This window comes from Stenotrophomonas maltophilia group sp. Smal12 (assembly GCF_037079935.1).
GTDB classification, from domain to species: domain Bacteria; phylum Pseudomonadota; class Gammaproteobacteria; order Xanthomonadales; family Xanthomonadaceae; genus Stenotrophomonas; species Stenotrophomonas sepilia.
The window spans coordinates 1-52617 of sequence record NZ_JBAWUK010000011.1 but is presented as its reverse complement, the minus strand read 5'-3'; the positions used below and the strand labels follow the sequence as shown (position 1 = coordinate 52617).

The following is a 52617-nucleotide window of genomic DNA, read 5'->3' as shown; positions in this document are numbered from 1 at the left end:
CTCGCACGGAGTATCACAAAACACTCTTGAGTGGGTGTTTTTAGGTGGCGGCCGCGGGCTTCGCGGAGCATGGGGGGGGGGGGGGGTGGGGGGCGGGAGACAAGTGGCCTGGGCGCCTACGGGGGGGGGGCGGGCGGGGGGGCGGCCGCCGCCCCGCGCCCGCCCGGCGCGCGGCGGCCCCCCCCCCCCCCCCCCCACTACCGGATGATGGGGCTGGATCAGACTTCCAGCGAAGCCAGGTCGCCCTTCGACTCCAGCCAGCCCTTGCGGTCGGACGCGCGCTTCTTGGCCAGCAGCATGTCCATCAGCGAGCGGGTCTGCTCGCCATCGTCCACGGTCAGCTGTACCAGGCGGCGCGTATCCGGGTGGATGGTCGACTCGCGCAGCTGCGGCGGATTCATTTCGCCCAGGCCCTTGAAGCGGGTGACGTTGATGGCGCCCTTGATCTTCTCGCGTTCGATCTTGTCCAGCATCGAGCGCTTTTCTTCTTCGTCCAGGGCATAGAACACCTGCTTGCCTACGTCGATGCGGAACAGCGGCGGCATCGCCACGAACACGTGGCCGGCATCGACCAGCGCCGGGAAGTGCTTCAGGAACAGCGCGGTCAGCAGCGTTGCGATGTGCAGGCCGTCGGAGTCCGCGTCGGCCAGGATGATCACCTTGCCGTAGCGCAGGCCGCTGATGTCGTCCTTGCCGGGGTCGCAGCCGATGGCGATGGCCAGGTTGTGTACTTCCTCCGAGGCCAGCACGCTGTTGGACGAGACTTCCCAGGTGTTCAGGATCTTGCCACGCAGCGGCATGATCGCCTGGAAATCCTTGTCGCGAGCCTGCTTGGCGCTGCCGCCTGCCGAGTCACCTTCCACCAGGAACAGCTCGGTGCGCGACAGGTCCTGGCTGATGCAGTCTGCCAACTTGCCGGGCAGGGCCGGGCCCTGGGTGATCTTCTTGCGGACGACCAGCTTCTCGGTCTTCAGGCGCGCGCTGGCACGCTCGATGGCGATCTGCGCGATCTTCTCGCCCAGTTCCACGTTCTGGTTCAGCAGCAGGCTGAACGCATCATGGGCGGCACCTTCGACGAAACCGGCGGCCTGGCGCGAGGACAGGCGCTCCTTCGTCTGGCCGCTGAACTGTGGGTCGGTCATCTTCAGCGACAGCACGAACGACACGCGGTCCCACACGTCTTCCGGGGCCAGCTTGACGCCACGCGGCAGCAGGTTGCGGAAGTCGCAGAACTCGCGCAGCGCTTCGGTCAGGCCGGTGCGCAGGCCGTTGACATGGGTGCCGTGCTGCGCGGTGGGAATCAGGTTGACGTAGCTTTCCTGCACCAGCTCGCCTTCCGGCAGCCAGGCCACGGCCCAGTCAACTACCTCGGTGTCCTTCTTCAGGCTGCCGACGAACAGCTCGGCCGGCAGCATCTCGCGATCACCCAGCTCCAGCTTCAGGTAATCGCGCAGGCCGTCTTCGTAGTACCAGGTATCGACTTCACCGGTGGCTTCATCGGTCAGCTTCACAGTCAGGCCCGGGCACAGCACGGCCTTGGCGCGCAGCAGGTGCTTGAGCGCGCGCACCGCGAACTTCGGCGTATCGAAGTACTTCGGGTCCGGCCAGAAGCGCACGCGGGTACCGGTGTTCTTCTTGCCGACGCTGCCGACCACTTCCAGCGGCGTGGCACGGTCGCCGTTGCGGAAGGTGATGCGGTGTTCGGCACCGTCGCGCTTGATGTGCACCTCCACCAGGGTCGACAGCGCATTGACCACGCTGACGCCGACGCCGTGCAGGCCGCCGGAGAAGGTGTAGTTGTTGTTGCTGAACTTGCCGCCTGCGTGCAGGCGGGTGAGGATCAGCTCGACACCCGGGATCTTCTCCTCCGGATGGATGTCCACTGGCATGCCGCGGCCGTCATCGCTGACCTCCACGCTGCCGTCCTTGTACAGGGTGATCTCGATCGAACGGGCGTGGCCGGCGAGGGCTTCGTCCACCGAGTTGTCGATCACTTCCTGCGCCAGGTGGTTCGGGCGCGCGGTGTCGGTATACATGCCGGGACGGCGCTTGACCGGGTCAAGGCCGGACAGGACTTCAATATCGGCGGCGTTATAGCGGGCGTTCATCTGTCTTCGAAAGCTTGGAGCGACGGGCAAGTGTGGGGTCTGGCACGGGAATTTGCACGCCTGCGGTTCAGCCTCGGCGGCGGGGAGGGGGTAAAATGGCAGCCGCTGGAATCTGAACGCCGGCGGCCCCGTTGGGTCTGAACGTCCAAGCCATACCGCGAGGAGGACCTCATGAAGAAGTTGCTGACCATTGCGATCCTGGCCGCTGCCGCCGTTGCAGTGCCGCTGGTGGTGGCGCAGAACGCCGGCCAGCCGGCCCCGCAGCAGGGTGGCCAGGCCGACAAGGCGCAGGCCGAAGCCGATGCCAAGGCCAAGCGCCGCGCCCAGGCCAATGCCGAAATGAAAGCGCAGGGCCAGCCGGCCCCGCAGCAGGAAGAGGAAGAAGAGGCGCGGAAGAAGAAGTAATTCTTCCGCCCTCCGAATCCCTTGCCGCAAGGGATTCGCCCCCCGACGCCCCGCCCAGCGGGGCGTTTCTTTTGAGTGACGGCCGCAACTGCCCCTTGGGTTGGCGCCCATCAATCTGTAAACTATGGCTTTCCGGGAGTAAGTGCGTGTCCACCCTTTGCGAATGGGCTGGCACGACCATGCGTGGTCGCCAGCAATGCGGGTCGCAGGTGACGGTCGATTTGACCGGCACGGCCGCCCCGACCTCGCACGATGGTTCCCGTCCGGCCCCCGCTGCCGCACGGATCCGCACCTCCCTCGCTGCTACAGCGAACCGGAAAACCCCCTCTGAGCACCATGCCCGCCCTCCGGGTGCGCGTGGTGCTGCCGTTTTCCATTTCCAGACAGGATGCTTGCAGCCATGACTCCCTTGATATTCGTAACCGGCGGCGTGGTGTCCTCGCTCGGCAAAGGCATTGCCGCCGCGTCGCTGGCCGCCATTCTCGAAGCCCGTGGCCTGAAGGTCACGATGATGAAGCTCGACCCGTACATCAACGTCGACCCGGGCACCATGAGCCCGTTCCAGCACGGTGAGGTGTATGTCACCGACGACGGCGCGGAGACCGACCTCGACCTGGGCCACTACGAGCGCTTCGTGCGGACCCGCCTCAGCCGCAAGAACTCGGTCACCACCGGCCGCATCTACGAGAACGTGATCCGCAAGGAGCGCCGCGGCGACTACCTGGGCGCGACCGTGCAGGTCATTCCGCACATCACCGACGAGATCCGTCGCTGCATCGACGAAGCCACCGAAGGCTACGACGTGGCACTGGTCGAGATCGGCGGCACCGTTGGCGACATCGAGTCGCTGCCGTTCCTGGAAGCGATCCGCCAGGTGCGCACCGAGCGTGGCCCGGAGAAAGCGCTGTTCATGCACCTCACTCTGGTGCCGTACATCGGCGCCGCCGGTGAGCTGAAGACCAAGCCGACCCAGCACTCGGTGAAGGAGCTGCGTTCGATCGGCATCCAGCCGGACGTGCTGCTGTGCCGCTCCGAGCAGGCGGTGCCGGATTCGGAGCGCCGCAAGATCGCCCAGTTCACCAACGTTTCCGAGCGTGCGGTGATCAGCGTGCCGGACGTGGACGTGCTGTACCGCATCCCGTCCGGCCTGCATGCACAGGGCCTGGACGAAATCGTGGTGAACCAGCTGAAGCTGGCCGACAAGGCCGGTCCGGTCGATCTGTCGATGTGGGAAGACGCGGTCGATGCGACCCTGCACCCGCTGGACGAAGTGACCATCGCCGTGGTCGGCAAGTACGTCGATCACCAGGACGCCTACAAGTCGGTCGGCGAAGCACTGAAGCACGGCGGCCTGCGCCAGCGCACCAAGGTCAACCTGAAGTGGCTGGAAGCACAGGACCTGGAAGGCACCGACATGGCCGCACTGGCCGATGTCGACGGCATCCTGGTGCCGGGTGGCTTCGGTGACCGTGGTTTCGAAGGCAAGGTGCTGACCTCGAAGTTCGCCCGCGAGCAGCAGGTGCCGTACTTTGGCATCTGCTACGGCATGCAGGCGGCGGTGGTCGATTACGCGCGCAACGTGGTTGGGCTGGAAGGTGCCAACAGCACCGAGAACGATCGCCAGTCGCCGAACCCAGTGATCGGCCTGATCACCGAATGGCGCACCGCCACCGGCGATGTCGAGAAGCGCGACGACAAGAGCGACCTCGGCGGCACGATGCGCCTGGGCCTGCAGGAGCAGCGCCTGAAGCCGGGCACGCTGGCCCGCGAGCTGTACGGCAAGGACGTGGTCGCCGAGCGCCATCGCCACCGTTACGAGTTCAACAACCGCTACCGCACCCAGCTGGAAGATGCGGGCCTGGTGATCGCCGGCAAGTCGATGGACGACACCCTGGTGGAAGTGGTCGAGCTGCCGCGCGACGCCCACCCGTGGTTCCTGGCCTGCCAGGCGCACCCGGAATTCCTGTCCACGCCGCGTGACGGCCATCCGCTGTTCATCGGTTTCATCCGTGCCGCGCGCGAGCGCAAGGCCGGCGGCAAGCTGCTTTCCGAAGCGCGCGCCTGACTTGTGAATGGGGGCTTCGGCCCCCATCCTGCATGCTTCAACCCCCAGCGCACCGGCCCGGCCGGTGCTGCGGACAACAAGGAAACGCCATGAAACTGTGTGGATTCGAGGTCGGGCTGGACCAGCCCCTGTTCCTGATCGCCGGCCCCTGCGTGATCGAGTCGATGCAGCTGCAGCTCGATACCGCCGGCAAGTTGAAGGAGATCACCGACAAGCTCGGCGTCAACTTCATCTTCAAGTCCAGCTTCGACAAGGCCAACCGTACTTCGGGCACCGCGTTCCGTGGCCCGGGCATGGAAGAGGGCCTGAAGGTCCTGGCCGAGGTCAGGAAGCAGATCGGCGTGCCGGTGCTGACCGACGTCCACGAATACACCCCGATGGACGAAGTGGCCTCGGTGGTGGACGTGCTGCAGACCCCGGCGTTCCTGGTCCGCCAGACCGACTTCATCCGCAAGGTGTGCTCGGCCGGCAAGCCGGTCAACATCAAGAAGGGCCAGTTCCTGGCGCCGTGGGACATGAAGCCGGTCGTGGAGAAGGCCAAGGCCACCGGCAACGAGCAGATCATGGTCTGCGAGCGCGGTGCCAGCTTCGGCTACAACAACCTGGTCAGCGACATGCGTTCGCTGGCGGTGATGCGCGAGACCGGTTGCCCGGTGGTGTTCGACGCTACCCATTCGGTGCAGCTGCCGGGCGGGCAGGGCACCAGTTCCGGTGGCCAGCGTGAGCACGTGCCGGTGCTGGCCCGTGCCGCCGTGGCGGTGGGCATCTCCGGCCTGTTCGCCGAGACTCATCCGGACCCGTCCAAGGCGCTGTCCGATGGTCCCAACGCGTGGCCGCTGGACCAGATGGAGGCCCTGCTCGAGACCCTGATGGAACTCGACGCGGTGACCAAGAAGCACGGTTTCTCGCGCTTCGCGTGAGTCGTGACCCGTGGGTGGCGCTGGAAACCCAGCGTCACCGCCGGCACTGGAGACAGTGGCCGTGGGGTCTGCTCGCGCTGGGGCTGTCCGTGGTGTTCACCGTGGGCATGTTCTGCCTGGTGCTGATCGGTGCTGCATCGGTGCGGCCACCGGGTGATGGCAGCAGCGCGCCCGATCTTCGGGCGTACTTCATTGCGCTGCTGGTGGCAGAGCTGGTCGGCGCCGTGGGGTGCGTCGCTGCCGCCGTACTGGCCTGGCGCCTGAACCGTGGCAAGGTGGCCGCCGGGTTGGCGATCGTCCTGCTGTCGCTGTGGCTTGGTGCCCTGTTCTACGGGCTGTTCTGATGAATGCGACCCTGGCAACCCGTGATCGGCCCTGGGGCTTGATCGCGCTGGCGCTGGCTGTTCTTGCCTGGGCCGGCCTGGTGGCAGCTGTATTCGCCTTCGCCGCCAGTTTCGGTTCGCCCGGGGATGGCAGCCATGGCATGCAGGCCATGCAGTACTGGATCCTGGCTGCACTGACCATGCTCGTGCTGTCCTTTGTTGGCAGCCTGGTGGCGATGGTGATGGCTTGGCGTTGCCGCCGCGGCGGCGTATTGGCCGCCATTGCCGGTGGCCTGCTGGTGGTACTGGTGTCGTTGATCCTGATGGTGATCGGGGCCACTCTGGCCTGACGGCGCCTGCGCCATTTGGCAAGTGGCGGGCAGCCGGGGATAATCACGCGGCATTCGTTTTGTCGCCCCCTCTCCAGACAGGTAACCGGCCCGACCATGAGTACGATCCGCAGCATCCACGCCCGTGAAATCCTCGACAGCCGTGGCAATCCCACGCTGGAAGCCGAAGTCATCCTGGAGGACGGTTCGTTCGGTCGCGCCGCGGTTCCCTCCGGCGCCTCGACCGGTACCAAGGAAGCGGTCGAGCTGCGTGACGGCGACAAGACCCGTTACCTGGGCAAGGGCGTGCGCAAGGCCGTGGATAACGTCAACACCACGATTGCCGCCGCGCTGAAGGGCTTCGAAGCCACCGACCAGGCCGGCCTCGACCGTCGCCTGATCGATCTGGACGGCACCGAGAACAAGGGGCGGCTGGGTGCCAACGCGCTGCTGGGTGTTTCGATGGCCGCCGCGCACGCCGCCGCCGCATCCAGCAAGCAGGCGCTGTGGCAGTACCTGGCCGCCCGGACAGGCGTGGCGCCGTCGCTGCCGGTGCCGATGATGAACATCATCAACGGCGGCGCGCATGCCGACAACAACGTCGACTTCCAGGAGTTCATGGTGCTGCCGGTGGGCTTCACCTCGTTCTCCGAAGCATTGCGCGCTGGTACCGAAATCTTCCATTCGCTGAAGTCGGTGCTGAAGGGCCACGGCCTGAGCACGGCGGTGGGCGACGAAGGCGGCTTCGCGCCGGACTTCCGCAGCAACGTCGAAGCGCTGGACACCATCCTCGAAGCGATCGGCAAGGCTGGCTACACCGCCGGTGAAGACGTGCTGCTGGGCCTGGACGTGGCCTCCAGTGAGTTCTTCGAGAACGGCAAGTACAACCTGGTCGGTGAGAACAAGCGCCTGACCTCCGAGCAGTTCGTCGACTTCCTCGCCGACTGGGCCGCGCAGTACCCGATCATCACGATCGAAGACGGCCTGGCCGAGAACGACTGGGCCGGCTGGAGGCTGCTGACGGACCGCATCGGCAAGAAGGTGCAGCTGGTCGGTGACGACCTGTTCGTGACCAACCCGAAGATCTTCCAGGAAGGCATCGACTCGGGCACCGCCAACGCGATCCTGATCAAGGTCAACCAGATCGGCACGCTCAGCGAAACCCTGGAAGCGATCGCCATGGCCGACCGCGCCGGCTATGCCGCCGTGGTCTCCCACCGCTCGGGCGAAACCGAAGACACCACCATCGCCGATATCGCGGTGGCCACTACCGCCACCCAGATCAAGACCGGCTCGCTGTGCCGCAGCGATCGCGTGGCCAAGTACAACCAGCTGCTGCGCATCGAGGAAGCCCTCGGCGCCGGCGCGCGTTACGCCGGTCGTGACGCGTTCGTTTCGCTGAAGCGCTGAGCCGATGCGCGACTGGCGCTGGATGCTGCTGGTGCTGGCCCTGTTGCTGGGCTGGCTGCAGTACCGCTTCTGGTTCGGTCCGGGCAATTCGGGTGAAGTGATGATGCTCGAAGCCCAGGTCGCCAACCAGGAACGGGACAATGAGGGCCTGCAGCAGCGCAACGACGCGCTGGCCGCCGAAGTGAAGGACCTCAAGGAAGGCCAGTCCGCCATCGAGGAACGCGCGCGCAGCGAGCTGGGCATGATCAAGCCCGGCGAGAAGTTCTACCGCGTGGTCGAGGATGCGCCGGTCCGTCCGGCGCAGCCCGCTGCAGGCGTCACTGTCCAGGCCGGCGATCACCCGGCGGACGTGCCATGAGCGCGGCGATCTGGGTGGTGGTTCCGGCTGCCGGCCGTGGCGCCCGCTTTGGTGCGCCGCTGCCCAAGCAGTACCTGCAGGCGGGCGGGCAGATCCTGCTCGCCCATACCCTGGACGCGCTGCTGGCGCATCCGGCCGTGGCCGGCGCAATGGTGGTGATCGGCCAGGACGATGGCGACTGGCCGGGCTGGAGCGAATGGGCCGGCAAACCGGTACTGACCTGCATCGGTGGCGCGACCCGTGCCGCCTCGGTGCTGGCCGGGCTGCAGGCACTGCCGGACTCGGTGCGCGCCGACGAATTCGTGCTGGTCCACGACGCCGCGCGACCCAACCTGTCGCTGGCTGATCTTGGCCGCCTGCTTGAAGTCGGGCGTGCCGATCCGGTCGGGGCGATCCTGGCCGCACCGGTGCGCGACACCCTCAAGCGTGCGGGCGACGACGGTGGCATCGATGGCACCGAACCGCGCGAGCGGCTGTGGCGTGCGCTGACACCACAGCTGTTCCGCCGCCACCAGCTCAGCCGCGCGCTGTCTGACGCCGCCGCTGCCGGTGTCGAAGTCACCGACGAGGCCATGGCCATGGAGCGCCAGGGCCAGCGCCCGCTGCTGGTGGAAGGCAGCGAGGACAACTTCAAGGTCACCACCCCGGCCGATCTGGACCGGTTCGAATTCGTACTTTCCCGCCGCGCCGGCTGACTGCCTGCGCGGCCCTGCTGCAAGGGCTGCATCCATGAGCACCGCACCGTTCCCGCCCGTCCGTATCGGCCAGGGTTACGACGTCCATGCCTTCGGTGAAGGCGATCACATCATGCTCGGCGGGGTGAACGTGCCGCACAGCTGCGGCGTGCTGGCGCACAGCGACGGTGACGTGATCCTGCACGCCTTGTGCGATGCGATGCTCGGTGCGTTGGCACTGGGCGACATCGGCCAGCATTTCCCGCCGAGCGATGATCGCTGGAAGGGCGCCGACAGCAGCGATTTCGTGCGCCATTGCGACAGCCTGCTGCGCGAGCGTGGCTGGCGCGTTGGCAACACCGACATCACCGTGATCTGCGAGCGGCCGAAGGTTGGCCCGCATGCGCTGGCCATGCGTGAGCGCATTGGTGGGTTGCTGCAGCTGCCGCTGGACGCGGTCAGCGTCAAGGCCACCACCTCGGAGAAGCTGGGCTTCACCGGCCGCAGTGAAGGCATCGCCGCGCAGGCGGTCGTGTTGCTGGTGGCGGCATGATCCCGCTGCCGTTGGCGTTTGGTGCGCCGCTGTTGACGGCGCGCATCCGCACCACGCCGGACGATTTCCAGGTGGATGAACTGCCGGCGTTCGAGGCCACCGGTGAAGGCGAGCACCTGCTGCTGCACATCCGCAAGCGCGGCGCCAACACCGTGCATGTGGCCAAGCTGCTGGCCAAGTGGGCGGGCCTGCCGGAAATGGCGGTGAGCTACGCAGGCATGAAGGATCGCCATGCGGTCACCACCCAGCGTTTCAGCGTGCACCTGCCCAAGCGCATCGCGCCGGACCTGGCCGAGCTGGCCAGTGACGAGATCGAAGTGCTCGAAGCGACCTGGCACAACCGCAAGCTGCAGCGTGGTGCACTGGCCGGCAACCGCTTCAGGCTGGTGCTGCGCGAGGTGCAGGGCGATGCTGCGGCGATCAGCGAGCGCCTGCAGCAGATCGCCGGGCGCGGCTTGCCGAACTGGTTTGGCGAGCAGCGCTTCGGCCGCGACGGCGGCAACGTGCCGGCGGCATTGGCGATGTTCGGTGGCCGCCGCATGCGCAAGGACCAGCGTTCGCTGCTGCTGTCAGCCGCCCGCTCGGCGCTGTTCAATCGTGTGCTCGCCGCGCGCGTGGAGCAGGGCAACTGGGATCAACCGCTGGACGGTGAAGTGTGGATGCTCGATGGCAGCCGCAGCGTGTTCGGCCCCGAACCCTACACCGACGTGCTGGCCGAGCGCCTGGCGCGTTTCGACATCCATCCCAGCGCGCCGCTGTGGGGCGAAGGCGAGCTGCGCAGCGCCGACGCTGCACGTGAGCTGGAGCTGGCCGCGCTGGACGACGAGGACTCGAAGGCGCTGCGCGCTGGCCTGGAAGACGCACGGCTGAAGCAGGAGCGCCGCGCGCTGCGCCTGCGCCCGGCATTGCTGCAGCATCAGTGGCTGGCCAGTGATGTACTGGAACTCTCGTTCGCGTTGCCGCCGGGCAGCTACGCCACCGCCGTGCTGCACGAACTCGGCCCCGTCGAAGACGCCGCGCAGGCCTGATAGAAAAAGGGGACGGAGGGAATCAAGTCGTTTGTGGCACAAACGACTTGATTCCCTCCGTCCCTGTTTCTCAACGCCGTGCCAGCAGCACCAGCACCGCGCCGGTGCCGCCTTGCCCGGCCGGCGCCGAATGAAACGCCAGCACGTCGTTGCGCAGCCGCAGCAGACGATCGACCAGGTTCTTCAGCACCGGTGCACCGCCATCGGATTGCAGGCCCTTGCCGTGGATGATGCGCACGCAGCCATACTCGTGTGCATGCGCTTCCAGCAGGAACTGGCGCAGCAGGGTTTCCGCCTGCGCGGCGGTGGCGCCGTGCAGGTCCAGCTCATCCTGCACCGAATACTGGCCGCGCTTGAGACGCTGGAACAGGCGCGGTGGCAGGTTGTCGCGGCGGTAGCTGGCCACGTCGCCCGCTTCCAGCGGCGTACTGTCGCGCAGCAGCCGGGCGAACTCGCCCGCGGCTTCGGCGTCGTCGCGTTCGGCCATGCGTGCGCGCGGCTTCGGCCGGGGCGCAGCAGGCGCCGGTTCGGCATCCTTGCGCAGCGGCGTCACTTCACCGATGGCCGCACGGAACAGCGCGGCCGGATCTTCGTCTTCAGGGTGCGACATGTGCACAGGGTAAACCGCCGGCGCGGGTCTGCCTATGACGGCTCGATGTCGGTCGTGACCGCCGGCAGGGTAGGACCGGCGGCTCGCATGCGGCACAATAGACGATGCCCTTGCAGGGTCGACGGCTTCCGCAGGGGAGTACGACGGTCCCGCCCACACTGCACGGTGACGGAATCGAATTCTTGGAAAATCAAGCGGTTAAATCGAAGATGCGAATCCTGGTCAGTAATGACGATGGTGTCGACGCCGCAGGCATCCGGATGCTTGCTTCGGTCCTGCGCGAGGCCGGACACGAAGTCACGGTGGTCGCGCCTGACCGCGATCGCTCCGGTGCCAGCAACTCGCTGACCCTGGACCTGCCGATCCGGCTCAAGCGCATCGACCATTACACCGTCTCGGTGGCGGGCACGCCGACCGACTGCGTGCATCTGGCGCTGACCGGCCTGCTTGAATTCGAGCCGGACATCGTCGTGTCAGGCATCAACAACGCCGCCAACCTCGGCGACGACGTGATCTATTCCGGCACCGTCTCGGCGGCGATGGAAGGCCGCTTCCTCGGCCTGCCGGCGGTGGCGGTCTCGCTGGTCACCCGCAACCACGATCCGAAGCACTTCGACACCGCCGCGCGTGCCGCAGTGGAGATCGTCGCCCGGCTCAAGGCCGATCCGCTACCGGCCGACACCATCCTCAACGTCAACGTGCCGGATCTGCCGTGGAGCGAGGTCAAGGGCTTCGAGGTCACCCGCCTCGGCAACCGCCATCGTGCCGAAGGCTGCATTGCGCAGAAGGATCCGCGCGGCAACGAGGTGTACTGGATCGGCCCGGCCGGGCGCGAGCAGGACTCCGGCCCGGGCACCGACTTCCACGCGGTGCGTACCGGCCACATCTCGATCACCCCGATCCAGGTGGACCTGACCCGCTACCAGGCGCTGGAGAAAGTGGCCAGCTGGGTGGGTGGCCTCAGCGCCGCGCTGGACCGGCCGGCATGAGTCCACGCCTGCGACTGCAGCCGGAAGCTGTCGGCATCGGCATGACCTCGCAGCGCGTGCGTGACCGTCTGGTCGATCGCCTGCGCGAAGCTGGCATCGTCGACGAGTCCACCTTGAACGCAATCCGGGTAGTGCCGCGCCACCTGTTCATCGATGAAGCACTGGCCTCGCGTGCCTATGAGGACACCGCGCTGCCGATCGGCCATGGCCAGACCATCTCGCAGCCCTGGGTGGTCGCCCGGATGACCGAGGCAGTGCTCCAGGTCGCGCCGAAGCGCGTGCTGGAAGTTGGCACCGGCTCGGGCTACCAGGCCGCCATCCTGGGCGCGCTGGGCCTGGAGGTCTACACCGTGGAGCGAATCGGTGACCTGTTGCGGCAGGCACGCAAGCGCTTCCGCGCACTGGGCATGAACATCCGCACCAAGCATGACGACGGTCGCGCCGGATGGGCCGAGCACGGTCCGTTCGATGCCATCGTGGTCACCGCCGCGGCGCCTGCACTGGTCGATGAACTGGTCGGGCAGCTGGCTGAAGGGGGGCGCCTGGTGGCGCCGGTGGGTGGCCCGGGCGGACAGTCGCTGGTGCAGCTGGACCGCAAGCCCGATGGCAGCATCGAACAACGCGTGCTGGCGCCGGTCACGTTCGTGCCGCTGCTGTCTGGCATGCTCGACTAATCCACGGAGCAGGGTTGCATGAAGATTTTCGGGCCGCTGTACGAGCGGGCGATGAAGTGGGCGGCGCACGAACGCGCGCCGACCTATCTGACGGTATTGAGTTTCTTTGAAGCGATCATCTTCCCGGTGATGCCGGAAGTGATGCTGGCACCGATGTGCGTGGCCCAGCCCAAGCGTGGCTGGTGGTTCGCCACCCTCAGCCTGGCGGGCTCGATGGTCGGCGCGCTGGTGGGTTACGCGCTGGGTCATTACGCTTTCGAGGCGATCAAGCCAGTGTTCGAGGCGCTGGGCATGCTTCCAGCGATCGAGCAGGGCATCACCACCGTGCAGGCGAAGATGGCCGAATCACCGTGGGCGGTGTTCACCTTCCTGGTGCTGGGCGGCTTCATGCCGATCCCGATGAAGGTCTTCACGTGGGCATCGGGTATCGTCGGCGTACCGATGCCGCAGTACCTGTTGAGCATGTTGATCGGTCGTGGCAAGCGCGTGTTCGTGCTGGCCGCGGTCATCCGTATCGGTGGTGCGCGTGCCGAAGCGGCGCTGCGTCGCTGGATTGAACCGCTGGGCTGGATCGCCACCGTGCTGGTGGTGGTGCTGATCGCCTGGCTTGTATGGAGGTCGAAGTTCGCATGAATCCTGATCGTCTGAGCAAGGGAGTGCGCATCGGCGCGCTGGCGTTGCTGGTTTCCACACTGGCCGCCTGCGGTACCGCCACCGTGGTCCGCCCGGGCGGCGGCAACGCTGGTGGCGTGACCACGCCGAAGACCTCGGTACCCAAGCCTGGGCAGACCGTGGTGGTGCGCAAGGGCGACACCATCTATGCGCTGGCCCGCATCCATGACATCACCCCGGCCGACCTGATTGCCTGGAATCGTCTGGACAACCCGTCGACCATCTACCCCGGCCAGGTGATCCGCCTGTATCCGCAGGGGGCCACCAGCGGCCGTGCGCCGACCACGGTGGTCACCCCGCCGCGTTCGGCTGGCAGCAGTGGCGGCAGCACCGCGCCGGCCCCGGCGCCGGTCGGGCCGGTGAAGAGCAACATCGCCTGGCGCTGGCCAGCCGATGGCGCGATCGTCGGCCGCTACGTGGCCGGTGACGCGACCAAGCAGGGCGTGGACATCGCCGGCACCAGCGGCCAGCCGGTCAAGGCAACCGCCAACGGTGTGGTGGTGTACTCCGGTGCCGGCCTGGTCGGCTACGGCGAACTGATCATCATCAAGCACAGCGACCAGTGGCTGTCCGCCTATGGTCACAACCGCAAGCGCCTGGTGAATGAAGGGCAGAGCGTGAAGGCTGGCGAGCAGATCGCCGAAATGGGCCGCACCGGTGCGAACCGCGACATGGTCCACTTCGAGATTCGCTACAACGGCAAGCCGGTCGATCCGCAGCAGTACCTGCCGGCACGGTGACGCGGTTGGAACAGGGAATGCCGGGCCATGCCTGGCGTTCCTGACCTGTAGAGTCGAACCATGCTCGACTCGCTGTACCTGGCCGCCGCGAGTGGCCATCTGCGATCTTCAGTGGCGCATCTCAAGCTTCCCGGCAAGCCAGGGAAGCGGCATGCTTCAACGGAACCAGCCCCCCCCGATCCGGTGCCGCATGTCTCGACCAACAGCCCTTTTCGTGCTGCTCATCGTCGCGCCTTTGGCGACCGCCGCCAGCGATCCACGTGACGTGGTCACCCGTCTCTACGACGCCATCCAGGCGCCGACGTCGAACGAAACGGCCATTTCTTCGCTGCTGGGCGATGCACTGCGCTCAGCGGTCGATGCGCAGCATGCTTACGAGCGGGCCTGTACCGCGCTGGCCGCGCACGATGAGAAACCGCACATGCTCGACCAGAGTCCGTATCTGCTGGCGCCGGATCGACCGGACACGGTAGCGGTGGGAATGCCCGAATCGAGGGGTGACGCGACCTGGATCCGCGTCGACATGGCAGTGGGCGACTATCGCTGGACCGACCGGGTCCTGCTGCAGCGGCAGGACCGCGACTGGAAGGTCATGGATATCCGATGGGGGCAGGGCGGCCACCTGATCGGCCGGCTCCAGGAGTTCTCGGCACTCCGCTGCGCGCCTTCAGGCCGCTAGCGGCCGGAGGCGCCGGTGGCTCGAGAACTCAGCCTTCCAGGATGAAAGCAGCCGCAACCTTGCGGCCTTCGCCGGCCAGGATGTTGAAGGTGCGTGCAGCAGCCGGATTGTTCATCACTTCCAGGCCGATGCCGCGGGACAGGCAGGCGGCCATTACCACCGCCGGCGGGAACACCTGGCGGTCACCGGTACCCAGCACGATCAGCGCCGGATTCAGCGCCAGGATCGGCTCGAGGTCCGCCAGCTGCAACGCAGCGGCACTCGCCACCGGCCAATGCGCGACCAGCTGGTCCGGGGTCAGGAAGAAGCTGCCGTCCAGCACCTGGTCATTGACCTTGGCCGAGCGGCCATCGGCGGCGCGCAGGCTGTAGGCGTAGTCGGGCGGTTCGTGGTTCAGCTGCATGACGGTAGGGCGATCAGCCGCGCGGCAGCACGATCTGGCGCTGTTCCCTGCTCGGGCGGTACAGCACGGCGACGTGGCCGATGCGCTGCACCAGCGCGCTTTCGGTGGCTTCGACGATCTCGCCGATCATCACGTCACGGGCCTCGCGGTCTTCGGCAGCGACCTTCACCTTGACCAGCTCGTGGCGCTCCAGCACTTCGTTCAGCTCAGCAATGAAGGCCGGGGTCACACCCTTGCCGCCGGTCTGCAGCAGGGCCTTCAGGTCGTGGGCTTGGCCGCGCAGGAAACGGGTCTGGGAGGCGGTCAGGGCGATGGACATGCAGGAAAAGACGGTTGAATGGGGCGATCAGGGTATCATGAGGACCCCATCAGCCCCTATTTTCAATGGCTACCCGCAGCAAAAGCAGCCAGCGCTGGCTCAAGGAACACTTCTCCGACCCCTTCGTGAAGAAGGCGCAGGCCGAAGGCATGCGCTCGCGTGCCGCCTACAAGCTCGAAGAGCTGCTGGAACGTGACCGGTTGCTGAAGCCGCACATGGTGGTGGTCGACCTCGGCGCGGCCCCGGGCGGCTGGTCTCAACAGGTGCGGAGACAGATCGGCGATACCGGCCGGGTGCTGGCCCTGGATATCCTGGACATGCCGCCGCTGGCCGGCGTGGAGTTCCTTCATGGTGACTTCAGGGAAGAAGCCGTCCTATCGCAGTTTGAAGCCATGCTCGGGGACCAGCCGGTAGACCTTGTGCTGTCGGACATGGCCCCCAATAAGAGTGGTGTGGGCGCGGTCGACCAGCCGCGGATGATGCACCTGGCGGAGCTGGCCCTGGATTTTGCCGACAACCACCTGAAGACCGGTGGGGCATTCCTGATCAAGCTGTTCCAGGGCGAGGGCTTTGACGACTACGTGCGCGAGATGCGCCGCCGGTACGACAAGGTCTCCATCCGCAAGCCGGAAGCCTCGCGCAAGCGCTCTCCCGAGGTGTACGCCTTGGGTCAGGGAAAACGCGCCCACATGAAGTAAGCTCGCAATGTACGCAAGTTCGACCCCCACGCAACGCCAGCACTGAGAGGAACACCGGAGCCAATGAGGATGAACGACTTGACCAAGAACCTCCTGCTATGGGTGGTCGTCGCCGTCGTGCTGATGGTGGTCTTCCAGAGCTTCTCGCCGAAGTCCTCCGGAGCCGGCGCGCAGGGTGCGTCGTACTCGCAGTTCCTGGACCAGGTGGACAGCGGCAACGTGCAGAAGGTCGCCTTCGGCGGCGACATGCGCGGCGGCACCAGCCAGCTGACCTACACCACCCGCGGCGGGCAGACATCCACCATCACCGCACCGTTCGATCGCGACCTGATCAACGTGCTGCGCACCAAGAACGTGGAGATCGTGCAGGAGGAGCCGTCCAGCGGCATCTCCCTGGGCGCGATCCTGATGAATTTCCTGCCGGTCATCCTGATCATCGGCTTCTGGTTGTTCATCATGCGGCAGATGCAGGGCGGAGGCGGCGCTGCCAAGGGCGCGATGTCCTTCGGCAAGTCGCGCGCCAAGCTGCAGGGCGAAGACCAGATCAAGGTCACCTTCGCCGACGTCGCCGGCTGCGATGAGGCCAAGGAAGAAGTGGGCGAGCTGGTCGACTTCCTGCGCGACCCGTCCAAGTTCACCAAGCTGGGCGGCAAGATTCCGCGCGGCGTGCTGATGGTCGGGCCGCCGGGTACCGGCAAGACGCTGCTGGCCAAGGCCATTGCCGGCGAAGCCAAGGTGCCGTTCTTCTCGATCTCCGGTTCGGACTTCGTGGAAATGTTCGTCGGCGTCGGCGCCAGCCGCGTGCGCGACATGTTCGAGCAGGCCAAGAAGCATGCCCCGTGCATCATCTTCATCGATGAAATCGACGCTGTCGGCCGCCACCGTGGCGCCGGCCTGGGCGGCGGTCATGACGAGCGCGAGCAGACCCTGAACCAGCTGCTGGTCGAAATGGATGGTTTCGAAGGTGGCGAAGGCGTGATCGTGATCGCCGCGACCAACCGCCCGGACGTGCTGGACCCGGCGCTGCTGCGTCCGGGCCGTTTCGACCGCCAGGTCGTGGTTGGCCTGCCGGACGTGAAGGGTCGCGAGCACATCCTGAAGGTCCACATGCGCAAGCTGCCGCTCGCCGACGATGTCGAGCCGATGGTGATCGCGCGGGGTACCCCGGGCTTCTCCGGTGCTGATCTGGCCAACCTGTGCAACGAGGCGGCCCTGTTCGCCGCGCGTGGCAACGAGAAGGAAGTCCGCATGGACCACTTCGACCGTGCCCGCGACAAGATCCTGATGGGTGCCGAGCGCCGCTCGATGGCCATGAGCGAAGAAGAGAAGACCCTGACCGCCTACCACGAAGCCGGCCACGCCATCGTCGGCCGCCTGGTGCCCGAGCACGACCCGGTCTACAAGGTCACGATCATCCCGCGCGGCCGTGCGCTGGGCGTGACCATGTACCTGCCGGAAGGCGACAAGTATTCGATGAACCGCGTGGCGATCAAGTCGCAGCTGTGCTCGCTGTACGGTGGTCGTGTGGCCGAGGAGCTGATCTTCGGTGCCGACAAGGTCACCACGGGCGCTTCCAACGACATCGAACGCGCCACCAAGATGGCCCGCAACATGGTCACCAAGTGGGGCCTGTCCGACCAGCTCGGCCCGATCGCCTATGGCGAAGAGGATGACGAGGTGTTCCTGGGCCGATCGGTCACCCAGCACAAGAGCGTGTCCAACGACACCGCGCGTCGCATCGATGAGGAAGTGCGCAAGATCCTCGACGAAGCCTACGCGCGCACCACCGAGCTGATGACGGCCAACCTGGACAAGCTGCACGCGATGTCCCAGCTGCTGCTGCAGTACGAGACGATCGACGCGCCGCAGATCGACGCCATCATGGAAGGCCGCGATCCGCCGCCGCCGGCCGGCTGGAGCAAGTCGAACAAGGATGGTGGCAACGACAAGGGCGGCGACGCCCGTCCGCTGCCGCCGATCGCGGGCCCGGCCGAATCGCACTGACGGCCCGCTGCGCGTGACACCAGACGAGGCCGGGGCAACCCGGCTTCGTCGTTTCCGGGCTACCGGCCCATTCCGAAGAACCGAACTGACGCTGGAGCCCGCATGTCCGCCCCGAAGCCCGAACCGATTTCCCACACCGCCGAGATGGTGATCGCCACCGTGGTCGGCGTCGGTGTGGGCCTGGGGGCCGACAACCTGCTGCTGGGCTGCGTGGTGGGTATCGCCGTTGGCATCGTGCTGAGCATCGCCAAGACCCTGTACGTGGACCGCAAGCGCCGCCGCCGTTGAGGGGGTGTCGGCAGGGCTGCGCCCTGCACCCGCGGTAGTGCCGGCCGCTGGCCGGCAACCTCAACAGCAACAGCAACAGCGGGCTTTCCGTAGGATGGCGGGGCGGTGTCGGAGTGCGGGGGCGCTGCAAGTACTTCCCTGTAAGCTTGGCAGCCGCATCCATGCGGCTGACACCCCGCCCTCCGACACCGTCCCACCTCTGACAGATTCCTGCTGCTGTTGGTGGCTGTCGACCTTGGTCGACACGGTAGATCCACGCCATGCGTGGATGAATCGCTGTCAGATATCGAAATCAATATGGGGTCAGATCCGTTTTCCTCCGGAAAACGGATCTGACCCCGGTATTTGTTCCAACAGATCGCGGAAATCTGTCGAAGGCGGGGTGGGTCCGGTTGCGGGAGTGTCCGCGGCATGGATGCCGCGGCCAAGCCCCCATGGGTGAGGGCGCTTTGCTTGCGAAGCACTGCTTCGCAAGCGCCCGAACGCACAGCCGCCAGCGGCTGGGCCGGACCGCGGAGCGGGGTTTACGGCGTCTCCCGCAACCGGACCCACCCCGCCTACCCTCAGGAAACCAGCTTCTGCTGTGGCCTGGGCTTTTGCTGTGGCCGTTGCCTCTGCGGGTGCAGGGCGCCGCGCTGCCGAACTAAACTACCCACCGTTGTCCCTGCAGGATTGCCCATGTTCGATACCTCGCCCCAGCTCGACTGCGCCGGCCGCATCCTGCGCCTCGACCGTGCCCAGGTCATGGGCATCGTCAACGTCACCCCGGACTCCTTCTCCGATGGCGGCGCGCACGACACCACCGAGGCCGCAGTCGCTCATGGCCTGAAGCTGGTCGAGGAGGGCGCGGACCTTCTCGATATCGGCGGCGAATCGACCCGGCCGGGCGCTGCGCCGGTATCGGTGGAGGAGGAACTGCGCCGGGTGATTCCGGTGATCGAGCAGCTGGCCGCACGCACCCGGGTGCCGATCAGCATCGACACCTTCAAGCCGGAAGTGATGCGCGCGGCCGTGGCGGCTGGCGCTGGCATGATCAACGACATCTTCGGCCTGCGTCAGGAAGGGGCGCTGGACGCCGCCGCTGCAACCGGCGTGCCGGTGGTGCTGATGCACATGCAGGGCGAGCCAGGCCACATGCAGGTCGATCCACATTACGACGACGTGGTCGCCGAGGTGCACGGCTTCCTGGTCCAGCGCCTGTTCGCTGCCGAGATGGCGGGCATTGCGAAGAAGAACCTGCTGATCGATCTCGGTTTCGGTTTCGGCAAGACCACTGCCCACAACATGACCCTGCTGGCACGCTCCGAGCGGTTCCTGGAGCTGGGCGTGCCGATGCTGGCCGGCCTGTCGCGCAAGCGCAGTCTCGGTGAACTGACAGGTCGCGATACGCCGTCCGAGCGGGTAGCGGCCTCGGTGGCCGCGCACCTGATCGCAGTCCAGCGTGGCGCGCGCATCGTACGCGTGCATGACGTGGCGGCCACAGTTGATGCGCTGAAGATCTGGCAGGCAGTCGAGGCCGTGCCAACGCCGCGCGCCGACGCCACGCCGACGATCCGCTGGCCGGACGAAGACTGATGGGCATCGACCGGCGGCCGCTGGCGATCGCCGTGATGGGGCCGACGGCCAGTGGCAAGACCGCCACGGCGATCGCCCTGGCACGGCAGCTGGATGGGGAAATCGTCAGCGTCGACTCGGCACTGGTATACCGCCACCTGGACATCGGTTCGGCCAAGCCCGATGCGACGGAGCGCGCGCAGGCGCCGCACCATCTGCTGGACCTGCGTGACCCCTGGCAGACCTACTCGGCGGCCGAGTTCGCCGCCGATGCCGGGCGGGTCGTGGCCGACATCGTGGCGCGTGGCAGGACGCCGATCCTGGCCGGTGGCACTGGCCTGTACTTCCGGGCGCTGCTGCAGGGCCTGTCGCCGATGCCGGAGGCCGACCCTGCAATACGCGAAGCGCTCAGCGCCGAGGCGGCCGAGCGTGGCTGGGCGGCACTGCACGCCGAGCTGGCCAAGGTCGACCCGGCCGCCGCCGCACGTATCCATGCCACCGATCCGCAACGCATCCAGCGGGCGCTGGAGGTCTATCGCCTGACCGGTATCCCCATTACTGAATGGCAGCGCCGGCCGGGCGTAGCGCCATTGCCGGTGCGCACCCTCAAGCTTATCCTCGCCCCACGCGACCGTGCGGTTCTTCACCAGCGCATCGAGGCGCGCTTCGACGCCATGCTGGGGCAGGGGTTTCTCGACGAGGTGCGGGCATTGCGCGCGATGCCGGAAATGGCTGCCGTGGCGGCGCCCTTGGACCTGCCGGCAGTGCGTGCGGTCGGCTATCGGCAGGCCTGGGAGTACCTGGACGGGGAGGAGGATGCCGCCCGTTTCCGTGACAAGGCGATCTTTGCCACCCGGCAACTGGCCAAGCGCCAGCTGACCTGGCTGCGCGGCGAGCTTGATGCGCGCTGGTTCGACCCCCATGTTGATGGTGAGCGCCTGGCCAGCGCGGTGTCGACCTTCGTCGCACGCTGAATCCCCGCCAGCCGTGTAACATCATCGGTCGGCGGGCGGCTCGGGGGCCGCGGCAACCGTCGGCAACCCAATAAGAACAATAATCAGGAGTGTGCAATGTCCAAGGGGCAATCGCTGCAGGATCCTTTCTTGAACGCACTGCGGCGCGAACGCGTGCCGGTTTCGGTGTACCTGGTGAACGGCATCAAGCTGCAGGGCACGATCGAGTCGTTCGACCAGTTCGTGGTCCTGCTGCGCAACACGGTCAGTCAGATGGTCTACAAGCACGCCATTTCCACCGTCGTTCCGGCACGCAACGTGAAGGTCGGTCCGGGCGGCGGTTACGTGCAGTCGGGTGAAGGTGGTCAGGCAGGTGATGAAGCAGACGAGTAATACCGGAGCGGTGAATGTTTGACCGCTCGAAAAAGGGTGAACACGCCCTGTTGATCCAGCCCCATTTCGGCAAGCTGGAAGACGATGTGCTCGAAGAATTCGGTGATCTGGCCCGCTCGGCCGGGGCCAGCATCGCCGCGACGATCACTGCGCGCCTGGACCGTCCGAATCCGTCGACCCTGATCGGCAGCGGCAAGCTGGACGAGATCAAGGCAGCGGCCGACGCCAGCGGGGCCGACCTGATCCTGGTCAACCATGCATTGAGCCCGGGCCAGGAGCGCAACCTGGAACGTTTCCTCGAGCGCCGCGTGATCGACCGCACCGGCCTGATCCTGGACATCTTCGCCCAGCGTGCGCACAGCCACGAAGGCAAGCTGCAGGTCGAACTGGCACAGCTGCGCCACCTGGCTACGCGGCTGGTGCGCGGCTGGACCCATCTGGAGCGCCAGCGCGGCGGTTCGATCGGCCTGCGCGGCCCGGGTGAAACCCAGCTGGAAACCGACCGCCGCCTGCTGCAGAAGCGGGTGGAACAGCTGCAGAAGCGCCTGGAAAAGGTCGAAGTGCAGCGCACCCAGATGCGCCGTGCGCGTGTGCGCAGCGAGCTGCCGCGCGTGGCCCTGGTGGGCTACACCAACGCCGGCAAGTCGACTCTGTTCAACGCCATGACCGGCGCTGAGGCCTATGCCGCCGACCAGCTGTTCGCAACGCTGGATCCGACCGTGCGCCGCATCGCGGTGCCGGGGGGCAACGTGGTGCTGGCCGATACCGTCGGCTTCGTCCGCGATCTGCCGCATGATCTGGTCGCGGCGTTCCGCTCGACCCTGTCCGAGGCGCGCGAGGCCGACTTCCTGCTGCATGTGGTCGACGCTGCCGATCCGCACCGCGAGGAGCGCATCGCCCAGGTCGACGAGGTGCTGACCGCAGTCGGTGCCGGTGACCTGCCGCAATTGCTGGTGTTCAACAAGATCGACCGCATCGACGGCGCCGACGTGCGCCACGATGGCCAGGACGGTATCCCGGATGAGTCGCGTCGTGAGCGGGTCTGGATTTCCGCGCGTGACGGGCGGGGGCTGGAGCTGCTGCAGGCGGTGCTGGGCAAGCGCCTGGGCCTGCAGCATGTCTCCGGCGAACTGCGCCTGCCGCCGGATGCCGGCCGCCTGCGCGCGCGCCTGCACCAGCTGGAAGTGATCCGCAGTGAGCAGGCTGATGAGGAAGGCTGGCTGCTGCATGTCGACTTGCCGATTGCCGAAGCCGAGAAGCTGGCCGGCAGTGCCGATGGCGCCCCGATCCGCGCGCTGCTGCCGGAAAAACCGCCGGAGTGGTGAGGTAGCGGCCGATGCCCGGTAGTGCCGGCCGCCGGCCGGCAGCGCAACCATCCCGGATGGGCGCGACATCTGGCTGTCATCTGCGGTACAACGTGCAGGTTCTTCACCCCACCGTCATGCCGATGTCCATCCCCACCGACGCTGAACTCAATAGCCAGTCCGCCGCGCTTGGGCAGCGCCTGGAGCAGGCCTCGCTGCAGCTGGTGACCGCTGAAAGCTGCAGTGGTGGCTGGATTGCAAAGTGCATGACCGACATCGCAGGTTCGTCGGCATTCTTCGACTGCGGCATGGTGGTCTACAGCTACGAAGCCAAGCAGCGGCTGTTGGGCGTGAGGGCGCAGACCCTGGAGCAGTACGGTGCGGTCAGCCGCGAAACCGTGCTGGAGATGGTGTCGGGTGCGCTGGTCAATTCCGGTGCCGGCATCGCGGTGGCGGTGACCGGCATTGCCGGACCGGGCGGTGGCAGCCCTGGCAAGCCGGTCGGCAGCGTCTGGATCGGCTGGAAGCGGCGCGGCGGCTACGCCCGCGCCGAGCTGTTCCAGTTCGAGGGCGACCGCGAAGCCATCCGCCGGCAAACCGTAGCGGCGGCATTGCGCGGCATCGACGCCCAGCTGTGACATGCTGCTCCGGTAATCGTCCGGAGCACGCATGATGTGGGAAACGCTGGGCACGGTCCGTGACCTGGGCCGACTGCAGGAAATTGCGGTCGTCCTGATCCGCTATGGCTTCGGTGACGTGGTGCGGCGCATCGGCCTGGCCACCACGCTGGAGCGCGCAGGGCGCCTGTTGCACTGGAACGAGGATCGCCAGGAACTGCTGCGGATGACCGCGCCGGTGCGCGTACGCAGCGCGATGCAGGATCTCGGCCCGACCTTCGTCAAGCTCGGGCAGGTGCTGGCGACGCGCGTCGACCTGCTGCCGCCGGAATGGATCGCTGAACTGTCCGAGCTGCAGAACGCGGTACCCGCGCTGCCGTATGCCGATATCCGCGAGCAGCTGGAGGCCGACCTGGGTGCCTCGCCTGCAGACGTGTTCGCCTTCCTCGATGAAATCCCGATGGCCGCCGCATCGCTGGCGCAGGCCCATCGTGCACGGCTGCACGACGGCCGCGAAGTAGTACTGAAGGTGCGCCGCCCCGGCATCCGTGACGTGGTTGAAGCCGACCTGCGGTTGCTGGCGCGCCTGGCCGAAATCGTCGAGGCGCGGCTGCCGGACCTGCGCCGCTATCGTCCGGCCGAGGTCGTGCAGCAGTTCACCGTGTCGCTGCGACGCGAGCTGGATTTCGCCGCCGAATGCCGCAACGCCGAACGCATCGCGCGCAACTTCTACGGCCGTGACGACATCCTGATCCCCGGGGTGCACTGGCAGTGGACCTGCGAAAGCCTGAACGTCCAGGACTTCGTCAATGGCATTCCCGGGCGTGACCTGGCCGGCGTCGATGCGGCGGGCCTGGATCGCCGCGAACTGGCTCGGCGCGGTGCCGGCATCGTGCTCAAGATGGTGCTGGAGGACGGCTGCTTCCACGCCGACCCGCACCCCGGCAACATCCTCTACCTGCGTGACGGCCGCATCGGCGTGATTGACTTCGGCATGGTCGGCGCGTTGTCCGAAGTGCGCCGCTTCCAGGTCGCGCAGCTGCTGCACGGGCTGGTCGAGCAGGATCCGCAGGGCGTGGCCGATGTGCTGCTGGACTGGGCCGGCGGCGTGGAAGTTGACGAGAACCGCCTGCAGCACGACATCAGCCAGTTCGTTGACCAGTATCGCGGCGTGCCGCTGAAGGACCTGCGCATCGGCCTGATGCTGGGCGATATCACCCAGCTGCTGCGCAGCTACAGCCTGACCCTGCCGGCCGATCTGGCGCTGATGATCAAGGCCTTCCTGACCCTGGAAGGCATGGGCCGCCAGCTGGACCCGGATTTCGACATGGCCAGTGCCGCGCGCCCGTTCCTTGAACGGGTGGTGCTGCAGCGCTATGCGCCCAATGCGCTGCTCAAGCGTGGCCGACGCAGCCTGCTGGGCCTGGTCGACTTCGCCGGGGAATTGCCGCGCGACCTGCGCAAGCTGGTCCAGGCCGCACGCCGCGGCCGCCTCCAGCTGAAGGTGGAAACCACCGCGCTGCAGGGCTTCGGCGAACAGGTGAATCGGGCAGCGAACCGGCTGGTGATGGGTATCGTCACCGCCGCGCTGATCATCGGGTCCTCGATCGTCATGCACAGCGTTGGCGGGGTCTCCAGTCGCTGGCTGCTGGCGCTGGGGGTGTGCGGGTTCATCGGCGCCGGCTTCTGTGGCGTGTGGATCCTGTACTCGATATGGAGGAGCGGCAAGCATACCTAGTGTGCTTGCCGCAGCGGTTCCCCACTGGAACCGCGGAATCGCTGCGCGATTCCGGTAGGGCCAATCGCTGGTCGGCTGCTTTTTGCCTTTGCCGCCCGGCCATTGGCCCAACTGCCGAGCATGGCGCGGCACTACAGACCCGGCACTTGCAGTTGTGCGCATTAGTAGTAATACTACTAATCATGGACCTGACCGACACCCAGCAGGCGATCCTGCAGTTGATCGCCGAGCGTATCGAGAGCGAAGGCGCACCGCCGTCGCAGACTGAAATCGCACGTGCGTTCGGCTTCAAGGGCGTGCGCGCGGCCCAGTACCACCTGGAAGCCCTGGAGCAGGCCGGTGCGATCCGTCGCATCCCGGGCCAGGCTCGCGGCATCCGTCTGGTGCAGGCACCGCCGGTCGAAAAGCTCGCCGAGCCGGGCCTTCCGGACAGCGTGCTGCGCTTGCCGGTGCTGGGCCGGGTCGCTGCCGGCCTGCCGATCGGTGCCGACATCGGCTCCGACGATTTCGTGGTGCTGGACCGGGTGTTCTTCTCGCCAGCGCCGGACTACCTGCTGAAAGTGCAGGGCGACTCGATGATCGACGAGGGCATCTTCGACGGTGACCTGATCGGCGTGCACCGTACCCGCGACGCCCGTTCTGGGCAGATCGTGGTGGCCCGCATCGATGACGAGATCACCGTCAAGCTGCTGAAGATCGCCAAGGACCGCATCCGCCTGCTGCCGCGCAATCCCGATTACAAGCCGATCGAGGTGCTGCCGGACCAGGATTTTGCGATCGAAGGCCTCTATTGCGGCCTGCTTCGGCCCAATCGTTGACCCGCTCCATAGTGCATTACCCCGCGGTCTTTTGTGGCGATTCTCTGGTTCCACTGAGGTTGGTACGGATGTCCGATAATTCTTTTAAGAGCGCCGGGCAGAATCTCAGCCTGTGCGATACGTCCGACTTAAAGTGAACCCATGGCAAAGAAGACCCCCAAAGACAGCACCCCCAACGACATGACCTCTGCAAGGACCAATACGATGGACGAGAACAAGAAGCGGGCCTTGGCTGCTGCTCTGGGCCAGATCGAGAAGCAGTTCGGCAAGGGCTCGGTGATGCGCATGGGCGACCGCGTGGTCGAGCCCGTCGAAGCCATCCCGACCGGTTCGCTGATGCTCGACATCGCACTGGGCATTGGCGGTCTGCCGAAGGGCCGTGTCGTTGAGATCTACGGGCCGGAATCCTCGGGCAAGACCACCCTGACCCTGCAGGCCATCGCCGAATGCCAGAAGATGGGCGGTACCGCAGCTTTCATCGACGCCGAGCACGCGCTTGACCCGATCTACGCCGCGAAGCTGGGCGTTAACGTGGACGACCTGCTGCTGTCGCAGCCGGACACCGGTGAGCAGGCGCTGGAAATCGCCGACATGCTGGTCCGTTCGGGCTCGGTCGACATCCTGGTGGTCGACTCGGTCGCCGCGCTGACCCCGAAGGCCGAAATCGAAGGCGAAATGGGTGACCAGCTGCCGGGCCTGCAGGCCCGCCTGATGAGCCAGGCGCTGCGCAAGCTGACCGGCAACATCAAGCGTTCGAACACCCTGGTGATCTTCATCAACCAGCTGCGCATGAAGATCGGCGTGATGATGCCGGGCCAGAGCCCGGAAACCACCACCGGTGGCAACGCGCTGAAGTTCTATGCCTCGGTCCGCCTGGACATCCGCCGTATCGGTGCGATCAAGAAGGGCGATGAGATCATCGGCAACCAGACCAAGATCAAGGTCGTCAAGAACAAGCTGGCGCCTCCGTTCAAGCAGGTCATCACCGAGATCCTGTACGGCGAAGGCATCAGCCGCGAGGGCGAGCTGATCGACATGGGCGTGGATGCCAAGCTGGTCGAGAAGGCCGGCGCCTGGTACAGCTACGGTGAAGAGCGCATTGGCCAGGGCAAGGACAATGCCCGCGGCTACCTGCGCGACAACCCGACCGTCGCCGCCAAGCTCGAGGCCGAGCTGCGTGAGAAATTCCAGCCGGCCGAAGCGGCCCGCGAGGAAGGCGACGACGAAGGCGACGACGAGTAAGGCTTGCTGTGGGGCAGGGCGGCGCCGTCAGTGACGTCGCCCTGTCCCGCAGGTTCGAATCGCCCAGGGATGGGCAGGGCGCCAAGGACGGCGCCACCCTTGGAGCACCGATGTCCGACGCCGAAGACATTCCCACCGGCCGCAAGCGCCGGCAGCGTGAGCAGACTCCCGTCCAACGGGCGCTGGGCCTGCTGGTCCGCCGCGAGCACTCGCGCAAGGAACTCACCCGCAAGCTGACCGCCCGTGGCATCGAAGACGAAGCCGCGCAGGCCGCTGTCGCCAAGCTGACCGAGGCGGGCTGGCAGGACGACACCCGTTTTGCCGAGAACCTGGTGAGGATGCGCGCCAACGCCGGTTATGGGCCGATCCATGTCCGCGCCGAGCTGGGGACCCACGGCCTGGACAGTGCCGCGATTGCTGCAGCGATGGACAGCTACGAAGGCGACTGGCAGGAGAACGCCCGTGATCTGGTCCGCCGACGCTTTGGCGAGGCCGGTCCGCAGGACCTGACGCAGCGGCGCAAGGCCGCCGATCTGCTGGCCCGACGGGGCTTCGACGGCGACAGCATCGGCCGTGCGACCCGCTACGACCCGGATGACTGAGACTGGCGGCGCCGGGCCTGATACCCTTTAGGTTTTCGGCGGTCCCTCGCGACTCTGGCCAACACGGCCGGTGGTCCGGGTCCGCCGGCCCGCAGACTGCCAGCCCCCAATGAACGCATCCGCCAAATTCACGACATCCCAGATCCGCAGCGACTTCCTTGAATTCTTCAAGGGCAAAGGCCACACCATCGTGCCCTCGGCGCCGCTGGTGCCGGGCAATGATCCGACCCTGCTGTTCACCAACTCCGGCATGGTGCAGTTCAAGGACGTGTTCCTCGGCGCGGAGAAGCGTAGCTACGTGCGCGCGGCCGACGTGCAGCGCTGCCTGCGCGCGGGCGGCAAGCACAACGATCTCGACCAGGTCGGCTACACCGCACGCCACCACACCTTCTTCGAAATGCTGGGCAACTGGTCGTTCGGCGACTACTTCAAGAAGGACGCGATCGCCTGGGCCTGGGAACTGCTGACCCAGGTCTGGAAGTTGCCGGCCGAACGCCTGCTGGTCACCGTCTACCAGACCGATGACGAAGCCTACGAGCTGTGGCGCGACATGGTCGGCGTGCCGGAAGAGCGCATCGTGCGCATCGGCGATAACAAGGGTGCGCCGTTCGCTTCGGACAACTTCTGGCAGATGGCCGACACCGGTCCGTGTGGTCCGTGCACCGAGATCTTCTACGACCACGGCGACCATATCGCAGGCGGCCCCCCGGGTTCGCCGGATGAAGACGGCGACCGCTTCATCGAAATCTGGAACCTGGTGTTCATGCAGTTCGACCGCCAGCCCGACGGCACCCTGGTGCCGCTGCCGGCGCCGTGCGTGGATACCGGCATGGGCCTGGAGCGCCTGGCTGCGATCCTGCAGCACGTGCACACCAACTACGAGATCGACCTGTTCCAGGCGCTGATCCGCAAGGCCTCCGAGCTGACCGGCACCGCCGACCTGGAGAACAAGTCGCTGCGCGTGATTGCCGACCACATCCGCGCCTGCTCGTTCCTGATCGTCGACGGCGTGCTGCCGTCCAACGAAGGCCGGGGTTACGTGCTGCGCCGTATCATCCGCCGCGCCCTGCGCCACGGCTGGATGCTGGGCGTGCGCCAGCCGTTCTTCAGCAAGCTGGTGCCGACGCTGGTCGAGCAGATGGGCGAGGCCTATCCGGAACTGCCGGCGGCGGTGGACACGGTCACCCGTGCGCTGCAGGCCGAGGAAGAGCGTTTCGCCGAAACCCTCGATGCCGGCATGAAGATCTTCGAAGACGTGGCCGGCAAGGCCAGCAATGGCGTGATCCCGGGCGTTGACGCCTTCCGCCTGTATGACACCTATGGCTTCCCGCTCGACCTGACCCAGGACATCGCCCGCGAGCGCGACCTGACCGTCGACATCGCCGGCTTCGATGCCGCGATGGAGCAGCAGCGCGAGACCGCGCGCGCGGCCGGCAAGTTCGGTGGCGGCGTGACCCTGCCAGCCGAGCTGGTGGCGACCCTCAGCCCGACCCAGTTCGTGGGCTACGACCGCCTGCAGGCCGACGGCCTGGGCGTGCTGGCCCTGCTCAAGGACGGTCGTCCGGTGCAGTCGGCCGATGCGGGTGACGCAGTCATCGTCATCACCAACCAGACCCCGTTCTACGCAGAGTCCGGCGGCCAGGTCGGCGACACCGGCGTGCTGACCGGCAACGGCGTGCGCCTGGTGGTGGAAGACACCCAGAAGTTCGCCAGCCAGTTCCATGGCCATGTCGGCACCCTGTCCGGCGGCGGCCTGAAGGTCGGCGACGTGCTCTCCGGCCAGGTTGATGGCGAGCGCCGCGGCGCCACCATCCTCAACCATTCGGCCACCCACCTGCTGCACGCCGCCCTGCGCGAAGTGCTGGGCACCCACGTGCAGCAGAAGGGCTCGCTGGTCGCCCCGGACCGCCTGCGTTTCGACTTCTCGCACTTCCAGCCGATCAGTGCCGACGAACTGGCGGTGATCGAGCGCAAGGTCAACCAGCAGGTGCGCGCCAACAACGCCGCCGAAGTGCACACCATGGGCATGCAGGAAGCGCTGGACTTCGGCGCGATGGCCCTGTTCGGCGAGAAGTACGGCGAGCACGTGCGCGTGCTGAAGATGGGTGACTACTCCACCGAGCTGTGCGGTGGTACCCACGTCAACCGTACCGGCGACATCGGCCTGTTCAAGATCACCTCCGAGGGCGGCGTCTCCGCGGGCGTGCGCCGCATTGAGGCCGTCACCGGCCAGGGCGCGCTGGACTACGTGGACGCCGAAGAGGCCCGCCTGGCCGAGGCCGCTGAGCTGCTCGGCGGCAGCGCCGCCGACGTGGTCGAGAAGATCCGTGCCCTCGGCCAGCGCCAGAAGCAGCTGGAGCGCGAACTGGAGGCCGTGAAGGCCAAGGTTGCTGCGGGTGCCACGGCCGACCTGTCCGGCCAGGCCGTCGAGGTCGCTGGCGTGAAGGTGCTGGCTGCCCGCCTGGAGGGCTTCGACGCCAAGGCCCTGCGTGACGCCATGGATCGCCTCAAGCAGCAGCTGGGCGACGCGGTGATCGTGCTGGCCGGCGCCCAGGACGGCAAGGCGGCCCTGGTCGCAGGCGTGAACGGCAGCGCAATGGGCAAGGTCAAGGCCGGGGAACTGTTGTCCCATATCGCCGGTCAGATCGGGGGCAAGGGCGGCGGACGCCCGGACCTCGCCCAGGGTGGTGGCGAGGACGGGCCCGCCCTTGCCACTGCGCTGGCTGCAGTCGTCGAATGGGTCAGCCCCCGCCTGTGATGAACCTGGCCGTCCCCCTCCTTGTAGGAGCGGGACGGCTGACGGTACCATTGCGAATCTTTTCCCTTTGTCGTGGTAGCGCTTCTTGACGGAGCGTCAAGCCGGTGGGGGATACCCTTCCACACGGTTCCATGGAGACTTACAAAAATGTTGATCCTGACTCGCCGCGTCGGCGAAACCCTGATGATCGGAGACTCGGTGAGCGTCACCGTGCTTGGCGTCAAGGGTAACCAGGTGCGTATCGGCATCACCGCGCCGAAGGACGTCGCTGTGCATCGCGAAGAGATCTATCAGCGCATCCAGCGTGGTGATGAAGCCGGTGGCACCGGTAGCGAAAATTCTGCCGAATAACGCTTTACCTTCGCACTCGATTAACGTTATGATTCACGCCCCGCTGAGGTGCGACGCACCAGACGCGGAGAAAACCCCGGAGTGATGCCCGAGTGGCCGAAGGGGCTCCCCTGCTAAGGGAGTATAGGGTCAAAAGCTCTATCGAGGGTTCGAATCCCTCTCACTCCGCCAGATACAAAGAAGCGCCTGCAGATCCTCGATCTGCAGGCGTTTTTCTTTGCGCGGATGCAGGGTCCCGGCGTGCCATCCAGCGATCATAGATCGCTGATGGCGACCGAATCAGGCTCTCCTCAGAGCTTTAGCGTCACACCCACCTGGAAGCCCCGCCCCGGCAGCGGCGCGATGTACTTCAGCGGCGAGTTGTGTGGACGCGCTTCCTCATTGAGCAGGTTGCTGCCGTTGACGAACACTTCCATGCCGGCGATGTAGCTGCTGCGCACCGGCAGTTCGCGGCTGACCTGCAGATCAACCAGGTTGAACGCGTCCAGCGGGATTTCCCCGCTGACGTTGCGGCCGAGGTACTTCTGCGTGTCGTAGTAGGTGCTCGACAGCTGCGCCTTCCAACCTTCGCGCTGCCATTGCAGGTTGGCACCGTAGCGGTTGGTCGGCATGTTCGGGAGGTACTCGCCATCGTTGTGGGCGCGCAGCGGATCGGGGTGGTCGGCCTTGTTCTTCACCAGATCGGCGAAGGCAGAGATGTTCAACGTGCCATACCGGCCCAAGTCCAGCACCTGAGATGCGTCGATCTCGAAACCCTTCACCGTGGTGTCGGTCTGCTTCCAGTACTTGAGCGGCAGACGGTTGGCGGTCTGCAGGCCGGAATGGCCGAGGTAGAGATAGTTCTCGTACTTCATCCGGTAAGCGGTGGCCGACAGCTCGAAACCGCCGATGTGGAACAGGCCGGTCAGCTCCAGGTTCTTCGCGCGCTCAGGCTTGAGGTTCTGGTTGCCTTCTTCCTGGGTCATCACCGAATAGTGTGCGTTGCTGGCATACAGCTCGTTGATCTCCGGTGCGCGCTGCGAGGATGCGTAGCGCACCTTGGCGGCGAACAAGGGGCCTAGCTCGACATACGATCCGAGGGTGTAGCTGTTGAGCCGGTAGTCGCGGTCCTGCAATTTCGTGTTGGCGGCATTGCGCGCTGTCTTGAAGCGGCTTGGTTGCAGGTCATGGTCAACGCGCTCGTGGCGCACGCCTGCATCGAAACTGGCCCAGCCGAAGTCCAGCGTCTCCTTCAGGAACACCGCGTTGCTGCGGGTGTCGACGTCGGGCAGGTAGCGCAGTGAACCGCTGCCGGTGACCTGGCGCGACTGGTGGCTGAAGCCGAGCAGGCCGCTGAGCGGACCGACGCGCTGATGGCTCAGAAGCAGCTCGGCCTGGGAGCTTTCGAAGTCGTAGTCATTGGCCTTGGATGCACCGAGGCGCTCGCCCGACGTGTTGTCCAGCCTGGAAACTCGCAGCTCCGCGCGCTCGAACCACGGCAGCGGATCGCGCAGCAGGGCGTCCAGCGCGTAGCGTTCCTGCTTGATCACCACGCCCACCGGCAGGCCATCAGCATAGTTCGAACCGAACGACAGGTTCTGCATCGAGAATCCCGGCACGCCGTATTCGCTGTCCTTGGCATCGATGCTGACACCCACGTAGCCACGGTCGAAGAACAGCGTCGAGCCGAAGGCCACCTGCGAGTTGCGTGCGTAGCTGTTGCCCAGCCGGTGATGGTAGTCGGGCGTGACATCGTTGTTGATCTGCTTCTGCACGTACGACGGCGTGCCGGGCACGTAGGCCGGGTTGGCCGGATTGATGTAGGTGCGGTGCTGCCAGACCGAGGTCGGATGGTTGGTGTAGAACGAGAAGTCACCATCGGCCCAGTCCGGATTCTCGCTCATGAACTGGTCGATGTAGGGCTGCGAGGCCTTGTTGTAGATCTGCTGGACGCGCGCCTCTTTCTGGCAGCTGTCGGCCAGCGCCGAGTTGACGCCGCCGGTCGGCGGGAACAGGCGGGTGTTGCAGACGTCGGCCTTGCTGTTGCCCGGGATGTCGTAGTGCGAGATGCGCTGGCGCGAGACCTGCAGGTTGGTCGAGAGGTTGCGCTGGTTGTTGAAGTTCATGCGGAAGCCCTGCGCGTCGGCGGCATTGAAGCCCTTGCGCAGGACCAGCTCCATCGACTGCTCCGTGTCTTCCAGGCTGCGCGGGATGAGGCCCGAATCGATCTCCACGCTGCCGCCGATCGCATTGCCGCCATAGCGCACGGTATCGGAGGACTTGTTGACGATGACGCTGCGCACGAACAGTGGATCGAACGGAATGTTGATGTCGCCGCTGATCGCGTTCATGCCGAGAATGGACTGGCCATCCTGCAGGATCTGCACGCGGTTGCCGCTGAGGCTGCGGATGACCGGGGCGCCCGCGTTCGGCCCGAAGGCGCTGCTCTGCACGCCGGAGACATGTTCGAGCAGGCTTCCGAGGGTACGGTTCTGCGCCTGTGGATTGTCGACGGTGACCCGGCTGTCGACGCGCGAGGGCGGGGAGGCCTGGACCTGGAGGGTGGGAAGGGTAGGCGCGTCCGCAGCGTGGGCGGTGTGGACAGCGAGCAGGATGGCGGCAGCAAGCAGGTGGCGACGCATAGCAGGACTCGTGAAATAGGCGTGAAATGTTATAACGTAACGATCTGTATCGACAAGGACGTGATGAGGCCTTGCCGCCAGACCTGAATCGCGGGAGGCGCGAACGAGGTTGCCGCGCGTTCAGCGCCCTGCCTTGTGCGGGGCCCCGATGCTGTGCACGATCCGAAGCGCTGCGCCCCACAACGCGTCACGCAGCACCTTCTTCACTGGAACGGAGCAACGTATGAAGCTGTTGTCCGCTGTGTTGTTGTGTGCGTGTTCGCTGCCGGCCGGGTTGGCGCTGGCGGTGGAAGCGTCCCCGTCGCCGCTGCTGGGGCGTTGGTCGCTGGACACCGCGACCTCGGCACTGCCCGAGGCGCAGCGTCCGAAGCGGGTGGTGCTGGAGTTCAAGGACGCCGGTGGTGGGCGCTGGAGTTCGCACGTGGATATCGTCCTGCATGATGGCAATACCATGAAGTCCGACGGCACGCTGGCGCTGGACGGTACGCCGGGCCCTTTGTCCGGTACCTATGGCGCGGACAAGGCCAACCTGAAGCTGCCGGCGCCGAACACCCTGGTGATGCAGCTGGTGGACCACGGTACGCCGGCCTCCACCCGTATCTACACCGTGGCCGATGACCAGGCGACGATGACCGAGACCAAGGCGTTCTACGCTCACGACGGGACGCCGATCCTGCAGACCAACCTGTTCAAACGCATGCCGTAGCGATCCTGCGTTCACCACGCCCGCACAACGGGCGTGGTGAACACCGCCGCCTTACACCGGGGCCGGGTCGCGCTTGCCGGTGTCGATGCCATACCTGCCCATGGCGTCCTGCATCCAGCACGCAGCACCATGACCATCACGTTCCAGCGGATCATCGCGTTCAGGCGGCGCTCGACGGCCAGGTCGCCCGGATAGGCCGGCTGGCGTTCGGGCGGGATGGTATTGACGTAGGCCGTCCATGCGCAGGTATGCAGGTCGCCGTGCTGCGGGGCGTCCAGCCCGCTCAGCTGATCGATCAGGTAGTGCGCGCGTGGCCGGCCACCGGCCTGCATCACCGCCTGCAGCGATTCACGCCACTCCCGCGTTTCCAGCGGGTCGGTATCGAAGGGGATCAGAAATTGGTTCATGACTGTCTCCGGAGGGCGCCGCTCGGACGTCTGCCTAGGCGACAACACCATCAGGGCGCACAGCACTGGAGCGGGGTCGCCACGGCAATGCCGTGACGCGAAGGGCGGACGTGGCAGCCACCGAGGAGACAAGCGTAGGCCCGTCCTCGCGCCTTCGATAGGCGGGCCCGGCTTCGGTTTCTGGCAAGCAAGAGTTGGAGCAGCGCGCCGTATCGTGCGCCGACGTGCCGGGCGGGGAATGCCTGGTGCGTTCGTCTGCTGCAACGCCCCTGTCATCAATGGCCGTCACCCTGCTGGGCTTTCCAGCCTCGGGGTGGTTGGCCGGCCGTGAACAGCGTGAGGATCTGGGAGAAGAGCTACGAACTGCGGCGCCGGCTGCTGCGTGGCTTCTTCCTGCGTCGCGGTTCGGCCAGCGAGGATGCCGAAGACCTGGCGCAGGAGGTCTACCTGCGGCTGCTGCGCAGCACCGGCGAGGATGCCGACGCGGTCGAGAACCCGGAAGCCTACCTGTTCACCGTGGCGGCCAACCTGGCGCGCGAACATGCACGAGCGCGGTCGTCGCTACCGCCGCTCGAGGACGTCGATCTGCTGGCCGAAGTGCTGAAAAGCGAAGAAGACATCGAGGGCGAATTCGAGCGTGCGCAGCGCTGGAACGATATCCGCAGCACCATCGCGCGGTTGCCGGCGACCACGCGCCGGGTGATGGAGCTGCATTACCGCGACGGGCTGGACTGCCCGGGAATCAGCCAGCAGCTGCAGGTGTCGGTGCACATGGTGCGCAAGCATATCGGCAAGGGGCTGGAGGCCTGCAGGAAGGCGCTGGGCGCCAGGGAGCTCACATGAATCGGTATCCATCACGCAGGCCTGACGACGCGATCGAACGTGAGGCGGCGCACTGGTTCCTGTGCAATCGCGAGGGGGGGCTGGACAAGGCCGGGCGTGTCGCGTTCCTCGACTGGATGAAGCGCTCGCCCGAGCATGTTCGCGCCTACATGCGCGCGCTCGCGTTGCACCGGCAGGTGGGCGAGGCGCTGCAATCGCCGTTGGCTGATGCGGCGCTGGTGCCACCGCAGCAGGTCGCCGCCAAGGTGGTGCCGCTGTTCGGTCGTGCGCACGCGCCGCCCCGCGCCGCGCTGCGTCGCGGTCGCGTGCGCTGGTGGACGGTCTCTGCCGCGGCCTGTGTTGCCCTGCTCGGCGTGGGCCTGGTTTCGCAGATGATGCCCACCCAGCAGCTCTACAGTGCCGGGCATGGTGAACTCCGCGACCTGGTGCTGCCCGACCAGACCCAGGTGCGGCTCAACGCGGACAGCCGACTGCGGGTACGCATGAGCTGGTTCAGTCGAAGGGTGGAGCTGCTGCAGGGGGAGGCCACGTTCGACATCGCCCGCGACCGCCGTCCGTTCGAGGTGGAAGTGAACGGCCTGGAGATCCGGGATATCGGCACTGTATTCGATGTATCGCGACGGCTGCAGAGCACCCGCATCGGCGTGGTCTCCGGCGAGGTCGAGGTCTGGAGCCAGGGCGCGGGTGCCCGCCGCCTGGCCCAGCTGGAGCAGGGCCGGGTGGTGCAGGTCGACGCGCGAAGCCATGCCGTCGAGCCAGTGGACATGCCGCTGTCGATGCTGCTGGACTGGCAGCAGCGCAAAGTCTCCTTCCTCGATGAGCGGCTCGATGAGGTGGCAGCTGCCTTCAACCGGCACAACCAGGTGCAGGTGCGCGTGCTGGACGAAGGCGCAGCATCGGCGCGGTTGTCCGGCAGCCTTGATGCGCATCGCATCGGTGCGCTGCAGGCCTTCCTTGAACGCGACCCACGCTTCGTGGTGAGGCGCGAAGGCGACACAGTGCGGGTCGGCAGTCGCTGAGGCCCGTGTGGTCGTGGACTGTCAGAAAAAATTCATCGAATCCCTGTTCTCCACTTCGGTGGATGCGGGCTCTTACTTGGGAGAAGCCGCTGCCAAGTCACGCGGCGACCTCGCAGCCTTTTCTCTTCCAAGGACCCGTGATGCGCAACACGCTCTACCTGTCGATCATCCTCGCCCTGTCTCCCTGCAGCGTGCCAATGGCGGCCGCGGCCGCGGCCACTGCCGATGGCCTTGAAGCCCGCGTGTCGGCGGCGATCGCGGCGCAACCGCTGGCACGTGCGCTTGAGCAGCTGTCGCGCAGTTCCGGCGTGCAGTTCCTGTACTCGGGCAGCGGTGAAGCGCACATGGCCGGGGCTGTGCCGCGGGGCGCCACCGTCAAGCAGGCGTTGGACGCACTGCTGGCGGGTACCGGCCTTGGCTACACCGTGGTGGATGGCAATGTCATCGCCATCGATCCGGCACCCGCACGCAATGCGCCGAAGCCAGCCGCGCCGATGCCGCGCGAGGCCGGGGCGGTGCTGGCGCCGACCCTGGGCACGGTGAAGGTGATTGCCGCGCATGAGGTCATCGACCAGAAGAAGTCGTCGCCGGTGATCAAGGATTCGGTGGTCTACGACGAGATGGACAGCTACGGCGACGAGACCTTGGCCGAGAGCCTGATGGCCGCTCCAGGCCTGAGTGCAGTGGAGGATGCCGGCGAACCACGCTATGTGACCGTGCGCGGCGTGCAGGCCAACCTCAACTACACCACCATCGATGGCATCGCGATCGCCAGCGTGGGGAGCAGTGGCTCCGGGGAGCGCATGAACAATCTGCAGCTGATTCCCAGCGACATCGGTACCCGAACCGACATCTACAAGAGCTTCAGCGCAGAGCAGGCACCGGATGCGATCGGCGGTGTGATCGACATCATCAGCCGCAGCGCCTTCGACCGGTCGGGCAGGTACGTGTTTGCCGATGTGGCAGGCATCTATTCCACAGCCGAGACCAACGTCGAGCGCAGTGCCGGCGGCAACCACGAGACCCTGGGCCATTTCGGCAAGAGTGCCAAGATGGTGTTCTCCAACCAGTTCGGCGCCGACCAGGAATTCGGCATCGTTGCGGTGGCACGCTATGAGCAGCGTTCACGCAACAGCGTCAAGCGCTGGGTGGAGTCGAACTACTACTACAACGACGCTGGAAAATACCTCACCGACGGCACCACGGGTCCGGACGACGCCAAGGGTTGGAACGGCCTGCGTGCGCCTGGCAACTTCAGTACCGGCACCTATACCAACTTCATCACCAACTTCGGTGGCTCCGCCAAGCTTGAGTGGAAGCCCTCGGATGATCCGTTCTACGCATCGCTGCTGCTGTACTCGTACCGGTTCTACGAGAACTCGACGATGAACAAGACGGATCTGTACGGCAACGCCAAGTTTCCGATCCGCAACCAGACCGAGGACAGCGGTACCACCCAGATCAACAGCATCTACATCAAGAACCGCCACGACCGCTGGGACCGCAGCAACCGTGGCGCCATCGCCAGCTTCAACTGGGACGTCGGCGACCGTTCGCGCCTGACCCTGCGTGGTGGCCACACCGAAGAGACCTTCCACAACAACCAGGTCTACTGGGGCGTGCGCGCCTATCCAAGCAATCTGTTCGTCGACTACGAGAATGACAGTCACGGGTTCCCAAACGCGGTAGCGGTTTCTGATTCCAGCCTGCTGACCAGCTCCGCGTTCAAGCTCAATCCGGCGCAGGCCTATGTCTCCCCGCGCGATGCCAAGGAGAGCATCGACAACCTGCGCGCGGACTTCAGCTACAACATCGACGCCGACGCGCGTGGCTTCGGCCTGGCCACCGGCGCCGAGTACCGCCACCTGAAGATCTGGCAGGACATCGACTTCGACTACTTCAAGAGCAGTGCCACGCTCAACGACTACCTGTACCCGGGTTCGACGCTGCTGGGCAGCGTGCCGGGCTTCCCGCTGATCGACAACCGCAAGTGGAACGAGGAACTGCTGCCGAAGCTGGGCAACAACAATGCGGCGTATCCGAATGCCAACTTCACCAGCGACTACAAGTACGTGGAGGACATCACCAATGCCTATGTGTCCGCTCACTACGCCTGGGACCGGCTGCTGCTGATCGGCGGCCTGCGTTACGACCACACCCGCTTCAATGCCTACAGCCCGTTCAGCGATGATGGCGGCAGTACGTATACCTCCGCCTTCCGCAACACGAGCGGTGGCTACAACAACCTGCTGCCTTCGTTGAATGCGACGTTCAAGCTGAGCGAGGACCAGCGCCTGCGCTTCTCCGCCAGCCGTACGCTGGGCCGGCCGACGCCGAGCAACATCGCCCAGGCCACCAGCACCAGCTGTGGCGATGACGAGGAGGGCAGGGGCTTCTGCACCATCAAGCAGGGCAATGCCAACCTGCAGCCGCGCCGTTCCACCAACGTCGACCTGGCGTGGGACCTGTATTTCAACGGCAACAATGGCCTGGTCTCGGTGGCGCTGTTCGACAAGGTGATCAAGGACGATATCTACACCCTGACCACGTTCGAGAACGTGGGGGACACCCGCTACCGGGTCACCCAGCCGATGAACACCGACGAGTCGAAGCTGCGTGGCGTTGAGTTCGCGGTGGCCAATCGCAATCTGCAGTGGGGCCGCCAGCGCTTCGACATGTACTTCAACGCGACGCGTCTGGAAGGCCAGACCAACTACCGCATCACCGATGGCACCGAGCGGCGCCTGGACCGCCTGCTGTACCAGCCGGACTGGTCGCTCAATGGGTCAGTGATCTGGCGCATGCCGTGGAAGAGCTCGCAACTGCGCCTGTCCGGAACCTACCGCAGCCGGATGCTGGTCGACTTCGGTGACACCGAATGGCTGGATTCGTACTACGACCCATACATGACGTTCAACATGGCTTTCAGCCACAAGGTCGGCAAGCACGTAACGCTGAAGTACGAGGCCAAGAACCTGTTCAACACCCAGCCAACCTACAGCACCGGTCCGAACGGGCGTTTCCGAACCGAGATCGACGACTACGGCCGCTTCTTCTATTTCCACATCATCTACAACTGAGGGGTCATCCGTGGAGACGATCAATCGCAGGCGATTCCTGGCCTTGGCCGGCCTGTCGGCCGCAGGGGCCTGGATGGGCACGGCGCGCGCACTGGCCGCGCAGACCGACGCCACTGCACTGAACCCACGCAACCTGCTGGCCTCGCCGCGCTTTGCCAGCACGCCCTTCACCCTGGGCGTGGCCTCGGGTGATCCCTCGGCCGATGGCATGGTGCTGTGGACACGGCTGGCGACCGAGCCGCTGGTGTTCGGTGGTGGCATGCCGGCCCGGCCGATGGTGGTCGAATGGCAACTGGCAGCAGACGAAGGCATGCGCAAGGTGGTACGCCAGGGTTCGGCCCTCGCGCATCCCGAACTCGGCCACGCGGTGCACGTGGAGCTGGACGGGCTGGCGCCCGGACGGCCCTACTGGTACCGCTTCACCGTAGGCGGCCACGCCAGCGCAGTGGGTGGTACGCGCACGCTGCCGTCAGCCACGGCAGCGGTGGACCGGGTGCGCTTTGTGGTGGCTGGTTGCCAGCACTACGAAGAAGGCCACTACACCGCGTGGCGACGCATCGCCGAGGAACCGCTCGATTTCGTCTTCCACTATGGCGATTACATCTACGAAGGCGAAAGCCAGCCGGGCCCGCGGAAGATGAACGGCCAGCCGTTCACCAACCTGCGCAACCACGTCGGCCCGCAGATCTATACGCTGGATGATTACCGCCGCCGCTACGCCCAGTACAAGAGCGACGCCGACTTGCAGGCCGCGCATGCGTCGGCCCCCTGGTTCGTCACCTTCGATGACCACGAAGTGGACAACAACTGGGCCGGCGCCGAAGACCAGGACGATACGCCCAGCGAAGTGTTCCTGCTGCGGCGCGCGCAGGCGTTCCAGGCCTACTACGAGAACATGCCGCTGCGCCGTACGGCATTCCCGCGCGATGGCCACATACAGATGTACCGGCGCGCACGCTACGGCACGCTGATGGATCTGCACCTGCTCGACACCCGCCAGTACCGCAGCAAGCAGGTGAACATGGCGCTGCGTGAGGAGGTGGAATCGCCGGAGCGCAGCATTGTGGGGGCGAAGCAGGAACGCTGGCTGTTCGACGGCTTGGCCGATGCGGCGCCGCGCTGGCATACCATCGCCCACCAGGTGGCGCTGGGCAACTACATGCGCGAGAAGGACGGGGTAGTGCAGTCGTCCGACGACCAGTGGTCGGGCTATCTGGACAGCCGCCGACGCCTGCTCGATCACATCCAGAAGGTGGGCTTCGGCAACGTGGTGACCGCTTGCGGCGACGCGCATCGCCACTACGCCAGCGATCTGGTACAGGACCACCGTGACTCGGGTGTGGTCTCCAGCGAGTTCCTCGCCACCTCGATCACTTCCGGTGCCGACGGCCAGGGCGTGGACGCGTATGCCATGAACCAGCTTGCGCACAGTCCCTACCTGAAGGCGACCACCGACAAGCGTGGCTACGTGCTGTGCGATGTCACCCGCGATGCGTGGATCGGCGACATGAAGACGCTGGATACCGTAATGCAGCCGAATGGCGCGCTGCAGAGCTGGAAGCGCTATGCGGTGGAGCACGGCCGGCCGGGGCTGCAGGAGGCCTGAATCTGCCGATCTGCCCCGTAGAGCCGAGCCCATGCTCGGCTGCTTCTCGCCCTGGTCGCATTGCCCCGACAAAGCAGCCGAGCATGGGCTCGGCTCTACAGAGGGCTCCTCAATCGTGCTCGAACCGCAATGGCTCGCTGCCCATTGCCGGGTCACTGGTGCCGGGGCGCCCATCCTCGGCGCGGCCGGCCAGTCGCAGTGCACTGTCGCCCGCACCGATGCGCAGGTCGTACCACCCTGCGGTGGGCGCCCCGTCCCACGCCACCGTGGCCTCAGCATGCGCCGGCAGCACCAGCGCCTGCTCCGGCATGTGCCCGGCATAGGCGCCGGCCTGCACCCGCACATTCTGCGCGCTGTTGTGCAGATTGCGCAGCTGCAGCCGTAGCTGGCCGTCCGCGCGCTCGATCGAAGCCTGCACGGCAGGCGCCTTGACCGCACCCTGGAAGTGGCGGTGGAAGCCGTTCGGACCAAGCAGCCAAAGGTCATAGCGACCCTGGGCGTCCAGCGGCCAGCGCTCGCGCAGTGGCGTACCTGGCAGCAGCGTGTAGCGGCGTGGTACCGCATCCAGCCGCAGCCGATCGTAGACATGCAGCACGGCCGCCGCGCCTTCGCAGGACAGTGTCAGATCCACACCCGAGGCATCGACTGCGGCAATCGATGCCTGCGGACGATAGGGCAGGGCGCGCGCCGGGCGTACACCGCTTTCCTGTTTCGCTGGTTTCAGCCCCACTGGCAGCGTGGGCACGGTGCGTCCCGGCAAGGCAGCGGCGCGTGCGGCAACCGCACTCACGTCGGGCAGGCCGCGGACGAACGGGCGGGTATCGCGCTGGGCAAAGTCGAACGCAGTGCTGAGGTCGCCGCAGACCGCGCGGCGCCACGGCGAGATGTCCGGTGCCGCCACACCAAAGCGGCGCTCGATCAGCCGTATGACCGAGGTGTGGTCGTACACCTGCGAATCGACCCAGCCGCCGCGACTCCACGGCGAGATCACGTACAGGGGCACGCGCGGTCCCAGACCGTACGGGCGCCCGCGCAGTTCGGCGAGATCGTACTTTTCGTCACCCGGTGCCGGGTGCCGGTGGTACTCGCCTTCGGTGCTGACCGAGGATACACCCGCCCAGCCACCGTCCACCGGCGAAGGCGGGGCAGGGGGCGGCATGTGGTCGAAGAAGCCATCGTTCTCGTCGAACATCAGCAGCAGGGCGGTGCGGCTCCACACGTCCGGATCGGCGGTCAGCGCATCCAGCACGCGTGCGGTATAGGCCGCGCCCTGTGCCGGGCTGGACGGGCCGGGATGTTCGCTGCCGGCCGCGTCGGCGATGATGAAGCTGACCTGCGGCAGGCGCCCGTCAATGACGTCCTGGCGCAGCTGCGTCAGGCCCCGCGTGCTGACCCCGCGAGCGCGCAGCTGCGGGTCATGCCCTGGCGCCGCGCGGTGGGCCTGACGGAAGGCCTCGAAACCCGCCAGCGGGTTGTCGGTGAAGTTGTCGGCCATGTCCTGGTAGATCTGCCAGGACACGCCGCCCCTCTGCAGGCGCTCGACATAGCTGGTCCAGCGGTACGACGCCGGGTGCCCACCCTGTTCAGGGAAATTGTCGTGCGAGTTGGCGATCACCGGGCCACCAGCGTGGGCCTGCGGATCGTTGTGGCCGGTCCACAGGAACACCCGGTTCGGGTTGGTGCCGGCCTGCATTGCGCAGTGGTAGGCATCGCAGATCGTGAAGGCATCGGCCAGCGCGAACTGGAACGGCAGGTCGCTGCGCTGGAAGTAGCCCATCGAATGGTTCTGCTTGGCCTTCGGCCATTGCCCCATGCGACCTTGGTCCCAGGCGCGCTGCGCATCGGGCCAGGTATGCGGCGTGCCTTCCACGCGCATGTAGCCGAAATGCGCGGCGGTATCCAGCGGGAACGGCGCGATCGCGCGCTTGCCGCTGGCATCGGGCTGCAGCCACAGGCTGCGGACGCGGCCACCAGCTTGCAGCGCGGCGGCCGGGGCGACGAACCGATCACCGAAGCCACGTACGCCCGGCAGCGTGCCGAAGTAGTGGTCGAACGAACGGTTCTCCTGCATGAACACCACGATGTGCTGCAGGTCTTCCAGGCTGCGCGTCTGCGCGGCGGGGGCGATCGCGGCGGCCCGGGCGATGCTGGGCAGCAGTGGAGAAAAGCCGGCGGCAACGCCGGCCTGCAACAACCGGCGTCGGCCGATATCGGTCACGGGCTCACTCACAGGTCCACGCGGAAAGAGATGCCGACGGTGCGCGGAGCGCCGATGAAGGCGTTGTCGCGGCCGTCCACCCCTGCAAGATACCGCTTGTCGGTGAGGTTGCTCACCACCAGGTTGGCGCCCATGCCCTTCAGGCGCGGCGACAGGCCTTGCAGGTCGAAGCCGATGTTGGCGTTGAACACGGTGGCCGACGGCAGCTTGTTGACGTTGGCGGCGTCGAGATAACGCGTGCCCAGGTAACGGCCGGACAGGCCGAAGTTCCAGTTCTCACCCTGCCAGTCCGCCGACAGGACGAGGGTCTGTTCGGGCTGGCCGATCACCTTGGCGCCGTCGACGATGCCCAGCTGGGTATCACGCGCGGCATCGCCACTGCCCAGGTACTTGGAGAGGTTGTAGGTATAGGCGGCGTTGAGGCGCCAGCCGTTGTCCCAGCCATAGCCGAACGCCGCTTCCAGGCCGTTGCTTTCCACGCCGCCGAAGTTCTCGTAGACGCCGTCGGTCTCGCCCAGGTAGTCGATGCCGCTGACGAAGCCGGCCGGCAGGTAGACGATGCGGTTGTCGAACTTGATGTTGTACAGCGTGACCGAGGCCGTCAGCGGCCAGCGGCTGATGCGCATGCCCACTTCGATGTTGTCAGCGGTTTCCGGCTCGACGTTGCGGAAGCGCTGCGGGTCGGTCTCGCCGAGCACGCCGGAAGGAATCGCGGCGAAGTTCTGCGAGAAGCCGGCGAACAGCTCCATGCCTTCCACGCCCGGCGCCCAGGTCAAGCCGGTGGACAGCAGCGGGTCGGACCTGGAATCGGATCTGACGTGCTCGCTGGCACCGATCACGCGGCGGCGCGACTGGTCGACGAAGAACTGCTTCACGCCCAGGCGTGCGCTGAACGGCCCGAACCTCGCCACGTCCTCGACGTAGTACATCTGCTCGTCAACCTTGTACTTGTCCTCGAACTGTACCCAGTACGGTTGATGGTCGAAGGCGATATCCTGGCCGACGTTGAGCAGGCGATGCCAGTCGCGGCGTGCCGATCGGTCCAGCTTCTCCACCCACAGGCCGCCACGGATCGTGTTGTCGACCGTGCCGAAGGTCTGCCGCCACTCGACGTCGGCGGTCACGCCCATGCGGTCGTTGTCGTAGTGGGTGTGGCGATACGACTGCGCGCCCAGCACGTTGCCGGCGTAGCAGTTCGGATCATATTCGGCAGTGAAACCCAGCCGCGGTGTGCAGTTGGCCAGGCGCTGCGCGGCGCTGCCGTCGGGATTGACGAAGAAGATCTGGCCAGGATTGCTGCCGCCGTACACGGTCTTTCCACCGATGTACTCCGATTCGGGGCGGCCAGCACCGTCATCGCTGACCTGCGCCAGGTACGGTGGCAGCCAGTCGCCGCGGCCTTGCATGCGGTGCCCGTAGGCGGCCACCGAGGCCTTGAAGCCGTTGCCAGCGTCGAAGGCCGCGCGCAGGTAGCCGAAGGTGTTCTCGCGCAACGCACGCGAGCCGGAACGGTAGTTCTGGTCCAGGTAGGGAATGCCGGTGAGGGTACCGACCAGGTTGTCGCGATCCGGATTGGTCGCGAAGCCCTTCGGTGAGACGCTGGTGTATTCCGGCTCGTCCGCATCGTTGTAGGACAGGTAGCCGGTCAGCGTCCAGCGGTCCAGTTCGGTGATGAACTTGCCGGCGATGTGGTCGTTGCTGGCGTGCCCGGTGCCGTCGATCCAGTCGTGCACCTTCGACGAGGAGGCGCTGACCCAGGCGCGGGTGTGGCCGCCGAGCAGGCCGGTGTCGTAGCGCACGTAGTACTTGCGCGCATCGTTGTCACCGGCGCCGACCACGAAGCGCAGGCGGCTGTCCTGCAACGGGTCGCTGGTGAGGAAGTTGAGCGTGCCGCCCAGCGCTTCGTTCGAGCGCGAGGAGATATCGGCGGTGCCCTGGCTGACTTCCACCGTTTCCAGGTCGAGGGTGTCGATGTAGCGGTTGGCCAGCGAGCCGCCGCCGTAACCGGAACCGCCGTTGGGCAGGCCATCGATGGTGGTGCCGATCTGCTGCGTATCGCGGTTGGTGACGAAGCCACGCATGCTGATCTGCGTGCCCCACACCGACGAACCGGTGGCATCGGCCTCGCTGACCACCACGCCGGGCACCTCGTTGAGTGCATCGTTGACGCTGCTCATCACGGTCTGCCGGTTCAGCGTTTCCGCGCGCACCGAGGTCTTGGCGTAGCTGGTGGCCTGGCCGATCACCTGCACCTGGTCCAGGGTACGGGCATCAGTGCTGCGCGCCTCGGCCGCGTCACCCTGCGGTGCTTCGGCCAGGGCGTCCAGTGCAGGGGCGATCAGCAGGGCAAGCAGCGAAACACGGGGAAAGCACGCAATCGTTCGCATCGAAACCGGACCTTCAGCAGAGGGAAGCCCCGGAGTGTCGGCAGCGCCAATGACATCGGCATGACGCGAAGATGCAGGAACCGTGTTGTGTGACGGCCCGCAGCTGCTGCCTGCATCAGTACCGCGCGTCCTTGGGTTTCGGGTCGCGCGGCCAGTCCTTGCCCTTGTTGGCGAAGTCCGGCCGCGGCTGGTTGATGAAATAGCTGGCGATGTCCACCGCATCCTGGTCGGGCATCACCTGTTGCCCCAGCGGAGGTTCGCGGGTCACTGCCGGTGGCATGTTGTGCTTGACGAAACCGGCCGCCTTGTAGAGGCGCGCCATGCCGGCGCCGATGTTGAAACTGTGGTCGCCCCACAGCGGCGGGAAAGCGATGTCACCACTGGCGTCGCGCCGGCCTTCGCCGTTGTCGCCGTGGCAGGCAGCGCACTGCGCGGCGTACAGCGCCTGGCCGCGGATCGGATCCGGGGCCAGCGTGCTGTCGATGGGCCCTTCGCTTGGCGCGGCGACTTTTGCACCGTCCGGCACTGCACTGTTTAGCCACGCCATGTAGTCGAGCATCGCGCGCATCTGTGGCGCGTCCTTCGGCAGCGGCTTGCCGTTCATCGAACGCTGCAGGCAGCCATTGATGCGTTCGGTCAGGCCGATCACCTTGCCAGGCCGCGGCATGTAACGCGGATAGGCGCCGCCACCGGTGTTGAAGTAGTGGTTGCCGAAGGGACGCTTGCCCTCGGCCATGTGGCACGAATTGCAGTTCAGATCGTTGCCGACGTTGTCCGGCAGCAGTCGTGCGGTTTCGTTGAGGATGCGGCGGCCGAGCATCACCGACTCGGCATTGCCGAGCCCGGCGATTTCTTCGGCGCTCGGCGCATGGTAGGCGCCGACCACCTTGCCCTGTGCATCGAGGATATCGATCGTGCCGGTCACGGCGGCATCCAGATCCGGGTACAGATGACGGTAAGCGAGGGTACCGGCGCCGGCCAGCAGCACCAGGGTGATCGCACTGCCGATCAGCAGGCGGGAACGCGTGCGCGAACGCTTCATTGTGCGGCCTCCTGCGGAACGTAGTGCACCGGCTTGTCGCGCACCACCCGGCGCATGCGCGCCACGTCGACCTCGCTCACTGCGCTGGCCTGATTGCCCCAGCTGCTGCGGATGAAGGTCAGGATCTGTGCCAGCTGCGCATTCGGCAGCTGCTCGAAGCCTGGCATGGTGAAGGCCATGCGGTCGTGCGGGGTCTGTGGCGTGCGGCCGCCGATCAGGGTCACCTGCACCAGCGAGCTGGGATCGTCGGCGAACACGATCGAGTTGCCGGCCAGGGCCGGATAGACGCGAGGCATGCCGCGGCCGTCGGCGCGGTGGCAGGCCTGGCAGTGCTCGGCATAGGCCAGCGAACCGGCCACGCGGTAGTCGCCGCTGCGCAGTGCGGCGGTGGTGGTGTCGGTGCCGGGCGACCACTGTGCGCTGCGTCCTTCGCGGGCGGGCAGCTGCTTCAGGTAGCGTGCCATCGCCAGCAGGTCCGCGTCGGACAGGTACTGCGTGCTGTGCTCGACCACGTCGGCCATGCCACCGAAAGCCGCAGAGCGTTCGGTGCGGCCAGTGCGCAGGAAATCGACGATCTCACCTTCGCTCCAGCTGGCCAGGCCGGTCGATTCGCTGCGCAGGTTCTTCGCGTACCAGCCTTCCAGCACCGAACCGGACAGGAACTGGCGGCTGCCATCATCGGCCATCGCCTTTTCCTGGAACGCCAGCCCGCGTGGCGTGTGGCAGGCACCGCAATGCGCCAGGCCTTCCACCAGTTCGGCACCACGCTGCTGGCCGGCGTCCAGCGACGGATCCGGGCTGAAGCTGCGTGGGCGTGCGAACAGCAGTTGCCACCATGCCAGAGGCCAGCGCATGTTGGCGGGCCATGGAATCGTGCTGTCGGCGTTGTCCTGCTTCACCGGCTGCACCGAGCCCATGAAATAGGCGTACAGCGCTTTGATCTCGGCGTCGCGGGCAACCACGTACGAGGCGTACGGCATTGCCGGATACAACGGCTGGCCATCGTGGCGGATGCCACGGCGCACCGCGCGTTCGAAGTCGGCGTAATCGTAGGCACCGATGCCGGTCTGCGGATCGGGGGTGATGTTGGTCGAGTAGATCGTGCCCATCGGCGTCTGCATGCCGAGGCCACCGGCGAACGGCTTGCCGCCCGGCGCGGTGTGGCAGGCCGCACAGTCGGCGACGCGCGACAGGTACTGCCCCTGCGCGATCAGCGCCGGGTCGTGGATGTCGACCTGCGCGGCCTGCCGAGGTGCGAACCAGTAGGGCGTGCTGCGGGCGATGCCATAGGCGGCGGCCAGCGCGGCGGCCAGGGCAATGGCGAGCTTGAACGAGGTGCGCATGGGGGCACTGTGGACAAGCATGCCGGCGTATTCATTGATCCGGATCAATGCCGAGGTCGATCGCGCCATTGTGACAACCTGAATCGATCCCGCATTGTCATCAAGCCGTCATCCACGCGCGATAGATGGCCCACGCCCGCGTCGTTAACCTGCCACGCTGTCGCATCCTTTCCCGATTGCCCATGAAGCGCCTGCTGCTGTTGTTGCTGGCGTGCGCCGGCCTGTGGCTGGCTGCATGCTCATCCTCGATCAACGCCTCGTCCACCTCGCTTGCCGACCGGCTGATCGCGCCAGGCGGCGTGTCGACCCTGCTCGATCGCCCGCGCATCGCCGCGGCCATTGCCGGGCTGCCCAACCGGCATGGCTTCGCAGCGGGTCGCGATGGCGTGCCGATCTTCTGGCGCGTGTTCGATCCCGGTGACTACGGCGCGCGGTACCACTACCTTCCGCAGCGTCATGAGAACGGCCTGCCTCTTGATACCGGCCTGAGTCTGGCCGTGCCACAGCCGTTCCGCGCGCAGGCGCCACGCGGCACCGTGGTGCTGCTACACGGGTGGATGATGAATGGTGATTCGATGCTGCCATGGTCGCTGCAGCTGGCCGAGTCCGGCTACCGCGTGGTCACGCTCGACCTTCGCAACCATGGCCAGTCCGGTGCAGGTCCGTCCGGCTATGGCACCTATGAATCGGATGACGTCGTCGATGTCATCGGCGAGCTGCGCGCGCGCGGCGAAGTGACCGGCCCGCTGTACCTGTTCGGTGTGTCCTATGGTGCGGCCACGGCGCTGTTCACCGCCGACAAGCTGGGGGACCAGGTAGCCGGGGTGGTGGCGATGGAATCGTTCGCCAATGCCGGTGCGGCGATCCGCACGATGATCCCGCACCTGATGGGACTGCAGCCGGAGGGCCTGAGGGCGCAGGCGGTGGCGTCGTACGCACGCTGGCGCTATGGGGGCCAGGACATCAACCAGGTCATCGCCGCCGCAAGCCGCCGTATCGATGTCGATCTGGACCGCGTCGACGTTGCGCGTGCGCTGGCCGATACCCGCGCCTGCGTGCTGCTGCTGCACGGGCAGGGTGATCAGCATATTCCAGTCAGCCAGGGCCGGCAGCTTGCGCAGGCCAACCCGCGCGCGCACTACATCGAAATGCGCGGAGAGGACCACATCACCCTGCCGCTGCGGCTGGACCTGCTGGCCGGCGTGGTCGATGACTGGATGGCGCGCGACCAGCGCCACCCGCAGAGCGCGTGCCCAGCCCCACAGCTGCCGGCCCAGGCCGAATGGCTGGCACACGGCTGAAAAAACGGGACGGAAGGGATTAAGTCGTTTGCAGCACACTCGGGGCAGGTGCGACTTAATCCCCTCCGTCCCCTTTTTCTGTCAGGCCACGCGTCGGGCCAGTGAGCGGGCGGAGGCGGCTACGCCCAGCAGCAGTACGGCGACGCACAGGAAGGCAAAGCCGAGGCTGGTGGCGTGCGCCACTGCGCCGATCGCAGCCGGGCCAGCGAGGATGCCGGCGTAACCCAGTGTGGTCACGGCAGTGATGGCGATGCTTTCCGGCATCACCCGCTGCTGGCCTGCCATCGAGAACAGCGCCGGCACGATGTTGGCGCAGCCCAGCCCGACCAGTACGTAGCCGGCCAGCGCCACCGGAAACGAGGGCACCAGCGTGGCCAGGGTGAAGCCGGCCGCGGCCGTGATACCGCCGAAGACCAGGGTGCGGGTGCGGCCGAGGTGCTCGACGATGCCGTCACCGAACAGGCGCATTGCCGTCATCGCCAGGGTGAACAACGCGAAGCCGGCGCCGGCCTGGTCACGCGGCACCTGCCGCACTTCGGCCAGGAACACGGCGCTCCAGTCCAGCATCGAGCCCTCGGCGAGGAACACCACGAAGGCCAGTACGCCGATGAACAGCACCACGCCATGCGGCAGTGCCAGCAGCGGGCCTTCGTGCAGGATCCGTTGCGGACGCCAATGCGGCGCCGACAGCATCGCAACCAGCAGAAGTGCCACCACCGAAACCAGCGCGGCCAGCCACAGCGGCGTGCCGAGGATCAGCAGCCCGGTCATGCAGCCAGCACCGACGAATCCACCGATGCTGTAGAAGGCGTGGAAGCCGGACATCATCGCGCGCCCGGCATCGCGCTCGACCGCCACCGCCTGCATGTTCATCGCACAATCCAGTGCACCGACGCCGGCACCGAACACGAACAGCGCCGCGCCCAGCGACACCGGCGAGGTTGCCAGCACCAGCAAGGGTAGGGCGCACAGCATCATCGCGCAGGTGATCACCATCACCCGGCGGCAACCCAACCGCCCCGTCAGTGCACCTGCCAGCGGCATCGCCAGCAGCGAGCCGAGCCCGAGGCACAGCAGCACGGCGCCGAGGCTGGCGTCGGTCAGCCCGGCCTTGGCCTTGGCGTAAGGCACCATCGGCGCCCACGCGGCGGTGGCGAATCCAGGAATGAAGAAGGCGGCACGGGTGGCGTGCTGCTGGGCACGCGGAGATGAAGGCGTCATGCGAGAGCGGGTCCGGATAAACACTGTCATGAAAGCGTTTCCAGTCGCATCGGGCAAGGGGCATTCGGGTCACCGAAGGCCGAATACGATTGCGGGCCGTCCATCAGGCGCAGCGGGCCCGGCGATGCCTTTCCGCATCGCCGGGCCACGTCTTCAGGACAGGGCGTGTTTACAGCGGCAGGTCGAACACCAGCACTTCGGCGTCGTTGCCGTTTTCCAGGGTCAGCTGGGCTTCGTCACTGACCTGCAGCGCGTCACCGGCTTCCAGGGTGATGCCGTTGACCTGCAGCTGGCCACGCGCCACCTGCACATAGGCGCCACGGCCGTTGCCGAGCGCATGGTGCAGCTTCTGGCCGCCATCAAGAATGGTGGCGAAGATGCGGGCATCCTGGTGGATGCGCAGCGAGCCCTCGGCACCGTCCGGCGAAGCGATCAGGCGCAGCTGGCCGCGCTTGCTGTCCGGCGTGAAGTGGGTCTCCTCGTAGGACGGCGCGATGTTCTCGGTGTCCGGGAAGATCCAGATCTGCAGGAAATGCACGGTCTCGTCGGCGGAGTGGTTGAACTCGCTGTGGGTGACGCCGCTGCCGGCGCTCATGCGCTGCACGTCGCCGTAGCGCAGCACCGAACCGGTGCCCATCGAGTCCTTGTGTTCCAGTGCACCGCCCAGCACGTAGGAGATGATCTCCATGTTGCTGTGGCCGTGGGTGCCGAAGCCCTGGCCGCCGATCACCTTGTCTTCGTTGATCACCCGCAACGGGCCGAAGCTGACGTAACGGGGGTCGTAGTAGTTGGCGAAGGAGAAGGTATGGCGCGAGGACAGCCAGCCATGCTCGGCCAGGCCACGGGTAGCGCTCTTGCGGATCTGCAGCATGAGGGAATCTCATTGTTCGATGGTTTCGATGGGGCGGGGTGGACCAGTGACCGCTGTGTTTCCCCGTTGGAGAGAAGTATCCGCTTGCGTCCGGGGTTTGAAAAACGGATAGTTTTGACGACCATCATCGAAAAATTCGAATGCTCAAGCTCAGCCTCGATGCCCTGCAGATCCTGGATGCCATCGACCGCCGTGGCTCCTTTGCCGCCGCCGGCAAGGCCCTGCACAAGGTGCCCTCGACGATCTCCTATACCGTGGCCAAGCTGGAGGAGGATCTGGGCGTGCAGCTGTTCGACCGGGTCGGCCCACGTGCAGAGCTGACCGAGGCCGGGCGCGCGCTGCTGGACGAAGGCCGACACCTGCTGCGCGCGGCCCGCGAGCTGGAGCTGCGGGTGCGCCGGGTGGCGTCGGGTTGGGAGACCGAACTGACCCTGGCGGTGGATTCGGTGTTCCCGACCTGGCTGCTTGGGCCGGATATCGCCGCATTCCGTGAGGCCGAGGCACCAACCCGGTTGCGGTTGATCGGCGAGGCCCTGTCCGGCACCTGGGAGGCTCTGCTCGACCGCCGTGCCGACCTGTTGGTCGGCGCGCCGGGCGAAGGGCCCAGTGGTGGCGGCTATGTGGTCGAGCCGCTGGGCACGGTGGCGTTCGTGTTCGCGGTGGCACCCGATCATCCGTTGGCCAACGTGCAGGGCGTGCTGGGCCGTGAGCAGCTGGTCGAGCATTGCGCGATCGCCGTTTCCGATTCGGCGCGCAGGCTGCTGCCGCGCACGGTGGGCCTGTTGATGGGGCAGGAGATGCTGACCGTGCCCGACATGGCCAGCAAATTGAAGCTGCAGTGCGAAGGCGTGGGCTTCGGCTTCCTGCCCGAGCCATGCGCGCGCGCTGCAGTGGCGCGCGGCCAGCTGGTGATCCGTGAGGTGGAGGAGCACAAGCCGGAAGAGGCCTTCTGGCTGGCCTGGCGCACCGGTGAGGATGGAGCGGCATTGCGCTGGTGGCGCGAGCGCCTGCGCAGGCCGGAGCTGCTGTCGCAGTGGTGGCAGGCAATGGCCAAGGGGTAGGGGATTGGCAGGGCTGCGCCCTGTACCCGCTACGATCCAGAGCAACAGCAACAGCAACAGCGACAGCAGAAGGTGGTTTGCTGAGGGATGGCGGGGTGGGGGGGGGGGGGGGGGGGGGGGGGGGGGGGGGGGGGGGCGGCCCCCCCGCGCGCCCCGCCGCCCCGGCCCGCGGGCCCGGGGCCGGGCCGGGGACTCAAATAAAACACCCACCACACAACAAAAAAAAATAATTTATGAGAATTTGTTTGTTCATAGGTGTTCGGGGGGGGGGGGGGGGGGGGGGGGGGGGGGGGGGGGGGGGGGGGGGGGGGG

At 66.3% G+C, this 52617-nt stretch carries 47 protein-coding genes, 1 tRNA gene and 1 pseudogene; 37 read left to right on the top strand and 12 right to left on the bottom strand.

Features of this window, described 5'->3' with window-relative positions; translation table 11 throughout:
* Positions 1-218: 218 nt before the first annotated feature.
* Entirely contained in the window at positions 219-2108 is a 1890-nt protein-coding gene (gene parE / locus WDC87_RS07065) for a DNA topoisomerase IV subunit B (RefSeq protein ID WP_252744316.1), read from the bottom strand.
* Positions 2109-2279: 171 nt separating this feature from the next.
* On the opposite strand from parE, the gene WDC87_RS07060 reads away from it, so the two are divergent.
* The 10 genes from WDC87_RS07060 to truD all read left to right on the top strand — a co-directional run bounded on the left by WDC87_RS07060 (position 2280) and on the right by truD (position 10173).
* The gene (locus tag WDC87_RS07060; RefSeq protein WP_005408997.1) at positions 2280-2513 is read left to right on the top strand and encodes a hypothetical protein; all 234 of its coding nucleotides are present in this window, start codon (positions 2280-2282) and stop codon (positions 2511-2513) included.
* 400 nt (positions 2514-2913) lie between these two features.
* Positions 2914-4578 carry a CTP synthase gene (locus WDC87_RS07055; protein WP_005408998.1) on the top strand — a complete coding sequence of 555 codons (1665 nt, stop codon included), beginning with the start codon at positions 2914-2916 and terminating at the stop codon, positions 4576-4578.
* An 89-nt stretch (positions 4579-4667) separates the two neighbouring features.
* Positions 4668-5498, top strand: coding sequence for a 3-deoxy-8-phosphooctulonate synthase (gene kdsA / locus WDC87_RS07050; RefSeq protein WP_049412800.1), 831 nt, complete (start codon positions 4668-4670; stop codon positions 5496-5498).
* The gene (locus tag WDC87_RS07045; RefSeq protein WP_252744317.1) at positions 5495-5842 is read left to right on the top strand and encodes a hypothetical protein; all 348 of its coding nucleotides are present in this window, start codon (positions 5495-5497) and stop codon (positions 5840-5842) included. The genes kdsA and WDC87_RS07045 overlap by 4 nt, the downstream gene beginning before the upstream one ends.
* Positions 5842-6171, top strand: coding sequence for a hypothetical protein (locus tag WDC87_RS07040; RefSeq protein ID WP_188218068.1), 330 nt, complete (start codon positions 5842-5844; stop codon positions 6169-6171). Before WDC87_RS07045 ends, WDC87_RS07040 begins: the two co-directional genes overlap by 1 nt.
* 96 nt (positions 6172-6267) lie before the next feature.
* Positions 6268-7560, top strand: a complete 1293-nt coding sequence (gene eno / locus WDC87_RS07035) for a phosphopyruvate hydratase (RefSeq protein WP_252744318.1) — start codon at positions 6268-6270, stop codon at positions 7558-7560.
* A gap of 4 nt (positions 7561-7564) precedes the next feature.
* A complete protein-coding gene (gene ftsB / locus WDC87_RS07030) occupies positions 7565-7918 on the top strand; it encodes a cell division protein FtsB (RefSeq protein ID WP_005416028.1) in 354 nt (117 codons plus the stop codon).
* Entirely contained in the window at positions 7915-8613 is a 699-nt protein-coding gene (gene ispD / locus WDC87_RS07025) for a 2-C-methyl-D-erythritol 4-phosphate cytidylyltransferase (RefSeq protein WP_005416029.1), read from the top strand. The genes ftsB and ispD overlap by 4 nt, the downstream gene beginning before the upstream one ends.
* 34 nt (positions 8614-8647) lie before the next feature.
* Positions 8648-9145, top strand: a complete 498-nt coding sequence (ispF, locus tag WDC87_RS07020; RefSeq protein WP_061480165.1) for a 2-C-methyl-D-erythritol 2,4-cyclodiphosphate synthase — start codon at positions 8648-8650, stop codon at positions 9143-9145.
* Entirely contained in the window at positions 9142-10173 is a 1032-nt protein-coding gene (truD, locus tag WDC87_RS07015) for a tRNA pseudouridine(13) synthase TruD (protein ID WP_252744319.1), read from the top strand. Before ispF ends, truD begins: the two co-directional genes overlap by 4 nt.
* A 70-nt stretch (positions 10174-10243) precedes the next feature.
* On the opposite strand, the gene WDC87_RS07010 is transcribed toward truD, so the two are convergent.
* Complete coding sequence (locus WDC87_RS07010; RefSeq protein ID WP_072166690.1) at positions 10244-10783, bottom strand: Smr/MutS family protein; 540 nt, start codon at positions 10781-10783, stop codon at positions 10244-10246.
* A gap of 209 nt (positions 10784-10992) precedes the next feature.
* On the opposite strand from WDC87_RS07010, the gene surE reads away from it, so the two are divergent.
* The 5 genes from surE (at position 10993) to WDC87_RS06985 (ending at position 14537) form a co-directional block, all read left to right on the top strand.
* Positions 10993-11772 carry a 5'/3'-nucleotidase SurE gene (gene surE, locus WDC87_RS07005; protein WP_005416031.1) on the top strand — a complete coding sequence of 260 codons (780 nt, stop codon included), beginning with the start codon at positions 10993-10995 and terminating at the stop codon, positions 11770-11772.
* The gene (locus tag WDC87_RS07000; protein WP_005416032.1) at positions 11769-12446 is read left to right on the top strand and encodes a protein-L-isoaspartate(D-aspartate) O-methyltransferase; all 678 of its coding nucleotides are present in this window, start codon (positions 11769-11771) and stop codon (positions 12444-12446) included. The genes surE and WDC87_RS07000 overlap by 4 nt, the downstream gene beginning before the upstream one ends.
* Positions 12447-12464: 18 nt before the next feature.
* Positions 12465-13079 (top strand): YqaA family protein, encoded by a 615-nt coding sequence (locus WDC87_RS06995; protein ID WP_005416033.1) that lies wholly within the window; start codon positions 12465-12467, stop codon positions 13077-13079.
* Positions 13076-13858, top strand: coding sequence for a peptidoglycan DD-metalloendopeptidase family protein (locus WDC87_RS06990; protein WP_005416034.1), 783 nt, complete (start codon positions 13076-13078; stop codon positions 13856-13858). The genes WDC87_RS06995 and WDC87_RS06990 overlap by 4 nt, the downstream gene beginning before the upstream one ends.
* 190 nt (positions 13859-14048) lie before the next feature.
* Positions 14049-14537 (top strand): hypothetical protein, encoded by a 489-nt coding sequence (locus tag WDC87_RS06985; RefSeq protein ID WP_180886048.1) that lies wholly within the window; start codon positions 14049-14051, stop codon positions 14535-14537.
* A 28-nt stretch (positions 14538-14565) separates the two neighbouring features.
* Here the strand turns inward: WDC87_RS06985 and WDC87_RS06980 are convergent, their stop codons facing one another.
* Entirely contained in the window at positions 14566-14940 is a 375-nt protein-coding gene (locus tag WDC87_RS06980; RefSeq protein WP_061480160.1) for an Mth938-like domain-containing protein, read from the bottom strand.
* 13 nt (positions 14941-14953) lie between these two features.
* Positions 14954-15259, bottom strand: a complete 306-nt coding sequence (gene yhbY / locus WDC87_RS06975) for a ribosome assembly RNA-binding protein YhbY (RefSeq protein ID WP_019658872.1) — start codon at positions 15257-15259, stop codon at positions 14954-14956.
* Between the two features lie 65 nt (positions 15260-15324).
* On the opposite strand from yhbY, the gene rlmE reads away from it, so the two are divergent.
* The 15 genes from rlmE to WDC87_RS06900 all read left to right on the top strand — a co-directional run bounded on the left by rlmE (position 15325) and on the right by WDC87_RS06900 (position 30750).
* Positions 15325-15957, top strand: coding sequence for a 23S rRNA (uridine(2552)-2'-O)-methyltransferase RlmE (gene rlmE / locus WDC87_RS06970; protein ID WP_006431652.1), 633 nt, complete (start codon positions 15325-15327; stop codon positions 15955-15957).
* A gap of 69 nt (positions 15958-16026) precedes the next feature.
* On the top strand, positions 16027-17961 hold the full coding sequence (gene ftsH, locus WDC87_RS06965; protein ID WP_252744320.1) for an ATP-dependent zinc metalloprotease FtsH: 1935 nt from the start codon (positions 16027-16029) through the stop codon (positions 17959-17961).
* Between the two features lie 102 nt (positions 17962-18063).
* Positions 18064-18249 carry a hypothetical protein gene (locus WDC87_RS06960; protein ID WP_049482998.1) on the top strand — a complete coding sequence of 62 codons (186 nt, stop codon included), beginning with the start codon at positions 18064-18066 and terminating at the stop codon, positions 18247-18249.
* Positions 18250-18927: 678 nt separating this feature from the next.
* Positions 18928-19824: a dihydropteroate synthase gene (gene folP, locus WDC87_RS06955; protein ID WP_164093503.1), complete on the top strand. Its 897-nt coding sequence runs from the start codon at positions 18928-18930 to the stop codon at positions 19822-19824.
* Positions 19824-20777: a tRNA (adenosine(37)-N6)-dimethylallyltransferase MiaA gene (gene miaA / locus WDC87_RS06950; RefSeq protein ID WP_227837856.1), complete on the top strand. Its 954-nt coding sequence runs from the start codon at positions 19824-19826 to the stop codon at positions 20775-20777. Before folP ends, miaA begins: the two co-directional genes overlap by 1 nt.
* A 96-nt stretch (positions 20778-20873) precedes the next feature.
* The gene (gene hfq / locus WDC87_RS06945) at positions 20874-21149 is read left to right on the top strand and encodes an RNA chaperone Hfq (RefSeq protein WP_004152891.1); all 276 of its coding nucleotides are present in this window, start codon (positions 20874-20876) and stop codon (positions 21147-21149) included.
* Between the two features lie 14 nt (positions 21150-21163).
* Positions 21164-22474, top strand: coding sequence for a ribosome rescue GTPase HflX (gene hflX, locus WDC87_RS06940; RefSeq protein WP_134970140.1), 1311 nt, complete (start codon positions 21164-21166; stop codon positions 22472-22474).
* A gap of 116 nt (positions 22475-22590) precedes the next feature.
* Complete coding sequence (locus WDC87_RS06935; protein WP_176698757.1) at positions 22591-23091, top strand: nicotinamide-nucleotide amidohydrolase family protein; 501 nt, start codon at positions 22591-22593, stop codon at positions 23089-23091.
* 34 nt (positions 23092-23125) lie between these two features.
* On the top strand, positions 23126-24808 hold the full coding sequence (gene ubiB / locus WDC87_RS06930; RefSeq protein ID WP_301655230.1) for a 2-polyprenylphenol 6-hydroxylase: 1683 nt from the start codon (positions 23126-23128) through the stop codon (positions 24806-24808).
* Positions 24809-24990: 182 nt separating this feature from the next.
* Positions 24991-25626, top strand: coding sequence for a transcriptional repressor LexA (gene lexA, locus WDC87_RS06925; protein ID WP_005416045.1), 636 nt, complete (start codon positions 24991-24993; stop codon positions 25624-25626).
* Between the two features lie 204 nt (positions 25627-25830).
* Entirely contained in the window at positions 25831-26868 is a 1038-nt protein-coding gene (gene recA / locus WDC87_RS06920; protein ID WP_005416046.1) for a recombinase RecA, read from the top strand.
* 110 nt (positions 26869-26978) lie between these two features.
* Positions 26979-27470, top strand: a complete 492-nt coding sequence (gene recX / locus WDC87_RS06915; protein WP_227837854.1) for a recombination regulator RecX — start codon at positions 26979-26981, stop codon at positions 27468-27470.
* 109 nt (positions 27471-27579) lie between these two features.
* Positions 27580-30228 (top strand): alanine--tRNA ligase, encoded by a 2649-nt coding sequence (gene alaS, locus WDC87_RS06910; RefSeq protein ID WP_252744321.1) that lies wholly within the window; start codon positions 27580-27582, stop codon positions 30226-30228.
* A gap of 147 nt (positions 30229-30375) precedes the next feature.
* The gene (gene csrA, locus WDC87_RS06905) at positions 30376-30579 is read left to right on the top strand and encodes a carbon storage regulator CsrA (RefSeq protein ID WP_004152909.1); all 204 of its coding nucleotides are present in this window, start codon (positions 30376-30378) and stop codon (positions 30577-30579) included.
* A gap of 78 nt (positions 30580-30657) precedes the next feature.
* A tRNA-Ser gene (locus tag WDC87_RS06900) sits at positions 30658-30750 on the top strand.
* A 119-nt stretch (positions 30751-30869) separates the two neighbouring features.
* On the opposite strand, the gene WDC87_RS06895 is transcribed toward WDC87_RS06900, so the two are convergent.
* Complete coding sequence (locus tag WDC87_RS06895; RefSeq protein WP_072166677.1) at positions 30870-33200, bottom strand: TonB-dependent receptor; 2331 nt, start codon at positions 33198-33200, stop codon at positions 30870-30872.
* Between the two features lie 223 nt (positions 33201-33423).
* Here WDC87_RS06895 and WDC87_RS06890 point away from each other — a divergent pair, with 223 nt between their 5' ends.
* Positions 33424-33906, top strand: coding sequence for a hypothetical protein (locus WDC87_RS06890; protein WP_061480151.1), 483 nt, complete (start codon positions 33424-33426; stop codon positions 33904-33906).
* A 113-nt stretch (positions 33907-34019) separates the two neighbouring features.
* Here the strand turns inward: WDC87_RS06890 and aceE are convergent.
* Positions 34020-34313: pseudogene (gene aceE, locus WDC87_RS06885) on the bottom strand (pyruvate dehydrogenase (acetyl-transferring), homodimeric type); the annotation flags it as partial.
* 327 nt (positions 34314-34640) lie between these two features.
* Between aceE and WDC87_RS06880 the strand changes: the two are divergent.
* The 4 genes from WDC87_RS06880 (at position 34641) to WDC87_RS06865 (ending at position 40861) form a co-directional block, all read left to right on the top strand.
* Positions 34641-35156, top strand: coding sequence for a sigma-70 family RNA polymerase sigma factor (locus tag WDC87_RS06880; RefSeq protein WP_072166673.1), 516 nt, complete (start codon positions 34641-34643; stop codon positions 35154-35156).
* A complete protein-coding gene (locus WDC87_RS06875; RefSeq protein ID WP_188241241.1) occupies positions 35153-36175 on the top strand; it encodes a FecR domain-containing protein in 1023 nt (340 codons plus the stop codon). Before WDC87_RS06880 ends, WDC87_RS06875 begins: the two co-directional genes overlap by 4 nt.
* Positions 36176-36315: 140 nt before the next feature.
* On the top strand, positions 36316-39255 hold the full coding sequence (locus WDC87_RS06870) for a TonB-dependent receptor (RefSeq protein WP_252744322.1): 2940 nt from the start codon (positions 36316-36318) through the stop codon (positions 39253-39255).
* A 10-nt stretch (positions 39256-39265) separates the two neighbouring features.
* Positions 39266-40861: an alkaline phosphatase D family protein gene (locus WDC87_RS06865; RefSeq protein ID WP_252744323.1), complete on the top strand. Its 1596-nt coding sequence runs from the start codon at positions 39266-39268 to the stop codon at positions 40859-40861.
* Between the two features lie 109 nt (positions 40862-40970).
* Here WDC87_RS06865 and WDC87_RS06860 read toward each other — a convergent pair whose 3' ends face one another.
* The 4 genes from WDC87_RS06860 to WDC87_RS06845 form a co-directional block, all read right to left on the bottom strand.
* Complete coding sequence (locus WDC87_RS06860; RefSeq protein WP_252744324.1) at positions 40971-43079, bottom strand: phospholipase C, phosphocholine-specific; 2109 nt, start codon at positions 43077-43079, stop codon at positions 40971-40973.
* An 8-nt stretch (positions 43080-43087) separates the two neighbouring features.
* Positions 43088-45466 carry a TonB-dependent receptor gene (locus WDC87_RS06855; RefSeq protein ID WP_252744325.1) on the bottom strand — a complete coding sequence of 793 codons (2379 nt, stop codon included), beginning with the start codon at positions 45464-45466 and terminating at the stop codon, positions 43088-43090.
* A 115-nt stretch (positions 45467-45581) separates the two neighbouring features.
* Positions 45582-46508 (bottom strand): c-type cytochrome, encoded by a 927-nt coding sequence (locus WDC87_RS06850; RefSeq protein ID WP_252744326.1) that lies wholly within the window; start codon positions 46506-46508, stop codon positions 45582-45584.
* Positions 46505-47851: a cytochrome c gene (locus tag WDC87_RS06845; RefSeq protein WP_252744329.1), complete on the bottom strand. Its 1347-nt coding sequence runs from the start codon at positions 47849-47851 to the stop codon at positions 46505-46507. Before WDC87_RS06845 ends, WDC87_RS06850 begins: the two co-directional genes overlap by 4 nt.
* Before the next feature lie 182 nt (positions 47852-48033).
* On the opposite strand from WDC87_RS06845, the gene WDC87_RS06840 reads away from it, so the two are divergent.
* Positions 48034-49152 carry an alpha/beta fold hydrolase gene (locus WDC87_RS06840; RefSeq protein WP_072166661.1) on the top strand — a complete coding sequence of 373 codons (1119 nt, stop codon included), beginning with the start codon at positions 48034-48036 and terminating at the stop codon, positions 49150-49152.
* Between the two features lie 81 nt (positions 49153-49233).
* Here WDC87_RS06840 and WDC87_RS06835 read toward each other — a convergent pair whose 3' ends face one another.
* Together WDC87_RS06835 and WDC87_RS06830 are read right to left on the bottom strand one after the other, a co-directional pair.
* The gene (locus tag WDC87_RS06835; protein WP_088497758.1) at positions 49234-50373 is read right to left on the bottom strand and encodes an MFS transporter; all 1140 of its coding nucleotides are present in this window, start codon (positions 50371-50373) and stop codon (positions 49234-49236) included.
* A 169-nt stretch (positions 50374-50542) separates the two neighbouring features.
* Positions 50543-51244, bottom strand: coding sequence for a pirin family protein (locus WDC87_RS06830; protein ID WP_005416106.1), 702 nt, complete (start codon positions 51242-51244; stop codon positions 50543-50545).
* Between the two features lie 140 nt (positions 51245-51384).
* Here WDC87_RS06830 and WDC87_RS06825 point away from each other — a divergent pair, with 140 nt between their 5' ends.
* A complete protein-coding gene (locus WDC87_RS06825) occupies positions 51385-52305 on the top strand; it encodes a LysR substrate-binding domain-containing protein (protein WP_088497759.1) in 921 nt (306 codons plus the stop codon).
* Positions 52306-52617: the final 312 nt, after the last annotated feature.

Excerpts from the sequence above, each read along its gene's own strand:
- parE (WP_252744316.1), bottom strand. The coding sequence starts at position 2,108 with ATGAACGCCCGCTATAACGCCGCCGATATTGAAGTCCTGTCCGGCCTT.
- WDC87_RS07060 (WP_005408997.1), top strand. The coding sequence starts at position 2,280 with ATGAAGAAGTTGCTGACCATTGCGATCCTGGCCGCTGCCGCCGTTGCA.
- WDC87_RS07055 (WP_005408998.1), top strand. The coding sequence starts at position 2,914 with ATGACTCCCTTGATATTCGTAACCGGCGGCGTGGTGTCCTCGCTCGGC.
- kdsA (WP_049412800.1), top strand. The coding sequence starts at position 4,668 with ATGAAACTGTGTGGATTCGAGGTCGGGCTGGACCAGCCCCTGTTCCTG.
- WDC87_RS07040 (WP_188218068.1), top strand. The coding sequence starts at position 5,842 with ATGAATGCGACCCTGGCAACCCGTGATCGGCCCTGGGGCTTGATCGCG.
- eno (WP_252744318.1), top strand. The coding sequence starts at position 6,268 with ATGAGTACGATCCGCAGCATCCACGCCCGTGAAATCCTCGACAGCCGT.
- ftsB (WP_005416028.1), top strand. The coding sequence starts at position 7,565 with ATGCGCGACTGGCGCTGGATGCTGCTGGTGCTGGCCCTGTTGCTGGGC.
- ispD (WP_005416029.1), top strand. The coding sequence starts at position 7,915 with ATGAGCGCGGCGATCTGGGTGGTGGTTCCGGCTGCCGGCCGTGGCGCC.
- ispF (WP_061480165.1), top strand. The coding sequence starts at position 8,648 with ATGAGCACCGCACCGTTCCCGCCCGTCCGTATCGGCCAGGGTTACGAC.
- truD (WP_252744319.1), top strand. The coding sequence starts at position 9,142 with ATGATCCCGCTGCCGTTGGCGTTTGGTGCGCCGCTGTTGACGGCGCGC.
- WDC87_RS07010 (WP_072166690.1), bottom strand. The coding sequence starts at position 10,783 with ATGTCGCACCCTGAAGACGAAGATCCGGCCGCGCTGTTCCGTGCGGCC.
- surE (WP_005416031.1), top strand. The coding sequence starts at position 10,993 with ATGCGAATCCTGGTCAGTAATGACGATGGTGTCGACGCCGCAGGCATC.
- WDC87_RS07000 (WP_005416032.1), top strand. The coding sequence starts at position 11,769 with ATGAGTCCACGCCTGCGACTGCAGCCGGAAGCTGTCGGCATCGGCATG.
- WDC87_RS06995 (WP_005416033.1), top strand. The coding sequence starts at position 12,465 with ATGAAGATTTTCGGGCCGCTGTACGAGCGGGCGATGAAGTGGGCGGCG.
- WDC87_RS06990 (WP_005416034.1), top strand. The coding sequence starts at position 13,076 with ATGAATCCTGATCGTCTGAGCAAGGGAGTGCGCATCGGCGCGCTGGCG.
- WDC87_RS06985 (WP_180886048.1), top strand. The coding sequence starts at position 14,049 with ATGTCTCGACCAACAGCCCTTTTCGTGCTGCTCATCGTCGCGCCTTTG.
- WDC87_RS06980 (WP_061480160.1), bottom strand. The coding sequence starts at position 14,940 with ATGCAGCTGAACCACGAACCGCCCGACTACGCCTACAGCCTGCGCGCC.
- yhbY (WP_019658872.1), bottom strand. The coding sequence starts at position 15,259 with ATGTCCATCGCCCTGACCGCCTCCCAGACCCGTTTCCTGCGCGGCCAA.
- rlmE (WP_006431652.1), top strand. The coding sequence starts at position 15,325 with ATGGCTACCCGCAGCAAAAGCAGCCAGCGCTGGCTCAAGGAACACTTC.
- ftsH (WP_252744320.1), top strand. The coding sequence starts at position 16,027 with ATGAACGACTTGACCAAGAACCTCCTGCTATGGGTGGTCGTCGCCGTC.
- WDC87_RS06960 (WP_049482998.1), top strand. The coding sequence starts at position 18,064 with ATGTCCGCCCCGAAGCCCGAACCGATTTCCCACACCGCCGAGATGGTG.
- folP (WP_164093503.1), top strand. The coding sequence starts at position 18,928 with ATGTTCGATACCTCGCCCCAGCTCGACTGCGCCGGCCGCATCCTGCGC.
- miaA (WP_227837856.1), top strand. The coding sequence starts at position 19,824 with ATGGGCATCGACCGGCGGCCGCTGGCGATCGCCGTGATGGGGCCGACG.
- hfq (WP_004152891.1), top strand. The coding sequence starts at position 20,874 with ATGTCCAAGGGGCAATCGCTGCAGGATCCTTTCTTGAACGCACTGCGG.
- hflX (WP_134970140.1), top strand. The coding sequence starts at position 21,164 with ATGTTTGACCGCTCGAAAAAGGGTGAACACGCCCTGTTGATCCAGCCC.
- WDC87_RS06935 (WP_176698757.1), top strand. The coding sequence starts at position 22,591 with ATGCCGATGTCCATCCCCACCGACGCTGAACTCAATAGCCAGTCCGCC.
- ubiB (WP_301655230.1), top strand. The coding sequence starts at position 23,126 with ATGTGGGAAACGCTGGGCACGGTCCGTGACCTGGGCCGACTGCAGGAA.
- lexA (WP_005416045.1), top strand. The coding sequence starts at position 24,991 with ATGGACCTGACCGACACCCAGCAGGCGATCCTGCAGTTGATCGCCGAG.
- recA (WP_005416046.1), top strand. The coding sequence starts at position 25,831 with ATGGACGAGAACAAGAAGCGGGCCTTGGCTGCTGCTCTGGGCCAGATC.
- recX (WP_227837854.1), top strand. The coding sequence starts at position 26,979 with ATGTCCGACGCCGAAGACATTCCCACCGGCCGCAAGCGCCGGCAGCGT.
- alaS (WP_252744321.1), top strand. The coding sequence starts at position 27,580 with ATGAACGCATCCGCCAAATTCACGACATCCCAGATCCGCAGCGACTTC.
- csrA (WP_004152909.1), top strand. The coding sequence starts at position 30,376 with ATGTTGATCCTGACTCGCCGCGTCGGCGAAACCCTGATGATCGGAGAC.
- WDC87_RS06895 (WP_072166677.1), bottom strand. The coding sequence starts at position 33,200 with ATGCGTCGCCACCTGCTTGCTGCCGCCATCCTGCTCGCTGTCCACACC.
- WDC87_RS06890 (WP_061480151.1), top strand. The coding sequence starts at position 33,424 with ATGAAGCTGTTGTCCGCTGTGTTGTTGTGTGCGTGTTCGCTGCCGGCC.
- WDC87_RS06875 (WP_188241241.1), top strand. The coding sequence starts at position 35,153 with ATGAATCGGTATCCATCACGCAGGCCTGACGACGCGATCGAACGTGAG.
- WDC87_RS06870 (WP_252744322.1), top strand. The coding sequence starts at position 36,316 with ATGCGCAACACGCTCTACCTGTCGATCATCCTCGCCCTGTCTCCCTGC.
- WDC87_RS06855 (WP_252744325.1), bottom strand. The coding sequence starts at position 45,466 with ATGCGAACGATTGCGTGCTTTCCCCGTGTTTCGCTGCTTGCCCTGCTG.
- WDC87_RS06850 (WP_252744326.1), bottom strand. The coding sequence starts at position 46,508 with ATGAAGCGTTCGCGCACGCGTTCCCGCCTGCTGATCGGCAGTGCGATC.
- WDC87_RS06845 (WP_252744329.1), bottom strand. The coding sequence starts at position 47,851 with ATGCGCACCTCGTTCAAGCTCGCCATTGCCCTGGCCGCCGCGCTGGCC.
- WDC87_RS06840 (WP_072166661.1), top strand. The coding sequence starts at position 48,034 with ATGAAGCGCCTGCTGCTGTTGTTGCTGGCGTGCGCCGGCCTGTGGCTG.
- WDC87_RS06835 (WP_088497758.1), bottom strand. The coding sequence starts at position 50,373 with ATGACGCCTTCATCTCCGCGTGCCCAGCAGCACGCCACCCGTGCCGCC.
- WDC87_RS06830 (WP_005416106.1), bottom strand. The coding sequence starts at position 51,244 with ATGCTGCAGATCCGCAAGAGCGCTACCCGTGGCCTGGCCGAGCATGGC.
- WDC87_RS06825 (WP_088497759.1), top strand. The coding sequence starts at position 51,385 with ATGCTCAAGCTCAGCCTCGATGCCCTGCAGATCCTGGATGCCATCGAC.